The sequence below is a fragment of the Dyella tabacisoli genome (genome assembly GCF_003350925.1).
Lineage (GTDB): Bacteria > Pseudomonadota > Gammaproteobacteria > Xanthomonadales > Rhodanobacteraceae > Dyella_C > Dyella_C tabacisoli.
The window spans coordinates 1-57140 of the sequence record NZ_KZ857174.1 but is presented as its reverse complement, the minus strand read 5'-3'; the positions used below and the strand labels follow the sequence as shown (position 1 = coordinate 57140).

At 60.1% G+C, this 57140-nt stretch carries 53 protein-coding genes (1 of these 53 running past the window's edge); 19 read left to right on the top strand and 34 right to left on the bottom strand.

Annotation, left to right across the window (positions count from 1 at the left end; translation table 11 throughout):
• Positions 1-830, top strand: the 3' portion of a protein-coding gene (gene yedA, locus DVJ77_RS04405) for a drug/metabolite exporter YedA (RefSeq protein WP_114844280.1). It extends 91 nt beyond the left edge of the window; the window shows 830 of its 921 coding nt (coding positions 92-921); its start codon lies beyond the left edge, outside the window; its stop codon occupies positions 828-830.
• A 252-nt stretch (positions 831-1082) separates the two neighbouring features.
• Positions 1083-1745, top strand: a complete 663-nt coding sequence (locus tag DVJ77_RS04400; protein WP_114844279.1) for an energy transducer TonB — start codon at positions 1083-1085, stop codon at positions 1743-1745.
• Positions 1746-1811: 66 nt separating this feature from the next.
• On the opposite strand, the gene DVJ77_RS04395 is transcribed toward DVJ77_RS04400, so the two are convergent.
• Positions 1812-2114 carry a hypothetical protein gene (locus DVJ77_RS04395; RefSeq protein ID WP_114844278.1) on the bottom strand — a complete coding sequence of 101 codons (303 nt, stop codon included), beginning with the start codon at positions 2112-2114 and terminating at the stop codon, positions 1812-1814.
• Positions 2115-2340: 226 nt separating this feature from the next.
• Here DVJ77_RS04395 and DVJ77_RS04390 point away from each other — a divergent pair, with 226 nt between their 5' ends.
• Positions 2341-2922, top strand: coding sequence for a cysteine dioxygenase (locus DVJ77_RS04390; protein WP_114844277.1), 582 nt, complete (start codon positions 2341-2343; stop codon positions 2920-2922).
• A 41-nt stretch (positions 2923-2963) separates the two neighbouring features.
• Positions 2964-4331 carry an FAD/NAD(P)-binding protein gene (locus tag DVJ77_RS04385; protein WP_114844276.1) on the top strand — a complete coding sequence of 456 codons (1368 nt, stop codon included), beginning with the start codon at positions 2964-2966 and terminating at the stop codon, positions 4329-4331.
• 51 nt (positions 4332-4382) lie between these two features.
• Here the strand turns inward: DVJ77_RS04385 and DVJ77_RS04380 are convergent, their stop codons facing one another.
• Positions 4383-5390 carry a zinc-binding alcohol dehydrogenase family protein gene (locus DVJ77_RS04380; protein WP_114844275.1) on the bottom strand — a complete coding sequence of 336 codons (1008 nt, stop codon included), beginning with the start codon at positions 5388-5390 and terminating at the stop codon, positions 4383-4385.
• 219 nt (positions 5391-5609) lie between these two features.
• On the opposite strand from DVJ77_RS04380, the gene cls reads away from it, so the two are divergent.
• Positions 5610-7013, top strand: a complete 1404-nt coding sequence (cls, locus tag DVJ77_RS04375) for a cardiolipin synthase (RefSeq protein ID WP_114844274.1) — start codon at positions 5610-5612, stop codon at positions 7011-7013.
• 353 nt (positions 7014-7366) lie between these two features.
• Here cls and DVJ77_RS04370 read toward each other — a convergent pair whose 3' ends face one another.
• Together DVJ77_RS04370 and DVJ77_RS04365 are read right to left on the bottom strand one after the other, a co-directional pair.
• Positions 7367-8566 (bottom strand): MFS transporter, encoded by a 1200-nt coding sequence (locus DVJ77_RS04370; RefSeq protein WP_114844273.1) that lies wholly within the window; start codon positions 8564-8566, stop codon positions 7367-7369.
• On the bottom strand, positions 8563-8970 hold the full coding sequence (locus tag DVJ77_RS04365; protein WP_114844711.1) for a hypothetical protein: 408 nt from the start codon (positions 8968-8970) through the stop codon (positions 8563-8565). Before DVJ77_RS04365 ends, DVJ77_RS04370 begins: the two co-directional genes overlap by 4 nt.
• 178 nt (positions 8971-9148) lie before the next feature.
• Here DVJ77_RS04365 and pncA point away from each other — a divergent pair, with 178 nt between their 5' ends.
• Complete coding sequence (gene pncA / locus DVJ77_RS04360; protein ID WP_114844272.1) at positions 9149-9832, top strand: bifunctional nicotinamidase/pyrazinamidase; 684 nt, start codon at positions 9149-9151, stop codon at positions 9830-9832.
• Between the two features lie 58 nt (positions 9833-9890).
• Here pncA and DVJ77_RS04355 read toward each other — a convergent pair whose 3' ends face one another.
• From DVJ77_RS04355 to DVJ77_RS04345, 3 genes are read right to left on the bottom strand one after another with little or no spacing between them, the layout of a single operon-like run.
• Positions 9891-10079, bottom strand: coding sequence for a CPXCG motif-containing cysteine-rich protein (locus DVJ77_RS04355; RefSeq protein ID WP_114844271.1), 189 nt, complete (start codon positions 10077-10079; stop codon positions 9891-9893).
• Between the two features lie 29 nt (positions 10080-10108).
• Complete coding sequence (locus DVJ77_RS04350) at positions 10109-10645, bottom strand: DUF1697 domain-containing protein (RefSeq protein ID WP_162791363.1); 537 nt, start codon at positions 10643-10645, stop codon at positions 10109-10111.
• Positions 10642-11124, bottom strand: a complete 483-nt coding sequence (locus tag DVJ77_RS04345) for a putative toxin-antitoxin system toxin component, PIN family (protein ID WP_225427814.1) — start codon at positions 11122-11124, stop codon at positions 10642-10644. The genes DVJ77_RS04350 and DVJ77_RS04345 overlap by 4 nt, the downstream gene beginning before the upstream one ends.
• A gap of 62 nt (positions 11125-11186) precedes the next feature.
• Here DVJ77_RS04345 and DVJ77_RS04340 point away from each other — a divergent pair, with 62 nt between their 5' ends.
• From DVJ77_RS04340 to DVJ77_RS04325, 4 genes are read left to right on the top strand one after another with little or no spacing between them, the layout of a single operon-like run.
• A complete protein-coding gene (locus DVJ77_RS04340) occupies positions 11187-11465 on the top strand; it encodes a hypothetical protein (protein WP_114844269.1) in 279 nt (92 codons plus the stop codon).
• A 10-nt stretch (positions 11466-11475) separates the two neighbouring features.
• Entirely contained in the window at positions 11476-11973 is a 498-nt protein-coding gene (locus DVJ77_RS04335; protein WP_114844268.1) for a M48 metallopeptidase family protein, read from the top strand.
• A gap of 15 nt (positions 11974-11988) precedes the next feature.
• Positions 11989-12921 (top strand): ion channel, encoded by a 933-nt coding sequence (locus DVJ77_RS04330; protein ID WP_114844267.1) that lies wholly within the window; start codon positions 11989-11991, stop codon positions 12919-12921.
• A gap of 57 nt (positions 12922-12978) precedes the next feature.
• Positions 12979-13800: an META and DUF4377 domain-containing protein gene (locus DVJ77_RS04325; RefSeq protein WP_114844266.1), complete on the top strand. Its 822-nt coding sequence runs from the start codon at positions 12979-12981 to the stop codon at positions 13798-13800.
• 102 nt (positions 13801-13902) lie between these two features.
• Here the strand turns inward: DVJ77_RS04325 and DVJ77_RS04320 are convergent, their stop codons facing one another.
• Together DVJ77_RS04320 and DVJ77_RS04315 are read right to left on the bottom strand one after the other, a co-directional pair.
• Complete coding sequence (locus DVJ77_RS04320; RefSeq protein WP_114844265.1) at positions 13903-14280, bottom strand: YciI family protein; 378 nt, start codon at positions 14278-14280, stop codon at positions 13903-13905.
• 65 nt (positions 14281-14345) lie between these two features.
• A complete protein-coding gene (locus DVJ77_RS04315; protein ID WP_114844264.1) occupies positions 14346-14891 on the bottom strand; it encodes a DUF6630 family protein in 546 nt (181 codons plus the stop codon).
• Positions 14892-15225: 334 nt separating this feature from the next.
• Here DVJ77_RS04315 and DVJ77_RS04310 point away from each other — a divergent pair, with 334 nt between their 5' ends.
• Entirely contained in the window at positions 15226-16860 is a 1635-nt protein-coding gene (locus tag DVJ77_RS04310; RefSeq protein ID WP_162791362.1) for an MASE1 domain-containing protein, read from the top strand.
• 48 nt (positions 16861-16908) lie between these two features.
• Here the strand turns inward: DVJ77_RS04310 and DVJ77_RS04305 are convergent, their stop codons facing one another.
• The 3 genes from DVJ77_RS04305 to DVJ77_RS04290 all read right to left on the bottom strand — a co-directional run bounded on the left by DVJ77_RS04305 (position 16909) and on the right by DVJ77_RS04290 (position 19590).
• Positions 16909-17391: a hypothetical protein gene (locus DVJ77_RS04305; protein ID WP_114844262.1), complete on the bottom strand. Its 483-nt coding sequence runs from the start codon at positions 17389-17391 to the stop codon at positions 16909-16911.
• Positions 17392-18249: 858 nt separating this feature from the next.
• Complete coding sequence (locus DVJ77_RS04295; RefSeq protein WP_114844260.1) at positions 18250-19155, bottom strand: cyclase family protein; 906 nt, start codon at positions 19153-19155, stop codon at positions 18250-18252.
• Positions 19156-19212: 57 nt separating this feature from the next.
• A complete protein-coding gene (locus tag DVJ77_RS04290; RefSeq protein WP_114844259.1) occupies positions 19213-19590 on the bottom strand; it encodes a hypothetical protein in 378 nt (125 codons plus the stop codon).
• A gap of 98 nt (positions 19591-19688) precedes the next feature.
• Here DVJ77_RS04290 and DVJ77_RS04285 point away from each other — a divergent pair, with 98 nt between their 5' ends.
• The gene (locus DVJ77_RS04285; RefSeq protein WP_114844258.1) at positions 19689-20717 is read left to right on the top strand and encodes a TraB/GumN family protein; all 1029 of its coding nucleotides are present in this window, start codon (positions 19689-19691) and stop codon (positions 20715-20717) included.
• A 106-nt stretch (positions 20718-20823) separates the two neighbouring features.
• Here the strand turns inward: DVJ77_RS04285 and DVJ77_RS04280 are convergent, their stop codons facing one another.
• The 4 genes from DVJ77_RS04280 to DVJ77_RS04265 all read right to left on the bottom strand — a co-directional run bounded on the left by DVJ77_RS04280 (position 20824) and on the right by DVJ77_RS04265 (position 26983).
• The gene (locus DVJ77_RS04280) at positions 20824-22449 is read right to left on the bottom strand and encodes an autotransporter domain-containing protein (protein WP_162791361.1); all 1626 of its coding nucleotides are present in this window, start codon (positions 22447-22449) and stop codon (positions 20824-20826) included.
• 727 nt (positions 22450-23176) lie between these two features.
• The gene (locus tag DVJ77_RS04275) at positions 23177-23938 is read right to left on the bottom strand and encodes a TSCPD domain-containing protein (RefSeq protein ID WP_114844256.1); all 762 of its coding nucleotides are present in this window, start codon (positions 23936-23938) and stop codon (positions 23177-23179) included.
• 89 nt (positions 23939-24027) lie between these two features.
• A complete protein-coding gene (locus DVJ77_RS21685; RefSeq protein WP_114844255.1) occupies positions 24028-24726 on the bottom strand; it encodes a hypothetical protein in 699 nt (232 codons plus the stop codon).
• A 118-nt stretch (positions 24727-24844) separates the two neighbouring features.
• Positions 24845-26983: an adenosylcobalamin-dependent ribonucleoside-diphosphate reductase gene (locus DVJ77_RS04265; protein WP_225427863.1), complete on the bottom strand. Its 2139-nt coding sequence runs from the start codon at positions 26981-26983 to the stop codon at positions 24845-24847.
• Positions 26984-27379: 396 nt separating this feature from the next.
• Between DVJ77_RS04265 and DVJ77_RS04260 the strand changes: the two genes are divergently transcribed.
• From DVJ77_RS04260 to DVJ77_RS04235, 6 genes are all read left to right on the top strand, one after another.
• A complete protein-coding gene (locus DVJ77_RS04260) occupies positions 27380-28765 on the top strand; it encodes a Do family serine endopeptidase (protein WP_114844253.1) in 1386 nt (461 codons plus the stop codon).
• A gap of 199 nt (positions 28766-28964) precedes the next feature.
• On the top strand, positions 28965-30386 hold the full coding sequence (locus tag DVJ77_RS04255; protein WP_114844252.1) for a LysM peptidoglycan-binding domain-containing protein: 1422 nt from the start codon (positions 28965-28967) through the stop codon (positions 30384-30386).
• A gap of 27 nt (positions 30387-30413) precedes the next feature.
• Positions 30414-31112 carry an HAD family hydrolase gene (locus DVJ77_RS04250; protein ID WP_114844251.1) on the top strand — a complete coding sequence of 233 codons (699 nt, stop codon included), beginning with the start codon at positions 30414-30416 and terminating at the stop codon, positions 31110-31112.
• A gap of 302 nt (positions 31113-31414) precedes the next feature.
• Entirely contained in the window at positions 31415-32794 is a 1380-nt protein-coding gene (locus tag DVJ77_RS04245) for a leucyl aminopeptidase family protein (protein ID WP_114844250.1), read from the top strand.
• 77 nt (positions 32795-32871) lie between these two features.
• Positions 32872-33588 carry a hypothetical protein gene (locus tag DVJ77_RS04240; protein WP_114844249.1) on the top strand — a complete coding sequence of 239 codons (717 nt, stop codon included), beginning with the start codon at positions 32872-32874 and terminating at the stop codon, positions 33586-33588.
• A gap of 127 nt (positions 33589-33715) precedes the next feature.
• On the top strand, positions 33716-35479 hold the full coding sequence (locus DVJ77_RS04235) for a M1 family metallopeptidase (protein WP_114844248.1): 1764 nt from the start codon (positions 33716-33718) through the stop codon (positions 35477-35479).
• 39 nt (positions 35480-35518) lie between these two features.
• On the opposite strand, the gene DVJ77_RS04230 is transcribed toward DVJ77_RS04235, so the two are convergent.
• The 13 genes from DVJ77_RS04230 to DVJ77_RS04170 form a co-directional block, all read right to left on the bottom strand.
• Positions 35519-36127: a DUF4126 domain-containing protein gene (locus tag DVJ77_RS04230; protein ID WP_114844247.1), complete on the bottom strand. Its 609-nt coding sequence runs from the start codon at positions 36125-36127 to the stop codon at positions 35519-35521.
• A 270-nt stretch (positions 36128-36397) separates the two neighbouring features.
• Positions 36398-38644: a carboxy terminal-processing peptidase gene (locus DVJ77_RS04225; protein WP_114844246.1), complete on the bottom strand. Its 2247-nt coding sequence runs from the start codon at positions 38642-38644 to the stop codon at positions 36398-36400.
• Positions 38645-38652: 8 nt separating this feature from the next.
• Positions 38653-39663: a lipoyl synthase gene (gene lipA, locus DVJ77_RS04220; protein ID WP_114844245.1), complete on the bottom strand. Its 1011-nt coding sequence runs from the start codon at positions 39661-39663 to the stop codon at positions 38653-38655.
• Positions 39664-39671: 8 nt separating this feature from the next.
• Positions 39672-40343 (bottom strand): lipoyl(octanoyl) transferase LipB, encoded by a 672-nt coding sequence (gene lipB / locus DVJ77_RS04215; protein ID WP_225427862.1) that lies wholly within the window; start codon positions 40341-40343, stop codon positions 39672-39674.
• Between the two features lie 140 nt (positions 40344-40483).
• Positions 40484-40777, bottom strand: coding sequence for a DUF493 family protein (locus DVJ77_RS04210; RefSeq protein WP_114844244.1), 294 nt, complete (start codon positions 40775-40777; stop codon positions 40484-40486).
• A gap of 13 nt (positions 40778-40790) precedes the next feature.
• Entirely contained in the window at positions 40791-42020 is a 1230-nt protein-coding gene (locus DVJ77_RS04205; RefSeq protein ID WP_114844243.1) for a D-alanyl-D-alanine carboxypeptidase family protein, read from the bottom strand.
• A gap of 116 nt (positions 42021-42136) precedes the next feature.
• Positions 42137-43111 (bottom strand): septal ring lytic transglycosylase RlpA family protein, encoded by a 975-nt coding sequence (locus DVJ77_RS04200; protein WP_114844242.1) that lies wholly within the window; start codon positions 43109-43111, stop codon positions 42137-42139.
• A complete protein-coding gene (gene mltB / locus DVJ77_RS04195; protein WP_114844708.1) occupies positions 43108-44109 on the bottom strand; it encodes a lytic murein transglycosylase B in 1002 nt (333 codons plus the stop codon). Before mltB ends, DVJ77_RS04200 begins: the two co-directional genes overlap by 4 nt.
• 179 nt (positions 44110-44288) lie before the next feature.
• On the bottom strand, positions 44289-45404 hold the full coding sequence (gene rodA / locus DVJ77_RS04190) for a rod shape-determining protein RodA (protein ID WP_114844241.1): 1116 nt from the start codon (positions 45402-45404) through the stop codon (positions 44289-44291).
• Positions 45401-47395 carry a penicillin-binding protein 2 gene (gene mrdA, locus DVJ77_RS04185; RefSeq protein WP_114844240.1) on the bottom strand — a complete coding sequence of 665 codons (1995 nt, stop codon included), beginning with the start codon at positions 47393-47395 and terminating at the stop codon, positions 45401-45403. Before mrdA ends, rodA begins: the two co-directional genes overlap by 4 nt.
• Positions 47396-47404: 9 nt before the next feature.
• On the bottom strand, positions 47405-47890 hold the full coding sequence (mreD, locus tag DVJ77_RS04180; protein WP_114844239.1) for a rod shape-determining protein MreD: 486 nt from the start codon (positions 47888-47890) through the stop codon (positions 47405-47407).
• A complete protein-coding gene (gene mreC / locus DVJ77_RS04175; RefSeq protein ID WP_114844238.1) occupies positions 47887-48870 on the bottom strand; it encodes a rod shape-determining protein MreC in 984 nt (327 codons plus the stop codon). Before mreC ends, mreD begins: the two co-directional genes overlap by 4 nt.
• A 156-nt stretch (positions 48871-49026) precedes the next feature.
• Positions 49027-50079, bottom strand: coding sequence for a rod shape-determining protein (locus tag DVJ77_RS04170; protein WP_114844237.1), 1053 nt, complete (start codon positions 50077-50079; stop codon positions 49027-49029).
• Positions 50080-50352: 273 nt separating this feature from the next.
• Between DVJ77_RS04170 and DVJ77_RS04165 the strand changes: the two genes are divergently transcribed.
• Positions 50353-51288 carry a carbohydrate kinase family protein gene (locus DVJ77_RS04165; RefSeq protein WP_114844236.1) on the top strand — a complete coding sequence of 312 codons (936 nt, stop codon included), beginning with the start codon at positions 50353-50355 and terminating at the stop codon, positions 51286-51288.
• Positions 51289-51376: 88 nt separating this feature from the next.
• On the opposite strand, the gene glpK is transcribed toward DVJ77_RS04165, so the two are convergent.
• The 5 genes from glpK to DVJ77_RS04140 form a co-directional block, all read right to left on the bottom strand.
• Positions 51377-52876, bottom strand: coding sequence for a glycerol kinase GlpK (glpK, locus tag DVJ77_RS04160; protein WP_114844235.1), 1500 nt, complete (start codon positions 52874-52876; stop codon positions 51377-51379).
• An 18-nt stretch (positions 52877-52894) separates the two neighbouring features.
• Positions 52895-53599, bottom strand: a complete 705-nt coding sequence (locus DVJ77_RS04155; protein ID WP_114844234.1) for an MIP/aquaporin family protein — start codon at positions 53597-53599, stop codon at positions 52895-52897.
• Positions 53600-53775: 176 nt separating this feature from the next.
• Entirely contained in the window at positions 53776-55263 is a 1488-nt protein-coding gene (gene glpD, locus DVJ77_RS04150) for a glycerol-3-phosphate dehydrogenase (RefSeq protein ID WP_114844233.1), read from the bottom strand.
• A gap of 210 nt (positions 55264-55473) precedes the next feature.
• Positions 55474-56256: a DeoR/GlpR family DNA-binding transcription regulator gene (locus DVJ77_RS04145; RefSeq protein ID WP_162791359.1), complete on the bottom strand. Its 783-nt coding sequence runs from the start codon at positions 56254-56256 to the stop codon at positions 55474-55476.
• A gap of 64 nt (positions 56257-56320) precedes the next feature.
• A complete protein-coding gene (locus DVJ77_RS04140; protein ID WP_114844231.1) occupies positions 56321-56887 on the bottom strand; it encodes a TIGR00645 family protein in 567 nt (188 codons plus the stop codon).
• Between the last annotated feature and the right edge of the window lie 253 nt (positions 56888-57140).

Sequence of the window (57140 nt, the reverse complement as noted above, 5' to 3'; positions counted from 1 at the left end):
TGTACATCATCTGGGGTTCGACTTACCTGGGTATCCGCTATGCGCTGGAGAGCTATCCGCCGTTTCTGCTCGCCGGGTTGCGCTTTCTCGGTGCAGGCGTTGCGATGTTTGGTTTTCTGCGTGTCCGCGGCATGGCGATGCCAACACCGCGGCAGTGGCGCAACGCGGCCATCACCGGCATCTTGCTGCTTGGGTTCGGCAATGGCCTGGTGTGCTTCGCCGAGCAGCGGGTGAGCTCGGGCATTGCCGCCGTGGCGGTGGCCAGCATGCCGCTGTTCGCGGCACTGTTCTCCACCCTTTATGGCGAGCGGCCCACGCGGCGCGAAAGCTTTGGCCTGATGATCGGCTTTGTCGGCGTGATCGTGCTGAACCTCGGCGCTGGCTTGTCGGGCTCGCGGATCGGGGCACTCGCGTTGATCGTCGCATCCATGAGCTGGGCTTTCGGCTCCATCTGGAGCCGTCGCCAAGAGATGCCGCCGGGCCCCATGAACACCGCCGCGCAAATGCTTTGCGCCAGCGTGGCGTTGTTGCTGGTCAGCTTTATGAGCGGCGAGCACATGCCTGCACACCCAACGCTACGGGCTACGCTCGCCGTCGTTTACCTGGCGGTATTCGGCTCGATCATCGCGTTCAGCGCCTTTCTCTACGTGCTCAAGCATGCGCGGCCGGCGCTGGCCACGACCTACGCCTATGTCAACCCGCCGGTCGCCGTGCTGTTCGGCATCGTGATGGTCGGCGAGCAGATCGGGCCCTATGACTTGCTCGGCATGGCGATCATTCTGGTCGGCGTGGGCGTGATTACGCTGGCTCGGGTGCGGCGGGCGCGGTAAGCCCCGATTCTCGGCGCAGCTCGCTCATTGGCTCGCGCCGACCTTCCCCGAGCGAATATAGACGTCCAGATAGAAATAGCCCGGCCCTCGCAGGGGCGGGCCGGCTTTATCGATTAGTTTCAAAAAAACCTTTTGCATTCGCTCGGAAGAGAAGTCCAGACTGGCCTCGCACCGAGCGATTCCCCAACGACTCTGTGTCGTTCGCCACGGTGCCATACACGCTTCCCTTCCCCACGAGCAGGAGGTGGCTTCATGGTGTCCGCAAATCTTCCCGTTGCTCACCGCACGCATCCCGACAGCGTGCGCATCGCCGCCTATAGCGCGGCCATCGTCATCAATATCGCCGTACTGTTGATCGCCTTGCGGCCTCTCGCACCGCAAATCATGCAGCGCATCGAAGAAGCTTTACCCACGCAGGTGCGCATTATTCAGAAGGAGATTCCGCCGCCGCCGCCACCGGCGATTGAGATAGAAAAGGTGCAACCCAAGGCCACGCCGCATGCTCGTCAGCAACAAGTCGTGACCCCACCCGCGACCGTCCCGACCAGCGAAGGCAGGGTCGAGACACCACCGGTCACCCCTGTATCCATCGCGCCTTCTGATGCCACACCTGTTGCAGCGGTGAGCGTTACACCCATCGAAGCCACTCTGGCTTATCGATCGGCACCGCTCAGTTTCCCCACGCAGGCACTACGTCAACGTCTGCACGGCACTGTGCTGCTACGTGTGTTGGTCAACGAGGATGGCAAACCTGTCGATGTCGCAATCGAACAAAGCTGCGGATCTCCCCTGCTCGATCGCAGCGCTCGCGAACAGGTGCTGGCGAAATGGACGTTCCAGCCAGCGATGGTTCAAGGGCAGCATGTGCGCGCCTGGGCACGTGTGCCAGTTACCTTCGATCTGCGCGATCTGTAAAAAAACAAGGCCCGGCCCGCCACCACAGCGGAGCCGGGCCTTTCCACGGCAATCGCAGCAGGTTACTTAGCGCGCTGCCGTATTTGGCGTGACAGTGGCGGCGGCTGCCGGTTGCCGCGCTGCGCGAGCGATAGCCCAGATCACGGCTACCAGCAGCAAGACAGGCAAACAAAGCGGCAACAAGGCCAATGCCACGATCGGCGCGACGATCATCAGCGCGACGCCGCCAAAAACCAGACCCAATACCGCACCAACGATACTGAACAGGCCGCCGATCAAGGCAAAGGTCAGCTTGAAAATCACGCCGATCAACGAACCGATCAGCCATAACATCGTGAACAGCATCACCACAACGAATATCGCAATCATGTCGCTCTCCTCGGCTCTCCATGCATCAGGCAACTGCCTGTACCGCATGAAGCCATGGCTGCAGATTAGGCCGCTTGAGCGGGCTTTTCATGGATCAGAAGTCATGCTGTTCATATAAAGGGCTGACAGGCTTTGGGTGGATTCTAACCATCTGTCACCGTTGGGGTTACATGACTTTAACGATAGCCATGCTCCACTGCGCGCCGTCCCCTGCAGAGTGTTGTTCATGGGCAAGCATTCGCGAACCATCAAAACATTACGTGAGATCGCACTCGAATACGGCGTTGGCGAGCAACCCGATCTGGCCGCCATGGCTCGCGCGCTAGGCAGCGCTATTCATAAAGACACCCCCGTACCAGGCGATGGCCCGAGCAAGTTGCACCATCCTCAGCGCGGCTTTCAGCGCTGGCTGATTGGCGAACGCAACAGGCCGGCGATCAGCGTACTCATCATGTCGTGGCCGCCCAATTACTACACGCCCGTGCACGATCACGGCGGGTTATGGGGGGTCGAGGTCGCGCTGTACGGCGCTCTTGAAGTGGAGTCCTACGAGCGCGAGGCTGCATCGAACGCCTTGCGCTTTCGCCAACGCGATTGGCTGGGACCGGGCGATGCCACCTGGTTCGAAGCAGGCGACACCCACGCGCATCGTTGCCGCAACCTGTCGCGCCACGATACGGCGCTCACGCTACATGTCTATGGTGGACAGCTAGCGCAATACACCGCCTACGAACAGGCGACCGAGCATGCCGCTGAATGGCATGCGCAGACACAATACGCCGCTATCGCGGGCCAGTTACGCGGCTGAGTGGAGTCGTCACTATCGCAACATCCAATCAAAGGGACTTTATGAAACGACGGATCGCCATCATCGGCGGCGGCGCATCGGCGGCGACGCTGCTAAGTGAATTGCTGGATCGCCAACCTACCCGCCCCCTGCATCTGGATTGGTATACCGGGGGCGGCGCGCAAGCACGCGGCGTTGCTTATGGCACGCGCTCAGAGCGCCATCTGCTCAATGTACGCGCCGCTTCGATGAGCCTGCTGGCCGGTAAACCGAAGGGTTTTCTCGATTTCGCCCAACGCGGCGACCGCTCCATCGCCGGCACTGATTTTCTACCGCGCCGGCTATATGGCGACTATCTCGAAACTGAAGTAGCGCATGCCCTGGAACGCGCGCAAGCAGTCGGTCATGACGTTCGCACGGTGCCGTTCGCCGTCGATTCGCTAGTACCCGAACATGACGGCATCACCGTGATTCAAGGTGAAAACAGCCATCGCGTCGATGCTGCCGTACTGGCACTGGGTGCACTGCCGGCACAGCCATTGAACGGCGTCAGCGATGAGGCTTTGGCCAGCGGCAAATACATTATCGATCCATGGCGATTCTTGGCCGAAACACGGCCCGACCCACGGCCGCTCAACGTCGCCGTGATCGGCCTGGGCCTCACCGCCGTCGATGTACTGATCGAATTGGCCGTGCAATGGCCCAATGCACGATTCACCGCGATCTCGCGCCATGGCCTGCTACCCGAAGCGCATCTCGTGACAGCGTCGGCTCCCGCTGACGATGGCGGCGGGTTGGTCGAAGCGATGCGCGATGCGCCGGAGATCCGCGCCTGGATGCATTTGCTGCGCGAGGCGATTGCGCACAGTCGCGATTGGCGCACCGTTATCGATGCGTTGCGCCTGCATACCCCAACGCTATGGCTGGCCCTGCCAGACGCCGAGCGCGCACGTTTTCTTCGCCACGCACGCTGGGCCTGGGAGCGCGCGCGGCATCGCATGCCACCACAGCTTAACGACACCCTCAGCGCGCTTGAATGCAGCGGCCGGCTGCAGCGCCATAAGGGCCGGCTGCAAACGGTGGCATGGGCTGACGGTTGCTTGCAATTGCAAATCCAGCCGCGCGGTGACCATACGCCGATGGCCATGCACGCGGACGTGCTGATCCAGACGGTGGGCTTAGATACCGATGTACGCCGCACGCAGCACCCATTGGTACGTCAGTTGGCGACCAACGGCCACATCACAGCCGATCCTCTGGGCCTCGGCTGCCATGCCACACCCGAGGGTCGCTTGCATCACCAGGGCGATATTCAACCGCGGCTGTTCGCCATCGGCAGCCTGTTGCGCGGCACGCTGTGGGAGTCCACCGCGATGCCGGAGATCCGCCAACAGGCGCGCGCGCTGGCCGACCAGCTATTAGCCGCCTGAACTGATTTCACGTCATTCATCGCCACCGGCGTTAAAGCCTGTGGCGATACATCAAAAACCGCTGAGCACCCATTTTCCGATGGTGCTTCCGCTTTCCAGCAAAGCATGTGCTCGACGCAGATTCGCTGCATCGATACGCCCCAGGTTTTCACGCAGGGTGGTGCGCAGCACACCGGCATCGACCAGGTCGGCCACTTCGTCGAGCAAACGATGCTGGTCGAGCATGTCGTCCGTGCGAAACAACGAGCGGGTGAACATGGACTCCCAATGCAGCGACAGACTTTTCGGCTTGAGCGCACGAATATCCAGCAGCGTGGCCGGATCGTCGATCAAGGCCAACCGCCCTTGCGGCTTCAGCAAATCGACGATGGCGGCGTAATGTTGCTCGGTGTGGGTGAGACTGAGTACATAGTTGACGCCCAGCGGTGACACCGCACGCACTTGGGCGGCCAGATCGCCGTGATGATCGACCACATGATGAGCGCCCATGGCCAGCACCCAATCACGACTCACCTCGCGTGACGCAGTGCCGATAACGGTAAGACTGGTCAGTCGACGTGCCAGTTGCACCGCCATCGAACCCACCCCGCCTGCCGCGCCGGTAATCAATACGCTGCCGGCAGCGCGATCGCGTGGCACGCCAAGGCGGTCGAACAATAATTCCCATGCGGTAATCGAGGTCAACGGCAGCGCGGCGGCCTGGGCGAAATCAAGCGTGTTGGGTTTGCGCCCGACAATGCGCTCATCGACCAACTGCAGTTGCGCATTGCTGCCGGTGCGATCAATCGCGCCGGCGTAATAAACCGTATCGCCCGGCTTGAACAAACTCACCTCGCCACCCACCGCGACCACCGTACCGGCGGCATCCCAGCCGAGCACTTTGTCAGCGCCTTGCGGGTCATTGCGCTGGCGCACCTTGGTGTCCACCGGATTCACCGAAATCGCTTCGACCCTCACCAGCAGGTCACGGCCTTGTGCAAGCGGATCGGGCAGTTCAACGTCGATCAAGCTCTGCGTATCGGCAATCGGCAACGAGTGGCGGTAGGCAACGGCCTTCATAGGGTGGCTCCCAGAGCGTGGTTACCGCCTCAGAGTAGCCCACGTTGAGCCGCTATGGCGGCCACAGCGGCATCCCCCTCAGGCCGGGTCTGCTTGCGCGCATGACCGCGTCATCACTCAGCGGCGTACCGACGTACACTCTTTCATTCTTCCTTGTCCCGCGCGCAAACAGCTTCCGGCGCGGGCTATCCTGAGATCGTAAACAGGCTCTAATAACTCATGCTGCTTAGCCTGATTGGAATTATCGCCCTCCTGCTGCATGTCATCGGCATGTTGGCGGCGATGCATGCCGTGATGAATACGCGCACGCCGCAGGGTGCTTTCGCCTGGGTGCTGGGCTTGGCGCTACTGCCCTATTTCACCTTGCTGCCTTATCTGTTTCTAGGGCGCAGCCGGTTCCATGGCTATGTGGACCTGCACCAGGCCAGGCGTCGGCAACTACGCAGCATCATCGCCAAAGAACATGCCGCCACCGACCCGCTGCTGCCCGCGCTCGCACGCTATACCGCCATCGCCAGCATGGCCGATGCGCGCTTTCATCAAGGCCAGCGCCTGCGCCTGCTGATCGACGGCGAAGCCACTTTCGACGCGATTTTCGCGGCCATTGCCGAGGCCAGGCAATGCGTGCTGATGCAGTTCTTCATTTTTCACGACGATCAACTCGGCCGCCGGATGCAACAAGCGCTGCTGGAACGCGCGGCGGCCGGCGTGGAGGTCTATGTGCTGTACGACGGCATTGGCAGCCATGCCTTGCCCAAGCATTACGTGGAAACCTTGCGCGCCGGCGGCGTGGCGATTCATCCGTTTGCCACCCAACAGCGCAGCAATCGCTTTCAGCTAAATTTCCGCAATCACCGCAAGATCGTGGTGATAGATGGTTGGCGCGGCTTTGTCGGCGGCCTCAATGTCGGCGACGAATATCTCGGCCTGAAGCCACCCTTGGCGCCCTGGCGAGATACACACATGGAGCTGCAAGGCCCCGCCGTCGCCGACTTGCAGCGCAGCTTTGCCGAAGACTGGCATTGGGTCACCGACGCGTTGCCGCCACTGTTGCCGACCCGAACCGGCGATGGCGGCGCCAGCACTCTGATTGCCGCCACCGGCCCCGCCGACGCCCAGGAAAGCTGCTCATTGCTCTTCGTCAGCTTGATCCACGCCGCGCAGCAACGGCTATGGCTGACCACGCCGTACTTCGTCCCCGATCAGGCGGTGATGTCCGCCCTGCGGCTGGCCGTGTTTCGCGGCGTGGACGTACGCATACTGATTCCCTCCCGGCCAGATCATTACACGGTGTTTCTCGCCTCAGGTTTGTACGCCCATGACGCCGTCTGCGCAGGCATCCGCATGTTTCGCTATCGACCCGGTTTTGTGCATCAGAAGGTGCTGCTGGTCGATCACGACACCACCTCCATCGGCAGCATGAATCTCGACAGTCGGTCATTTCGGCTCAATTTTGAAATTACCGCGTTGAACGTGGACGAGGATTTCGCCACCGAAGTAGAGGCCATGCTTGAGCATGACTTTGCCCAAACCGATGAGTTGAACGAAGACAGCTACCGCAAGGCGTCTTACCTCAAGCGGCTGGCGATGCATGTGGCGCGGTTGTTTGATCCGGTGTTGTGAGTGGGGTTGTCGCAAGAATGCACCCCCTCCCACCCTCCCCCTACAAGTAGGGGGAGGGGCAAAAGCTGCGCGAGCGGCGGTTTTTGACGTTGGCTCTTGACCTTGGGGCCCCTGTGCGTCGGTGAGGGTTGGACGATCAGGCCCGCAGGGGCATCGACATGGATGTCGATGCCTTTTCGCCAGGGCAGGAAGCCCTGTCGAAAAGCCCGGCCGACCCTCACGCACCCGAAGGGCGACGCACCGGGGTGCTCTTTCTTTTGGTTACTTTTCTTTGAGCAAGCAAAGAAAAGTGACTCGGGCCCCGGCAGGGGTTCGAAAACCGCCGCAGGCGACCAGCCAGCGACAACGCTAAATCACCCCAACGTAGGCCTCCCATACCGAAAATACAGCCCCCCCGTCAGCACCGCCGCCCCCAACGACAAACAAGAAGCCACACCAAACATCGGCGCGTAATTACCCGAAGAAGCCATCAATCCGCCCAGCGGCCCAGTCAGCCCCAGCGCCACATCCACAAACACCGAATACGCAGACAACGCCGCGCCACGGTTGCTGATGCTTACCCGATTCACCGCCTCTACACCCAACGCCGGGAAAAGCAGCGAAAAACCGATGCCCGTAAGTGCGGCGCCAAACATCGCGGTGCCGGCATGCGCTGCCGTTGCCAATACGATCAAGCCACAGCACTCGACCGATAGCGAAACCATCGCCACTCGATAGCCGCCGAAACGCGAAATCGTGCTACCCAACAACAGACGCACGCTGACGAAACACACCCCGAAAACGCTTAACGTCAATGCGGCGTTATTCCAGCTCACGCTGGCGTAATACAGCGTGATAAAAGTAGCGATGACGCCGAAGCCGATCGACCCCATCGCCAGACCCATACCGTAGGGCATGACCCGGCCAAACACGTGCCGCATCGGCAAACGTTCGCCGGCCTGCACTTGCACGCCATGTTGAATGGTCGCGAGCAGTACCGCGCCAAGCATCAACAATGCTCCGGCAATACCGATCGCGATAAAGCCGGCCACCGCAACCAGCCACACGCCCAACGGCGCGCCCAGTGCGAGTGCGCCATAGGTGGCGATACCGTTCCATGAGATCACCTTGGCCGTATGCGCAGAACCCACCCGGCCGATGCCCCACATGATGCAACCCGTGCCCACGCAGCTCTCGCCAAAACCCAGGGCCAGGCGAGCGAGCAGCATCACGCCCAGCGATAGTGGCGGTATGCGGTGCAATAAAGCGGCGGCAACCAGCAACAACCCGCTGATGCCGCACGCCGTCATACCGATCAACGCCGCTCGCTTGGGCCCGGCGACATCAGTGGTGCGCCCGGCGAAACCACGGGTCAGAAAAGTGGCGATGTATTGCGTGCTGATCGCCAACCCGGCCAGGACCGCGCCGTAGCCAAGATCGTTGTGCACGAACGGCGGCAGCACAGCCAACTGCAAACCGACCACCAGATAGGCGAAAAAAGTGAAGCACACCACTTGCACGATATGCAGGGTCAATCGCTTACTGCTGCCGGCGATTACATCAACGGTGGTCATGGGTCGATCTTGTGATTGCCTGTGTGACTGCGCCCGCGAAGAAATCCAAGTTTGGCGATCAATAGCCAACCCAGATACACACCCACCGCCACCCCGGCAAACTCGAACAGCACCCGCGTACCCATGCCGTCCGGGTCATGTACCGCGGCCAGCTTGGCTTTGAGCAACTGCAGCGACTGCAGCCGCCCGTAGTTGAAATAAAACATGTCCCACATATCGCCGCTGCCGGCCAGCAGCAACGCAAGTAAGTACGACCAGCCGATCTGCGTACCCAAGTTCCAGTTGTGCCGTTGACCGTACCTGTGGAAAAAGCCGAACAACAATAATCCCACCACTGCTGCAATGGTCCCGGCCTGGAAGCCTCCGACCATGCCATAGCCCATCCACGATTGGTCGTAATGCATCTCCATCCCTTAGAACGATCTAGGCTCACGGCACATTATGCCTGCCTTGCTCGATGGCTTGCGCGTAGCTGAATCCGCGGCATCACGCACATAGTGTGAGCCCACCGCGTCACACTCTATTGGACGGTACTGGCCTTAGACTCATCAAAGCCAATCTCACTCCAGACCAGCCGCGACCATGACCCCATCCATCAGCGATCACGCCGCCCTGATCCTCGTCGATGTGCAATCCGACTTCATGCCCGGTGGTGCGCTGGCCTGCCACGAGGGCGATGCCATTGTGCCGGGCATCAATCACTTGCTGAAAGCAGGCCTGTTTCGTCATGTGGTCGCCACTCAAGACTGGCACCCGCGCGGACACGTCTCCTTCGCCAGCACGCATACAGGCAAGCACCCGTTTGAACGTATTCCGTTGTATGGCCACGCACAGACCCTATGGCCGGCCCATTGCGTGCAAGGTACGCCAGGCGCGGCACTGCATCAGGGGATCGACTGGTCTTCGCTGAATGCGGTGATTCGCAAAGGCAGCGACCCTCGCGTCGACTCCTACAGCGCCTTTCGCGAAAACCACGGCCCGCACGGCAATCGGCCCAGCACCGGTCTCGCCGGCTGGCTGCGGGAGCGAGACATCGTAGAGGTATATATCTGCGGTCTGGCTCGCGACATCTGTGTGTTGTGGACGGCGCAAGATGCGGTTGAACTGGGCTTCCAAACGCGCTTGCTGTGGGATTTGACCCGCCCGGTGACGCCGGACTCCGACATCGCTACGCGCACCCGCCTGGACCGACTCGAAGTAACCGTGCTCGATACGAACAGTTGGTTTGATACCTACCCCGCGGCATTAACCGCGTGGGCGCGTTAAGCCGGCTCAGGCTGGTCGAGCATGGACTGATCGGCTCGACGATGGCCGGGTTGACCGCCTAGCCATCGTCTTCAGACTGCACGCCAATCTGCCATTCACCGTCTTCATCGGCATTTATCGTCAAAGTAATCGGCTGGCAGCAGACGTGGCAGTCCTCGATATAGCGCTGATGCTCGATCGAGGTATCCACCAGGATATAGATCGTTTCGCCGCAATACGGGCAATGGATAGTCTGTGGCATCTGCATGGCATTGGGCCTGATAGTCGTGGGTCTGCTTACACCATCGCCGCAAGCTTGAGCACCGTATTCCAATTGCGTGCCGTACCGGTGACACCGAGTTTGCGCTCCAGCAAGGCCATGGTGAGACGTGAGCGGCCGATACCTTCGGGATAAACGAGATAAGCCTGCCGCCCCTCGACATGAATCGACTCCGGGCCGGCATAGCTCTCGTGTAAAGCCGCGATGCCTGCCGCGTCCGGCGCGGCTTTCAGGGCCATCACCAGTACCTGCGCGGGATTTTCGGCGGTTTCTCGGGCGAACGGATTACCCGCCACGATGGATGTCCATTCCGTGGCGCTGCGCATGATGCATGGGATGTCAAACCCGAAACGCCGGCGCAGCTCGACCTCCAGCGCGCGCTCGATGGTTGCGGCCTTGCCGGCCTTGGCCTCAAACACAAGATTGCCACTCTGCAACAATGTGCGCGGTTGGGCGTACCCCATGTCGGTCGCCATGGCGCGCAACTGCGCCATCGGTACCGCGCGGCCGCTGCCGACATTCACTGCACGCAGCAAGGCTATATAAGCGCTCACCATGCCTCCCTGGACGGCGTCTGCCAGCCCTGCGGCGTAACAATAGCGAACCATCCGGCGCGCAGCGTTCGCGGCCCCAGCTTTAACACTTCTTTATCTTTGCTGATAAGCCAGCGCGCCTGCGTTGCCAGCGCCAGCTCCAAGAATTTCTGATCGTCGGGATCGGCGCAGCGGGGCAAGCCCGCATCGATCGGCTGCCGCAATTCATCGGTCGACAGGTAGCTGGTATGTGCATCGAACGCGGCGCGCGCCTGCGCACGTGCCGCCTCATCCAGCGCCAGCTTCGGATAATGCAGTACCCGCCACCATTCCGCGCGGCAAGCCTCATCGGTCACCGCCTCGACCACGCCGCCTTGCAGCGCAGCCAGTAAAGGTGCGCAAGCCGCATCGCCGAAGACAAACAGGTCGAGGCAGACGTTGGTGTCCAGCACCAGACGCGGCGTGGAAGTATCGGGCTTGAACGTGGCAGGCATGGTCATGGGCGCATGGTGGCATAGCTTCGGCGCGTTACACTGGCGCCCTTCTATCTGGATAAGCAACGATGGCCGAACGTGAGTTTGAACACTATTGGGCCCGTTCAGGCGCCACGGCCGAGGGCTCGCGCTTTGGCGCGTACATCGCTATCACTCCGCGTCATCGAACGGGCTTTCCCAGCTATTTTGCGATCTGCGAAAACCGTAGTTTCCGGCAAAAAGATCTGGCGGAGGAAGCCGCCGCCGCCGCGTTGGCCGCCGTACTGACGCTCGAAGAAGACGGCACCCCGGTTTTCCCGGACGGCTACACCGGTTTCGCCGATGACGCGCCCGCCGACGAGATTTGACGATACGGGTATGACGCCGCTCAAATACCTCGGCGGCTATCCGCCTGCGCTGCAACAGAAAGTGCGCCAGTTGGTCGCCGAGGATCAGCTCGGTGACTATCTGCAGCGGCGTTATCCCGAGCGCCACGAGATCCAGAGCGACAAAGCGCTATACGTCTATACCCATGCGTTGAAGCAAACCTATTTGCGCAACGCGCCGGGCATCGACAAGGTCATGTACGACAACAAGCTCGATGTCATCCAGCGTGCGCTGGGCCTGCACACTGCGATCTCGCGCCTGCACGGCGGCAAGCTGAAGGCGAAGAAAGAGATCCGCATTGCCTCGGTGTTTCGCGAAGCCGCACCCGAGTTTTTGCGCATGATCGTGGTGCACGAGCTGGCTCACCTGAAAGAAACCGATCACAACAAAGCGTTCTATCAGCTATGCGAACACATGCAGCCGGACTATCACCAACTGGAGTTTGACCTGCGCATGTTTCTCACTTGGCGCGATCTTTCACACGCTTGAACCAGAGTGCCTGCCATGAATGCCAAGCCAACTCCACCTAAGCGCACCCGGTATTTCAAGCGCAAACCCCGCACGCTGACGCTCGGCGGCAATCAATTCATCAGCCTGGGGCTTACCCACCATGTCTGGGACGATATCTATCACTACACCCTGACCATCCGCTGGCCGGCATTTTTTGCGCTTGCCGCCCTGGGCTTTGTGCTGCTCAACACGGTTTTTGCGACGCTTTACCAATTGGGCGATCACGCCATCGCCAATCAGTTTCCGCAAGACTTCAGCGGCGCGTTCTTTTTCAGTGTGGAAACCCTGGCCACCGTCGGCTACGGCGATATGCACCCGCAGACGCTGTACGCGCATCTTGTATCCACCGTTGAAATCTTTACCGGCATGGGTTGCATCGCATTGGTCACTGGGCTGATCTTTTCGCGGTTCTCTCGTCCGCGCGCCAAGATGATGTTCTCCAATCACCCGGTAGTGCGCGCCATCAACGGTCAATCGACGCTGATGATTCGGGCGGCGAACGCTCGACAAAACGTCATCGCCGAGGCGTCGGCTTCGCTGAATCTGCTGATCCGCGAATCCAGCGCCGAGGGTTTCAAGATTCGCAAGATTTACGATCTGAAACTGATGCGTGACCGGCACCCGGTTTTCATACTTAGCTGGAGCCTGATGCATGTCATCGATGAAACCAGCCCGCTCTATGGCGCCACGGCCGAAACGCTCGAAAGCACCGAAGCGGTGATTATGCTGACCATTGAAGGCATCGACGAAACCACTTCGCAACCGATGCTGGCGCGGCATCAATGGAGTTACCAGGAGCTACGCTGGAATCACCGCTATATCGATCTTGTCCGCGATGGTGAGGATGGCCATAGCTATATCGATTACACCGTCTTTCACGAAGTGTTGCCGCTGCCGGAAAGTGAAGAAGAAGGCCTGGCTGGCTAAGAAACGTTGCCCTGCAAGAACCAAACGTTTGCTTATTCCATTGATGGAGAATTCGCCATGAAATATTGCTTGCTGTTGCTACCGCTCGCCCTCGCGGCCTGTACACCCACGCCACCGTCCCATCCGAACGCGCCCGGCAGTACCGCCACCTCATCACCGACGGACAGCTCAGCGGCAACACCCGATGCAACCCTGCTGAGTCAGTATCAGTGGCAGTTGAACCAGGCCACCGGCAGCGACGGCAAGCGCATCAATGCTTTGTTCTTCGACGAAAACACCTCCCCGCAAGTGGAATTTGGTCAAGCCCGGCTCAGCGTCAGCAAGGGCTGCAACCGGATGAACGGCGGCTTCCAGATTAAAAACGGACGGCTAGAAGTCTCGCCGCTGGCGCAAACGATGATGGCTTGCTCCAACCAGGCACTGATGGCCATGGATGTCGCTATCGGCGAGCGTTTGCGTGCGCATCCCAAGCTAAGCCTGCAAACCACCGGCGAAGCACCGCTACTACGGCTGGTCACCGATAACGGCGATACCTTGCAGTTCATCGGCAAGCCCACCGCCGAAACCCGCTATGGCGGTGAAGGCACCACCGTATTCATGGAAGTGGCCGCGCAGACCAAGCCCTGTAGCCACCCGCTCATTCCCAATATGGAGTGCCTGCAAGTACGTGAACGCAACTACGACGCTAATGGGCTTAGCGTGGGCACACCGGGCGAGTGGCAGCCGCTCTATCAAAGCATCGAGGGTTATACCCACCAGGCAGGTGTGCGCAACGTGCTGCGCCTGAAGCGCTACGCCATCAAGAACCCGCCGGCCGACGCACCCAATACGGCCTATGTGCTGAATATGGTGATCGAGTCGGAGATCGTTAAGCCCTGAGCCTACGCAAGGCCTAACCCCCTCCCAACCTCCCCCTAGGGCGCAGGGGGAGGAGCAAAAGCTTGCCTCTGGCTGCCGCTGGGGAGGGGTAAAACGGCGTGCCTAGACCGCACCTACCCTGCGCCGCGTATCCATCAAATCGAGTACGGGACGAATCTCGATACACCCGGTGCGCGTCCACGGGAAAGCCGACGCAATCCGCACCGCCTCATCCATGTTCTCAGCTTCGATCAGGTTGAAACCGCCCAGGCATTCTTTCGCCTCGGTAAACGGCCCATCGACAATGGTTACGCGCTCATTGCGTACACGCAGCGACTTGGCCTTGGCTGGTGTATCGAGCTGCTGCGAATCAAGCAGGCAACCTGCCGCGCGAAGTTCATCGGCATGGGCAAAACAGCCACGCATCATGCTGTCGAATTCGCCTGGGGGCAGCTCGTTCAACAGGGTGTCATCGGTGTAAATCATGATTAGAAATTTCATGGTGTCCTCGTTTGCTGCAATCACGCCAACCGCCCCTGCAAGCTAAAAACAAGGGCATATCATGCTTATTCTGCCTCGCTGCCCAGGCGTAGATGAATGCCCAGGTCGATAGCCAATTCGCGCAGTGCTTCACCGTCTCGCTTAAGCGTCATCCAACCGGCATAGCTGTCGCCACCGGTTTCCCACAGCCATAACGTGTAGCCAAACGCGGCAAGGCAGTCATAGGCGATGGCCAGCAGCGAGACAGCGTCATGGCCATCAAAAAACTCATCATCGTCCGGGTCGCCGTTCCAGTCGATCGACAGATTCCAACGCGCGGATAACTCGTCCAGCACCTGCACCAGCGAGGGGGTGTCCTTCCAGTCAACATAAAAACCGGACCGCCAGTCGACCACCTGGCCAATCACCTCAACCGGCTCGATTTCGCCTTCATCGGCGTTAGCCACCGCCTCTCGGTAAGCCAGAAACTGCTGCAAGGTCGTCTCGTCGTCACCTGGGTTAATTAACACCAGCAATTGCCATACCAAGGCTTCTACCGAGCCGTTATCACCGTCCTCGTCATCCGGGCTGTTCTCATATTCGTTGTCAAAAGGGTCGTCTGAATGGCTCATGCGGGGGAAATCACTTGGGGCAAGGCCGGCATGGTTGCGCGTACGGCGGCCAATGGAAAGCCTGGCCTGGCCGGGTACTTGGATGACGGCGCCGAGAGGGGGACAATGGCGCCTCAGTCGCGCGTTAGCCCGAACTTCTACGATGGCCTTCACGCCCAGTAGCCTTTATCGGTCTTATTATGCGTCTACCGCGCCAGGCTTAGGGGAGTTAAGCCGCTGGCATACGGAGGTGACTTCACGCCAAGTTCACTGCCGAAAAGGTCCGATTCATTAGGATGCCTGCGTGATGACTATCAGTCGGGGCGCGACGTCCAAGCCTAAGGGGTATGGGGATATGCAAAGAGCAAAGGGGGAGCATGTTTGGCTGCGCCATGTCGCCGTGGTCATCGCTTATGCGGTGAGCTATACGCTCTTGCGCGACATATCCAATGTGCAATGGCTGCTCCCAGCCGGGCTGCGACTTAGTTGCCTGCTTTTTGTCCCTTATCGCTATTGGCCTGCCTTGGCGCTGGGTGAATGTTTATCCCGAACCTATTCAAGCTATGAGTGCCTTGATGATTTCGGCCTCACCTGGGTTGTGCTGCAATCGTTGCCGGTGATCGTCTTGGCCATGCCTATCGTGTGGTGGTTCCGCCGCCATATGGCAGTCTTTCCATCTCAACAGCTTGTCAGTATCAGCTCACTGCTGCTTTGCACATTATTGGTTTCATTGGTCTGTGCGACCTATGGTTTTATCGCGCTGACTACGGCTCACCTCGCGCCCGGAAAACCTCCGTTCGTCGTGCTACCCATGCACGCCCTCGGCTACTTCTTTGGTAATTATCTAGGTGCGTTGACCATCGTGCCGCTGGTCGTGATGGCCACATTTGAATTACGTGCCGGATCTCTGCGCAATATGCTTTCTCGCGTCGGGGATAGTCACGTCATGCTCGACGGCATGGTGCTCTTACTGCCCACGCTGGCCTTGCTGACCTGGTTGAATACCAAAGCAACGGGCGACACTTCGCAGATCGCGCGGATGGCGATGTTCTTGCCCGTGGCATGGCTGACGTTGAAGCATGGCTGGCGCGGCGCCGCTCTAGGCGGCGGAGCTGCCTGCACCTGCATCTGCTTGTCGTTTCCAACGATGGCAACCCTCGAAGTGCTACAGCCGCAAGCATTTATGGCATTCGCTGCGACGTCGTTACTGATGCTTGGCGCACGCATCACCATACAAAACAAACAGGAGCAGCGCGGTCAGGTCGATGGCCAGCAAGCGCTGTATCTCGCCCAGCAAGGGCTGTACCTCGGTGAATTACGCATGCGCCAAACCGCGTATGCCCTGGAGCAGATCAGCGGCGCGATGCAGCAGATGCATGGCCGTCTGCTCAACAGGCTGCGCCACTTGCTACCTCCCGCCGAAGAGCACAGCTACTACCGGCAAGTCGCTGTAACCCAGCACCAAGTGCATCGTTTAGCCGACGGCCTGTATCCGCGCGCCTGGCGCGATCGCGGGCTGCTTGCGGGCCTGCGCGATGGCGCCATGGCACAGGCACTGGACGATGCTCGTGTCACTTATCAGTGCGAGATACAAGGACGCGGTCTAAGCCAGCTCTCGTCGAGCGTGCATACCGCGCTATATCGGCTGGCCTGCGAAGCTGTTGTGTATCTCTTCGCCCAGGGCTCATTTGAGCAAGTACGCCTATATCTGCGCGGCGGCGAGATCCAAGGTCGCCGCTGGGCGGTATTGCGGCTGGAGGGCACGGGCGTCAGCTCAATCCAGAACGTGGACCCCGAACAATTGGCGCCTCGGTTAGGCGCCAGCGGCCTCGGGTTAAACGCCATTCGCGATCACGCACGAATCTACGGCGGCGACCTGCACATGCTGTCTACGCCTAAAGGTATTCGGGTGACGATGCTGCTGCACGACGCGGCAGAGCTAGAGCGGACAGCAACCTTCGCTGCCACGCCCCGGCTCACCGTTCACTAAACCCGCTCGCTGCCCATCTCAGATTTGCTGAAGAAGCTGCGTGTGCGATCAATGCCCCAACAAATGCATCACATTGCCGCAGTTGTAAGGGTCGGTGCAGGTCGCGGTATCAAATACCCTCAACAGCACTCCGCCATTAGCTTGCGGCGTCAGCAGCACTTGCACTGAGGCATCCCGATAAACCGTCTCGCTCGGCGCCGGCTTAATCATGGTAAGCGGCCGTTGCGGCGTACCGATGAGCTGAGCATCCGTGCCAACCGGCAATACCAGATACTGGCCTTGGGCCGTGGCAAAAGCACCACGCACGGTGCCGTTGAGGTCATTGACCTGGACATAACGGACACCATCACGCTCGAACACATAAACATGCCAGTTTGGGCTGGCGCTAACGTCACGGGCGTTTGGCCAAGACTGGCCCAAACCACTGGCCTGCGGCGACTGCGCCGCGACTGCCGAAACCGACAAACCGATGGCCAACAAACCAGCCAGAGCTGCACGGCGCGAAATAAACCCTTGCGATAGATGGAACATGACGCAATCCCCTTGTTTAAGTCAGCGACACAAGCGCCGACTTGCTAAAGGTAGCATCAGCGGAGATGAATTCTGTGCGAAGTGAATCGAGCGAAACACCTACGTAAACCATTAAAAACAGGCATGAAATCGATTACGGAAAATGCTCCCTGAACAGCCAAGCCGGGGGGATTGAGGTGGATAAGACCCGTGTCCGGCGTCGCCCTTACTCGTTCCGCACCGATTAAGCCCATAAATGGCAAGGTTTCCACTGATTCACACTTCTCCGCTACTGCTTTGCCAACCCTTGCAAGCCATTGACCAACGGGGCCGTATTTAAGCGGGTAAAACGTATGATTTTGCGTTTTATCCGACCACCAAAGCTGTCAATTCGCTGAAGCGGCCCCTTCATTGATCTCCCCAGCGCCAACGCGGGGGCTCTCCCTTGAGCCAGCACACCGCGACAAGCACCGAACAAAGCACACCTGAATACGCCAGGAAGGCACCGGGATGGAGCGGCAACAAGAAAACACCCCCGCCCACCTGAAGAGCCCCGAAGAAGATAAAAACGATCCAGCCTTGCCACACCGAGGGTGGCCCCCACCCCCAGCCATAGCGCTTGGCTGGAAACCAGTACTTTGGTTCGGCTTGCATAGGCGCCCTCCTTCATTGCCTTCTTTGCCAGGAGATTTTACGCCGGGCGTTACAGAACCGAAGCCTAGGGCGTTACTGCAAAGCCCGAACCCTGGGAGTTAATGCAACGTAATGAAGACGAATGCGCGCACCCGGCGATACCTGCGAGTGATGGCTTGTCACTTTCTTAGATTGCAGCACCCTTAGGGTTAGCGATCCGTCAAAAACATGTCATTACGCTGATTTTTAGACGTCTAACCGGGCATGTGCACGGACAGGGAACGTCCCCATGGCGGCGATTTTTGGCGGTACCGCCGAGAAGCGAAACCCATCGACCGGCAGCGCGGCAAGGTTGGTCAGGTGTTCGACAATAGGGATACCGGCCGCGAGCAAGGTGGTATGAACCGGGCGCGCGCCGTCCGATGTATCGTCGATGTTCATCGAATCGATACCGACGAGCGAGGCGCCCTGATCGCGCAGATATTCCGCCGCCGCCTTGGTCAGAAACGGATGCCCTTCAAAATAGCCGTCCGTTCGCCAATGCGCATCCCACCCCGTATGAACAAACACGGCACGCCCGCGCACCTCGACCGCCGCAAAATTCGCCCAATCGATCGACCGTCCCTTCATGCCGACGACGCGCACGACCAGGCCAGGCACATCAGAAATCTGCTCAAGCGAAAGGCCGGTGAGATCATAACCATCGGCATAGCGATGATAAGGGGTGTCGATATAGGTACCGGTGTTACCGACCATCTCTATGCGGCCGATCTGGAACTCTGTGCCCGGCGCATACATATGGCGCGACTGGATACGCGACAGGTGATCGCACACCAGCGGCGCCGGCAAGCCTTTATAGGTCACCATGCCGCTTTCGATGACATGGCTGAGATCGACAAAACGCGTACCCGTGGTTTGCCGAACGACGGTGCCCTCAAGCTCGCCGCGTTTATGCTGCTCATCGACGATCCGTTTATTGAGAATGCGTACTTCACCGACCATCAATAACCGCAGATCGCGAACGATAGTCGCAGCGAGCGCTTGGTCAGCGATATCGCTACCGTCGATATCGAGCCTGAAACCCTGACCCTGAATCCCGCCGCCATTGGAGAACTCGATCTCGAAATCGAAACAGACGCGCTTTTCGGTCATGCAATGTCCTTTCAACAGGCGCTTAGATAGATGGCTCGAACCCGACCATAAGCCGGCTCAGCGAGACGCCCCCAACAAGCCCACCCGATAGCCAGCCGCGCGAAGCTTGTTTGTCCCCTTGGCATTCAAAACCAGTAAAACGATCAAGCTCACCAGCGGGACGAACATCAAGACGGTAAGAATGACCTTGGTTGCCATGGAATAACCCATGCCTGCGCTAAGACGAAATACCCCAACCAAACCCATGGCAAGCGCACACAGGGCAATTAACCAGCCGATCGCTCCCAGGTTTGCTTTTATGGCCGCGGCGGCGAAGTAGGTAAGAATGGCGTAGATAACCAGCTTCTGACCGCTGGCGGTCTGCTCAACACTGACGTCGTTTAGCACGGGCGCCAATACATCTGCCCTCGGCGCGTCATACGGGTTGTAACTCATAGCATCCCCCTGCCTGGTTTGAGATTACCGATCGAACACCACGCGACAAGCACGTGAATCATGCAATATTGCATCATCACGCACGGGGGAGCACACGGATGCACGGGAAGATTGCAACCTGCCTATGCGCCATGGCTTTGGCCATGCCGGTAAGGGCACAGTCCGCCACCAGCCCAACCAGGCCGCTAGCCCCTGCGGACGCTATCAAACTGCAGACAGTCACGGTTACCGGCCCGCAACCCGGTCCGGGCTTATGGAAAGTGAGCAAGGGCGATCATGTGCTGTGGGTACTCGGCACGCTGACCCCCCTGCCCAGACATATCCAATGGCAATCGGCACAGGTTGAGCAGGTCATCTCGCAATCGCAGGAGTTGCTCGAACCGCCCACCGCCGAATTGAAAATGGATGAACGCCTTTTCAATCAGCTAGCCCTGCAACCCTCCGTGTACAGCGCGCGCAAAAACCCGGATGGCGCCAACCTGCAGCAAGTGCTCCCGCAGGAAATGTTTGCGCGCTGGCAGGCACTCAAACAGCAGTACATCGGCAACGACCGCGGCATAGAGTATTGGCGGCCGATGCTCGTCGCGATAAAGCTATACGACAAGGCGCTTGATTCAGCCGGCCTGACCCCTACCAGCGAGGTGAGCCAGACCGTGTTGAAACTGGCCAGGAAACACCACGTCAAGCGAACGCCGGTCATATACCAGATGGTGGTCGAGCGTTCTCACAGCACGGCGGATGCCCTCAAGCAAACCAACCTGGACGACATTAGCTGCTTCAACCAGACCATGGATACCATCGAGCACGACCTGGGCGCGTTCACAACACGCGCCGACGCATGGGCCAAGGGCGATATGGCGACATTGCGCAGCCTGTCGCTGGGCAGCCGGTACAAGTCCTGCATCGTCGCCGTGGTCAACGCCGACTTCTCACAACAACTGGGCCTGCACGATCTGCCCGAACGCATCGACGCTGCCTGGCTGTCCGCCGCCCAGTACGCACTTATGCGCAACGCGCAGACCTTCGCCTTGCTGCCGGTGGAGCAGGCACTCGCGCCCGATGGTCTATTGGCCAAGCTCAAGGCCGACGGCTATATCGTGCAGTCGCCGGATGAGCAGGGGCAATAGTGCAAAGCGGCCGCGCCATTCAAAAAGACTCAGAAGAGATCAGAGCCATATTCATTTGGCTCTGACTCTTATTTGCTTTGTCGATTGAAACCAACGCTTCGCTTGGTTAGAACGACATGCGGTACTGCGCGGACACCCCCCAGCTTGCGTCGCCACCGGACGACGCGCCGTTGGCGCCGAGCGTAATGACCGAGGCGTAAGTCACGCGATAGTCAATATCTACCAGCGCACGCGCCCAGTTACGCTTGAGCTTCTGGCCTGGCACACTGAAGCCGAACAGATCTATCACCTGCCCTTTGATCTCGTTCGTTTCACCCTTGAAACGATGCACTGCTTCGAGCGCCACCCGCAAGCCAGTGGAAGAGGACAACGCCAGCTTGCCCGCAGCGCCAACCCTCGCCTCGCTGGTGATCCAACTGGAGCCGTTAAACAGTGCCGGAAAACCACCGCCGGTTTCGGTGTAGGCATCGAGCTTAGTCTTGGTCCAGTTATAGACGGCATAGGGCGAAAAACTCACTTGACCCCATTGCGCAGCGTTGTTCCAGTCCAACCGTGCGCGCACGGCGGTGGCTGTAGCATCGGTATGGGCGCGCGATGAATCTACATTGGCTCCGTTCATGTAGTTGCGGCGCGTGTCGACATTAAAGTCACCGCGATAACCCAGCAGACTGCCTTCGATCGCCCCGCTGAGCTGACTTGCCACCTCCGCCACCAAGTAATGGCCGTCGTACTGGCCTTTACCACCCAGACTCCAATCTTGGCGGGCCTGAGCCTTGCCGAAGCCCAAGCCGATGCGGGTCGAACCGAAATCCTTGCACGCGCCGACCTCAGCCAATTCGGCGCGAGTATTCGATTCGTCGTAATGTGCCGCGTCCACAGCAGCCCAGGCGCAAGCGCCATTTTGCGCACGGACCTGTCCGCTATCCAGCAGCGAGCGATGATGCACACCGAATACGGCGAGGTTGGACAGATCCGTTACGCCGCGGATCGCCTGACTATTGGCTTCGACCAAACCAGCATTGAACGCCCCAATGTCAGTCAGCAGACCACTGCCCACAGGGCCTACGCGTGCCAGCCAGCCCTCGCCGTTGCTATTGACCACGGCGCTGTCCCCGACCAGTACAGTACCGTCCCGATTGGCGGCATTTGCAGAGGTCAAGGTCACGTTGCTAGGCACTGATACACTCGCGTTGGCAAGCCATGCTGCTACGGACTGCATCCCCGTCACAGCCGACCAGCGAAAAGCTTGTTCCGCGCTCAGCGATACACTTTGACCGACCACCACGGTTCCATCGGCCGAAATGCCCACAGGCCTGCTACTAAGAAAGCCTGCAGGGACGCCCAATGCGACTACGCCACCGGACTGCGTCCAACGAAAGGCTTGGCTGTTGGCACCGTTGGCAGGCATTGTTCCAACGATCACTGAACCGTCGGCAGATGCGGCCGCAACGTTGGTAATCGAACTCCCCAGGCTAACCATGCCGGTGGCTTGGGTCCATCGATATACATAGGATTTATCGAGCGAATTACTATACCTTCCGATCACTACCGAGCCATCAGACGACACCCATTGTGCATCGCTATAGTCATAGCCGCTCAGGAACCCCAAACCCACCATGCCAGTAGCCTGTGTCCAGCGGAAAGCCTGAGGGCCGCTTGATCCGACCACTACTGAGCCGTCGCCAGAGACGGCGATGGGAATAGTGGTCAACGTATTAGACAGATGCCCCAAGTCCATCATTCCGGTCGCAGCGGTCCAGCGCCAGGCTGAAAAGTTAAAATACTTAAACGCCACATGGGGTGCGGCGCCTATGACGGTTGAGCCGTCTGCTGAAACACCCGTTGCATAGGTGGATTGACTATCTGTGCTTAGGGTTTGCATGCCACTGGTGGCGGTCCAACGATAAGCTTTACGGCCCCACTGGCTTGTGCTTGCTCCTACAACTACCAAACCGTTCGCCGAAATGCCCACCGCTGTACTCATAGCGTTGCTCCCTTGTGATCCAGGGTCGCCGCCGGGTAGATAACCCAGTCCGATGAATGCACCACCGGTATTCGCAGTGTCGCTGGCCAGAGCCGGCCAACTTAGCGCAACCAGCAAAGCTGTTACCAATGGCTTGTGGATTTGTTTCATAGAGATCCCCTCCTTGGTTGTAGTGATAAGTAAGATGAAAGCGTCATATCATCGACGCGGCAAGCTTGTTATATCTATCGCACAGATGACAGGGTGCTGGAGTCATATCTGACTGACTCTGTTCCCAATTTTCTGGTCGGCAGCAAGATATGGGCCTGGCGTTGCATCCGATGAGATTCAGCTGCATGAGATGCGAAAAAATTTGAATTAGCTTCAACGACTATTTCCGCAAAGCCATTTATCCAGATGGTCCCTTTCAAGCCCTAAACGATGAAGGGCGACATCTCTGCCACCCTTCGGACCAGCTATCGCGGTACGGACCCGCTCAACCGCACTTGCTATACCCGCAGTTCAGACACGTCTGACACCCATCCATCAGCACCAGCGCCTTGGTGTTGCACTTATGGCAGAGGGTGGCGCCGGGTGGGAAGCCGTTGGACTCTGAGGTATCGGCCGCGGCCACCACGGCCGTGACCACTGCGACAGGTGCGCTTACTTCAGTGTTTTTTTTTGCTACTGCGCCAGCCTCGTAGGCGGCGCGCTTTTCGGCGATAAGGGCACGGGTGGAGTCGCTCATCTCCGGGTCGTGGATAAGGCCGATCATCTTCATGTGCTGCTCGATCACCCCGCCGATCTCGGCCACGATGCTGGGCATGTAGACGCCGCCGGCCTTGAAGTAGCCGCCGCGCGGGTCGAAGACGGCCTTGAGCTCTTCGACGATGAAGGTGACGTCGCCGCCCTTGCGAAATACCGCGGAGAGAATGCGGGTGAGCGCCACGATCCACTGGAAGTGGTCCATGTTTTTCGAGTTGATGAAGATCTCGAAGGGGCGGCGCTGTTCGTACTGGGTGCCGGCGTTGAGCACGATGTCGTTGACGGTGACGTACAACGCGTGTTCGAACAACGGCGACTTGATCTTGTAGGTGGAGCCGACCAGGGTCTCAGGGCGCTCCAGGCTTTCGTGCATCTGGATGACTTCCGCCTTGGGCGCCTCTTTGGGCTGGGCGGGAGCGGCGGCCGGCGCGGCCTTGTCTTCGGGCTTGACTACTTGGTAGCCCTTGATCTTGGTTTCGATCTTGATCGCCATGATGTTTGCTTCTTCTTGTGTGCTTTGGCGGCGCGCGGCGCGGACGAAAAATCCGGCCCGGCACGTGGCCGGGCCGGATCAGTAACGACTTACTTTCTACGGGCGGCCTTCTTGGCAACCGGCTTACGGGTTGCCTTGACGCTCACCTTCTTGCTGGCAGTGGACCTCTTAACCGCCTTGGCGGCGATTTTCTTGCTGGCGGACTTTTTGACTGCCGCCTTTTTTGGTGCGGCCTTGTGGGCCGTCTTTTTGCTGCTGACCTTCTTTGCGCCGACCTTCTTGGTCACCTTGGCCGCGGCTTTCTTTACCGCTTTCTTAGCAACCTTTACCTTGCCGGCTACTTTCTTGACGGCCTTTTTCACCACTTTCTTGGCGACGGCCTTCTTTACGCTGACCTTCTTGGCGACCTTCTTAGCCACCTTCTTGACGGCCTTCTTGGTTGCCACTTTCTTGGCTGCAACCTTCTTGACCGCCTTCTTCACGGCTTTCTTGGCAGCCTTTTTCACGGCGGCTTTCTTGACGGTTTTCTTGGCAGCGGCGGCTTTCTTGGCCGGAGCGGCTTTCTTGGCAGCGGCTTTCTTAGGGGCAGCTTTCTTGGCTGCAACCTTCGCGGGAGCTTCGACCTTGGGGGCCTCGGCCTTTTTCGCTACCGGCTTTTTACGGGCAGCGGCTTTTTTCTTGGGTGCGGCAACCGGTGCGGGCTCGCTTACAACCTGGACAACTGGCGGCGCTTCCGCCGGGGCCGGCGTCATTTCGTTTTCAACAACAAAGTCGAGATCAATGGACATACTGTGTTCCCCTCCGACATGGATTTGGTATTTGCCGTGAACCTTCTACGCAAGGCTTACGTGCTTACTGCTAGCTCTTTAATGTTAGCCACGCGCATTCTACGCATGCACCGGTCATTTAGAACTTGCCGTAATAGCCTTCCTTCAAAGCATCGAACAAATTAGCGGCGGTGTGCGTTTCGCCATCGTATTCCACTTCTTCGTTGCCTTTCAGTTCGATAACGCTACCGTCTTCGAGCTCGAACCGGTAGAGGGTGCTTTCAAGGTCGGAATCTTTTACCAGCACGCCCTGGAACGCGGCGGGGTTGAAGCGGAAGGTAGTGCAGCCTTTCAGACCCTGTTTATAGGCGTAAAAGTAGATGTCTTTGAAATCTTCGTAGGGGTAGTCGGTGGGTACGTTCGCCGTCTTGGAGATGGACGAATCGACCCACAACTGCGCCGCGGCCTGGATGTCGACATGCTCTTTCGGGCTGATGTCGTCGGCGGCAACAAAGTAATCCGGCAGTTTGGTCAGCGTATCGGTACTGAACGGCAAGGCGTCTGCATTGATAAGCGCACGGTAGGCCAGCAGCTCGTAGCTGAACACTTCGACCTTTTCTTTGGTCTTGCGGCCTTCGCGAATCACGTTGCGTGAGTAGTGATGGGCAAAGCTCGGCTCGATACCGTTGCTGGCGTTGTTAGCCAGCGACAGCGAGATGGTGCCGGTGGGCGCGATCGAGCTGTGATGGGTAAAGCGCGCGCCGGTTTCGGCCAGTTGGGCCACCAGGTTGGGCGCAATGCTGGCGATGCGCTGCATATAGCGGCTGTACTTGGCGTGCAGCACGCGGCCGGGAATGGTATCGCCGATGCTGTAGCCGTCGCTGACCATTTCGGGGCGCTTGCGCAGCATCTCGCCGGTGACGGTGAAGTCGCGACTGAGGATGGGCGCCGGGCCTTTTTCCTTGGCCAGGTCGAGGGCGACCTCCCAACCGGCAACGGCCATTTCACGCGATACGTCTTCGGTGAAAGCGACCGACTCGGCGGTGCCGTAGCGGTGCTTGAGCATGGTCAGGGTGGTGCCCAGGCCGAGAAAACCCATGCCGTGACGGCGCTTGGAGAGAATTTCGTCGCGCTGCTGCGGCAGCGGCAGGCCGTTGATCTCGACCACGTTGTCGAGCATGCGGGTGAAAATTTTCACCACGTCGCGGTACTCGTCCCAATCGAAACGCGCCTTGGGGCCGAACGGGTCGCGCACGAAGGTGGTGAGGTTGATCGAACCCAGCAGACAGGAGCCATACGGCGGCAGCGGCTGCTCGCCGCAGGGGTTGGTTGCGCGGATGTGTTCGCACCACCAGTTGTTGTTCATCTCGTTGACCTTGTCGATCAGGATGAACCCCGGCTCGGCATAGTCATACGTGGAGACCATAATCATGTCCCACAGATGCCTCGCGCGGATGTGGCCGTAGATCTTGCAGGCGACCAGGCCGTCGTCGCGGCCGACGTAGTTTTCGTGCGTGGGCCATTCGCGCCACACCACTTTGCTGGCGTCGGTAAGGTCGATCTCGTCCTCTTCTTTGACATGGACGGGAAACACCAGCGGCCAATCAAGATCGTGCTCCACCGCCTGCATGAAGCCGTCGGTGATAAGCAGGGACAGGTTGAATTGGCGCAGGCGGCCGTCTTCGCGCTTGGCGCGAATGAATTCCTTCACGTCGGGATGGCTGACGTCGAACGTACCCATCTGCGCGCCGCGGCGACCGCCGGCAGACGACACGGTGAAGCACATCTTGTCGTAGATATCCATGAACGACAGCGGCCCGCTGGTGTAGGCGCCGGCGCCGGACACGTAGGCGCCGCGCGGACGCAGCGTGCTGAACTCGTAGCCGATGCCGCAACCCGCTTTGAGCGTGAGGCCGGCCTCGTGCACCTTCTCCAGAATGTCGTCCATCGAATCGCGGATGGTGCCGGACACGGTGCAATTGATGGTGGAGGTGGCGGGCTTGTGCGCCAAGGCGCCAGCGTTGGAGGTGATGCGGCCGGCCGGAATCGCGCCACGGCGCAAGGCCCACAGAAAACGCTCGAACCAGTGCTCGCGCAACTCGGGTGTGGCTTCTACCTCGGACAGCGCGCGTGCGACGCGCTGATAGGTCTCGTCGATGCTGCCATCGACGGGCTCGCCCGACTTGGCTTTCAGGCGGTATTTTTTGTCCCAGATGTCGTACGACGCCGGCTGCAACGGAATCGCTGCGGCGGCCTCTCTACTGACGTCTGATCCCATCTGGTTTGATCCCACGGCTTGTGCTCGCACGATACTCATCGGCTTCCTGACCTCTCGGTATGACCTTTACGGTCCCGTTGTTTTTTTATTCTGATCGGCTTAGCCATTCGCTACGGGGCCCCCTGTACAGCCAGAGCTATCGAGGCCATCCGCCAAAAGGCGTCGTGCCTGGACTCCTTGCCTGGACTGCAACAATGCTCCCTGAAACCGTGGCGCCAACAACAACACTTGGGGTTTAACCCTGGCGCCAACACACAAGATATTGTGGTTGCGAACGGTATTGAAAGTTACCCTCGTGCCCGCTCGATGTAAAGTCTTTTGTCTACGGAACCGTCACGTATGTTGTGAGTCGAAGCTGCGTCTTGATACCACTGCCATCGAAGATAAGGAGCCCTCATGCACGCCCGTCCCGTCCGTCGGCTTGTAACGTGGTTTGCAGCCGCGCTACTGAGCTTGCTCGGCACAGCTTTGCCGATCACGGCGCAGGCCGCGCTGCCACCCGCGCTGGATGGTCAGCCGCTGCCATCGCTGGCGCCGATGCTGGAAAAAGTCACGCCGGCGGTGGTGAATATTTCCACCAAAACGCGGGTAAAGGTACGCGACCCGTTTTTCGACGACGCGATGATGCGCCAATTTTTTGGTCTGCGCGGCGAGCCGCGCGAGCGCATCGCGCAGAGCCTGGGCTCAGGGGTGATCGTAGATGCGGCCAAGGGTTATGTGTTGACCAATAACCATGTCGTGGGAGGCGCCGACGACATCACGGTGACCTTGCAAGACGGTCGCGATTTCAAGGGCAAGTTGATCGGCACCGACCCCGATACCGATGTTGCCGTGGTGCAGATTCAAGCCAGCCATTTAGAGGCGCTGCCGCTGGCCGACTCGGCCAAGTTGCGCGTGGGTGATTTTGTCGTGGCGGTGGGCGACCCCTTCGGCCTGGGGCAAACAGTGACCTCGGGCATTGTCTCGGCGTTGAGCCGCTCGGGCCTGGGCGGCTCGGGCTATCAAAACTTTATTCAAACCGACGCCTCGATCAATCCAGGCAACTCCGGCGGCGCGCTAGTGAATTTGCGTGGCGAGTTGGTGGGCATCAATACGATGATTTTTTCGCCCTCAGGCGGCAACGTCGGCATCGGCTTTGCGATTCCCAGCAACCTCAGCAGCGAGGTGATGCAGCAGCTTGTGGCGCACGGCAAAGTCAGTCGCGGCAGCCTGGGGCTGGAAACGCAGGACATTACGCCGCGTATCGCGCAGATGCTCGGCCTGAAAAACAGCAATGGCGTGGTGGTGACGCGGGTGCAAAACGGCTCGGTGGCCGATAGCGCGGCGGTACAGGTAGGTGACGTACTCACGGCCGTCGACGGCAAGCCGCTGCGTAGCCCGCAGGATTTGCGCAACGCCGAAGGGTTGCTGCCGATCGGCAGCACAGTAAAACTGAACGTGCTTCGCGGCGGTAACAGCCGTGAAGTGCGCGCCACATTGACGCCTGAAAAACTGGCCACGCTCGACGGCGGCAAGCTGGATCAGCGGCTGGCCGGGGTCACCTTTAGCGAATTGCCGCAAAACCAGCGCGGCCAGGGCATCACCGGTGTAGCGGTAAGCGACGTGCGCGCCGGTAGCCGCGCCGCACTGGCGGGCCTGCAGACCAACGATGTAGTGGTCGCCGTGGGCAATTTGCGCATCGCCAGCCTGCGTGTGCTACAACGCCTCGCGGGGGTCAATCCGCGGCAACTGGTGCTGATTGTGGCCGGCGACGATGGGGTGCGTTATGTGGATCTGCAGTGAACGAGATCCATGCGGACATGCCGACGCCAGAGTGCCTGCCTGTTCACACTCAATCGCTACTTAAACGTAAATATGCAGCCGTGCTTGATGTTTTGCCTCTAGGCGGCTGAAATACCGAATCTTCGTTACCTGCTTGCACGCTTTGGATGGCGGCACGCGACGCGATCGCCATCACTATCGTCCAGGATTTCCCATCATCATGTCCTTCCGCCTTGCCCGCTTACTTTCCGTTGCCCTGATCGGCACCTGCGTCACGACGGTCGCTATCGCCGCCGGACCCACCCTGGTGTGGCGTGGCGATGTCACCACCGCTCGCGGTGTGGTCACCGACGTGGCCAAGGCCTGGGAGAAGTCCGGCAAGGGCAAAATCGAGTTGCAGTCGTTCAACACCGCCTCTGGCCTGGAAGCGGTAGCCAGCGGCACTGCCGACCTCGCCGGCAGCGCACGCGGCAGTGCCGGCGGCGCGGAGAGCAACCTGGAGTTCACACCGGTGGCGTGGGATGCGCTGGTAGTGATTACCTACCCGTCCAACCCGGTCAACAGCCTGACCCTGAGCCAACTGCACGACATTTATTACGGCAAGATCACCAACTGGAAAGACGTCGGCGGCAAGGACGAGCTGATTAACGTATACGCCGTGGCCAGCCCTGGCGACGGTGTGGAGCACAGCCTGCGCCGCTTGCTGTTCGGTCGTGGCAATCAGCCGGTGGCCGCACCGCGTTTGTATGTGAATACAGCCAAGCTGGAAGAGGCCGTAACGCTCGATCCGAAGTCACTCGGCGCCACCACCCTGGCCGGCGTGCATAACAATCGCAAGGTGAAGATCCTCAAGATCGACGACGTGGCACCGAGCAGCGGCACCATCGCCAGCGGCGCTTACTCGCTGTTCACCCCGCTGTATCTGATTACCAACGCCAACAGCCCGAAGGCAGCCGAGATCAAAGCCTTCGTCGATTTCGTCAGCAGCGATGCGGCGAAGTCCGTATTGCGCTCGCACCAGCTCATTCCGTATGCCGACGGTGCGTCGCTGGTGGCGATGGATAGCTCGCGTCGCGCCAAGATTCTTGCCGAAGTGGGCGCACGCCCCAGCGCCGGCAACGAGACCCCGCTGTCTGCCCCAGGCGCCACGCTGGCGGCTCGCGCAGCGGTTGCACCGACCTCCGCGCTGACCCAACAGGCCAAGCAGGCGGTTGAAGCACGCAATGCAAAGAAGGAAGAACCCCAGCTCGCCGGCGTTACCGGCAGCGTGGAAGCCAACACGCCACCCAGCCTCAAGGGCGTGCATGGCGAAGCGATGACGGTAAGCAATGCATCCGCACACGGCGTCGATTTCGCCAAGGTCACCAGCGATGTCTTCGTCAGCTACGACAAACCGCTCAAGAACAAGCCAAGCCACTCGCCCAAAGAAAGCACCAGCAAGCCGGCCAAGGACAGCGGCAAGGTAACAGCCACCACCAGCAAGCCCAGCGCAGCCAGCAAGACTTATACGGTCGGCAGCGGCGAAACCTTGTATTCGATCGCCAAGAAGCATTCGGTAGACGTGGCCCAATTGCGCAACTGGAACCATATCAAGGACAACACGGTGCATCAGGGCCAGGTGCTACGCGTCAGCTCGCGCTAACGCGACGCTAAGTGCGCATTGACGCTTATGCGCATCCTCGCCCTGACGCTCGATCTCGACGACACGTTGTGGCCGGTTATGCCGGCCCTGGAACGCGCGGATCGCGAACTCGACGCCTACCTGCGCGAGCACTACCCCAGCGTCGCCCATGCATGGCCGATCCCGGCCATGCGCGAGCTGCGGGCCAAGGTCGCGCTTGAACGGCCTGACCTGGCGCACGACTTCACCGCCCAGCGTCACATCACCTTGCAACAGGCCTTCGCTGCCTGTGGTATCGACGATGCGCCGCTGGATACGCTGTGGGGTATTTATTTCACCGCACGCAACAGCGTGGAGCTTTATCCCGACAGCCTGCCCGCGCTGGAACGCATTACCACGCACTGGCCAGTGGCGAGCCTGACCAATGGCAATGCCGATCTTGAACAGATCGGTATCCGCGTGCATTTCGCTCATCACATCTGCGCCCGCGACACCGGCTCACTCAAACCCGATCGTCGAATCTTCCACCTCGCAGCGGAGCAGCTTGGCATCGCGCCGGGCAACATCCTGCATGTCGGCGACGATCCCGAACTGGACGTGGTCGGCGCACGCAACGCGGGCCTGCGCACCGCCTGGATCAACCGCACCGGCCGGCACTGGCCCAAGGCGCTCGGTGCCGCACCCGATCTCGATCTGCGCGACATGACCGCACTAGCCGACTGGCTCGACGCGCATCCCCCCGCCTAAAAGCTCATGCGAAGTAGGTTGGGCTGAGCATAGCGATGCCCAACGTTGCGTCATGTTGAGGTTCACCGCGATACCCAACATCGCATGCTTTTGGAATGCGCCGCGATGCCTAACATCACATGCTTTTGGGATGCGCCGTGATGCCTAGCGTTGCGCAACGTTGGGCATCGCTTTGCTCAGCCCAACCTACGCATCCCGCAACCAACGCCCCGAACCATTGCGCAGCAAAGATCCAATCCAGCATCCTGCGCTCATTATCGCTACGCTCCCTATCAACTTACGCTCCTCCGTTTGGACCTTGTATGCCTTCCCTGATCGAACGCAAATCCGGCGAACGCCAAAGCATCGCCATCGAAACCACCGACGCGGCGCATTACACCGCCAGCCGTCGTCGCCTTACCGCTGTACAACGCCGCTGGCTGGCCGAGAGCGGCTTTGAGGCGGCACCCGGCAGCTTTGCCCTGCTCGCCGACGCCAGCGGCAAGCTGGTGCGCGTGCTGGTGGGTGTGGAGGCGGGCGATTCGCTCGGCGCGCTGGCCGGATTACCGCGACAGCTTCCGGATGCGCTTTATCACCTCGCTGACGAAAGCGTACTCGGCGATGCGCAACAGGCCGCGCTCGGCTGGGCGCTCGGTGCCTATGAATTTACCCGCTACCGCAAAGCCAAGCGCGCACCGGCCAAACTGGCGATTCCGGCCGCTGATCTCAAAGCGCTTGAACCCTTGGTCGCAGCCACCGCGCAAGTGCGCGACCTGGTCAACACACCGACCGAGGACATGGGTCCCAAGCAACTGGCCGAAGCGGTCAAGCAGCTCGGCAAGACTCATAAAGCGAAAGTGCGCGAGTGGGTCGGCGACGAGTTGCTCAAGGCGAACTTCCCCACCATTCACGCGGTGGGCCGCGCCAGTCACCGCGCGCCGCGCCTGGTCGAACTCAACTGGGGTAAATCCGGCGATCCGAAACTGGTGGTGATCGGCAAGGGCGTGTGTTTCGACACCGGTGGCCTGGACCTGAAACCAGCCGATGGCATGCGCTGGATGAAGAAAGACATGGGCGGCGCGGCCCATGCCATCGCACTGGCCGGCCTCATCATGCAAGCCAAGCTGCCGGTGCGGTTGAGCTTGCTGATTCCGGCGGTGGAGAATGCGGTATCCGGCAATGCGATGCGTCCGGGCGAGGTCATCACCACCCGCGCAGGATTCACCGTGGAGATCGACAACACCGATGCAGAAGGCCGCCTGGTCTTGTGCGACGCGCTCGCCTACGGTGCCGAACAGCAGCCCGACCTGATGTTGGATTTCGCCACCCTCACCGGCGCCGCGCGCGTGGCGCTTGGCCCGGACTTGCCTGCGCTGTTTGCGAATCACGATGATCTGGCCGACGCCGCGCTCGCAGCAGGCCGCGCTGTGAACGACCCGCTATGGCGGCTGCCGTTGTGGCGGCCGTATCGCAAGATGCTCGAATCGTATCTGGCCGATTTCGCCAACGGCGGCCCCTCGCGCCATGCCGGTGCGATCACCGCGGCGCTGTATATGGAGCGCTTCGTACCCGACACCACGGCGTGGCTGCACCTGGATACCTATGCCTGGAACGATGCCGACCGCCCCGGCCGGCCGCGTGGCGGCGAGGCGATGGGCGTGCGTGCGTTCTTCGCCTTTTTGCAGAAACGCTATACACGCTGAGTGAGTTGCGCCAAGGCCGCCGCTGCCCCTTATCAGGAGGGCAGCGGTGGTCAGACCCAGGCTTAAGGAGTGTCGTCATGATGACCATACCCAAGTCCTTGAAGCATCTGCAGCACATCGCTCGCGCGGTCGGAACCACGGCAGCACTGGAAGCAACGGCGGTGTTCTTCGGCTACAGTCTGCTGCTTAGTTTGCTCACCTCCTGGTACGGCGTCGATTTCTGCAGCAAGCTGCCGAATGATCTTTACGGGCTAATTAACGCCCCGCTCTCGCTAAGCCTGTTTGGCTTACTTACCCTGGTCGGCTTACTTAACCTGGCCCTCTTCACCGGCCTGGGCACACGCGATCTACTGGGCTCGGCGACACCCGTCAGCAAGTTCGCCAGATACCTGTCGCTGCCCATTTGCCGCGCCGCTTTTTCCGTCGGCATGACCGTGGTGGGCGCCCTTGCCGGCATCGGCATCGGGCTTCATCTGGTCGGCGACAGCTACTGCCACCTCAACGACATCGGAAGGCGCTTTACCTTGCTAGCCTTTGTCACCTTCAGCATGGTCATACCGGCCTGGCTGCTTGCCCTGCTTCTGCTCGATGTGGCTAACCGCGCGCATTACTGGCTGGGCCTGCTGGTCATTTTGTACCTGATTAGCTTGATCGCTTTCGTTGCCAACACCGGCATCGACCATGCGGAGGCGGCGCAGCGTGGCTACGAAGCCGTCGGCTACCTGTTAGGTGCCGCCGGCTGCGCCGCCTTCATCATTGTCCGCAGAATCTCGGCGCTATCGACCTCTGACTGAGAGCCTGCCGAAGATCTCCGGGACCCGGACCAGCGCCAGGCCAGCAGGGCTGAAGCATGACTTTCGGCGATACCACTGCCGGGCATTCGCTGCCATCCTGCGAAGCTTCGCCCAATAGCCACCGCCCATGACCCTGCGCCCTCGCCTGCTCACCCTCGCACTCGCCACCCTGCTCGGTACCAGCGCCACGTGGGCGGCTGACAAGCCTGCGACGCAGGCAGCCGCGCCGGCCCAGCCGCCGCTTAGCGAGCAAACGATACGCTCGGGTGGCGTGATGCCGGCCGAGCAGGCGCGTGTGCACTTCGACCATGCCGAACTGCGCATTGCCATCGATCCCACGCAGGAACGTATCGACGCTACGGCCACGCTGAGCTTTACCGCGCGCGCAGCCACCGACGTGTTATTGCTGGATCTAGATCACAACCTGCCGATCAGCGGCATCAGACTCAATGGCAAGCCATTGCCGGTCACGGCATGGAGTAACCCCGATGGCCGCTTGCGGATTCAACTACCCGCCATGCTGGCCGTGGGTGGCAAGGTGCAGGTCGAAGTGCGCTACGGCGGTAAGCCGCATACTGCGCACCGCGCCCCCTGGGACGGTGGCTTTGTATGGAGCAAGACGCCGGATGGTCAGCCCTGGGTGGCCAGCGCGGTCGAAGGTGAGGGCTGCGATCTGTTCTGGCCTTGCATCGATCAACCGCAAGGCAAACCAGATCTGGTCGATCTCTACGTAACCGTGCCCAAACCGCTGGCGGCGCCGGGTAATGGCGTGCTGATCGACATCAAGGACGAGGGCGATAAGCGCACCTATCACTGGCGCGCAAAACACCCCACCACCTACGCCATTTCGATCAATGTCGGCCCCTTCGAGTTGCTGCAGGCGAACTACAGCAGCCGCTACGGCAACACGATCCCGATGCAATTCTGGTATTTGCATGGTAACGAACAGCAGGCCAAAGCCTTGTTCGAGGAATTCCCGCGCATGCTGGATTTCTTCGAGCAGGAGATTGGCCCCTACCCGTTCGGCGATGAAAAAATGGGCGTGGTGGAAACACCGCACCTGGGCATGGAGCACCAGACCATCAATGCCTACGGCAACGGTTATGCCAAAGGACCCTATGGTTTCGATTGGCTGCTGCAACACGAATTTTCCCATGAGTGGTTCGGCAACCAAGTGACCAATGCCGACTGGGACGATATGTGGATACACGAGGGCTTTGGCACGTATATGCAGCCGCTCTACGGCCAATACCTCTATGGCGACATGCCTTACTTCTCGATGCTGCACGATGAGCGCACCAAGCTGAAAAATGCTTACCCGGTGGTAGCCGGCCGCAGTCAGTTTGAGCATGAGGTGTACGACGCCGAGCACGGCCCCGGCAACGACATTTACTACAAAGGCTCGTTGATGCTGCACACGCTGCGCGAGCTGATCGGCGATAAAGCGTTCTTCGAAAGCACGCGCCGACTGGTCTATGGCCGCCCCGACCCCAAGCCGGGCAACTTCACCCCACGCTATGCGAACACGCGCGACTACATCGATATCGTCAATCAGGTTACCGGCCGTGACCTGCACTGGTTCTTCGACGTCTATCTATACGAAGCGGCACTGCCCAAGCTCGACATGCAGCGCCAGGGCGACACGCTAACCCTACGTTGGCAGGTGCCGCACGACAAGCCGTTCCCGTTGCCGGTGGAGGTACAAGTCGGTGACACCGTGCGCACGCTGCCGATGGAGCATGGCGAAGGCCGCATCGATGTCCCTGCCGGCACGCTGGTGATTGTCGACCCGCGCTCGAAGCTGCTGCGCGAATTGCCGCATGTGCCGGAGTATCTGCGCTGGCTCCAGCAAAAAGCCGCCAAGTCGGCCAAGCCAGCCGCAGCCAAATAGTTTTGCGCCCTCTCCACCTGCGAAGAGGGCTAATCGGCGCTAGCCGGGCCCGGCTAGCGCCGACCTTACGCTTTGCAGGCGCCGCCACAATGCCCGCAAACCGCGCACGATCTTCGGCAACAACCAGATCAGCAGCAGTACGAAGAGCCCCAGCAACACCAACATCACCATGGGGTGTTGCCACATCAGATATAGCCCGCCAAGCAAAGAGATATCTTCGCCCGCGCTGGCCGTCCAGTTGCTAAAGGGCTCGGGCGACGTATTGATGAGTGCGCGTCCGCCGGTCTTGGCCAAGTGAGTGCCCGAGACCAGTGCCCCGCCCAATAACGCGGCAGCGAATTGAGCACCCGGCGCGGAGTCTTTGAACACCCCCCAAGCCAGCAAGGTACCGGCGGGAATGCGAATAAAGGTGTGGATCGCGTCCCACACGCTATCGAAACCGGGAATCTTGTCGGCAAGAAACTCACCCAGCATCAACACCCCGGATACACCGAGTACCCAAGCGTGCGTAAGCATCTCCAGGCCCGCCGGCAGATGCACGAAACCCAGTCGCCCCAGCAGGCCGGCGATGAATACCGTGGCGTATAAACGGATACCGCTGGCCCAGGCTAAGCCGCCAGCAAGTGCGACGTTCGGCAACATGTCCATAGCGGCACTCTCGTTGAGGGGCTGGCCTCTTATGTACGCGCCGTGCCGCTACAAGTCCACAGGCAGGATCTGCCCCCCTTTTGGGACAGGTAGGGGGAGGAGAAAAAACATCTGCCGAGATTCGACGCTAATCAGGTTGTTCGCAGGGGCACAGCAACGCGCCCGGCAGGCAAGATCGAGACCTTGACGGTAAACATAAAATAAAAAAGCGGCGCCGTAGCGCCGCTTTTCAGTAACCAGAAACTACAGACTCAACAAAAACTACAGGACTCAGTGCGTTGTCGGACCCGGCTGGGTCGTTGCCGTTGCTGCCGTCGCCGATTGCGAGAACTTGCCGCCATATGGCAACACCTCGGCGGCCAGCTTCGGGTCGGCCTTGATAAGGCCAACCGCGTCGAACATCACATGCGCGGCTTCTTGTACCTGCGGATCCTTAGCCTTCTTGGCGTCTTTCTCTTGCTGGATCTGCGCCTTCAGGCTGCGCTCGTTCGGGTTGAGGCCGTCGTCGAGGCTGTCTTGATTCTCGTCGGCAAGTGCACTGCTACCGTCGAGTGCTTTGTGGCGGGCGCGGAAATCAGCCTGCAGCGCGTCCATCTGCTTGCGCTCGGCTTCGCGCTGGGCAAAGTTCAGCGAGATCGAGGTTTTGTCGCGCATTTTGCGGTACTGCGCCAGCTCGTCGAGCATCAGTTTCCACGCCGGCGACTTCGCTGTACGTGCATCGTGGCTGCTCTGCAATTGCGGCAGATAAGCCTTCAGGTCGGCGACCGGCTTGTAACTGGCAGCCGCGATCTGCGTCCACGGCAACGCGTTGTCGTAGGTGGATTCGCCGAAATCTTTCTCGTCGCCATTTTTCGGAAACTGGATATCCGGGGTCACGCCTTTGAGCTGGGTGGAGCCGCCGTTGATGCGGAAAAACTCGGCGATGGTCATCTTCAGCTCGCCGAACTGCGGCTTTTCGTTGCTGCCGTTAGTGAAACGATCCAGATCGACCAGGTTTTGCACCGTGCCCTTACCAAAAGACGGCTGACCGATAATCAGGCCACGGCCCCAGTCTTGAATCGCCGCGGCGAAAATTTCCGACGCCGAAGCGGAGCCTCGGTTAATCAGCACAGCCAGCGGACCGCTCCAGGTCATGCCGGGGGTGTCGTCGCCTTGCACATCGACCTGACCGCGCGCGTCACGCACCTGCACAACCGGCCCCTTGTCAATGAACAAGCCGGTGAGCGAGTTGGCTTCGACCAGGGAGCCGCCGCCGTCATTGCGCAGATCCACCACGACGCCTTCCACACCGGCGACCTTCAGCTCTTCGAGTAGCTTGGCGACATCGCGGGTAGCGCTTCTGAAGTTTTTATCGCCTTCGCGACGCGCGCCGAAGTCGGAATAGAAGGCCGGCAACTCGATCACGCCGATCTTGCGGCTGACGTTGCCGTCCTTGATTTCGACAATACGCTTTTTGGCGGCCTGCTCTTCGATGCTCACCTTCTGGCGCACCATCGAAATCACCTCGTGCTTGCCATCCACACCCGCGTCGGCGGGCAAGACTTCCAAGCGTACGGTGGTGTCTTTCTTGCCGCGGATTTTCTTGACCACGTCATCGACGCGCCAGCCGATCACATCGATCATCGCGCCATCGGCGCCCTGACCGATCGCCACGATGCGATCGCCCACATGGATTTTGCCGGACTTGGCGGCCGGGCCGGCCGGTACGACTTCGCGCACGACGATGTATTCATCGCGCTGCTGCAGCACGGCGCCGATACCTTCCAGCGACAGCTTCATCGAGATATCGAAGTTCTCCGCGGCGCGCGGGCCGAGGTAATCGGTGTGCGGGTCGGTGGACTCGGCATACGAGTTCATGAAGGTCTGGAAGGCATCTTCGCTATCGAGCTGTTTCACCCGCTCGATATAACCGGCATAGCGCTTGTCCAGCGTCTTGCGGATGTCATCGTCGTTCTTGCCGGCGAGCTTCAGGCGCAGCCAATCGTTCTTGGTGCGCTTGCGCCACAAATCATCGAGCTCGGCGGCATCCTTGGGCCAATCGGCTTTTTTGCGATCGTAGACATAGCTTTCGTCGGTCGAAAAATCGAAGCCCTGCTTGAGCAGGCCACGAGCAAACGTCATGCGCTCGACCGCGCGCTGAACGTAGAGATTGAATACGGAGAACGGACCGGATAGATCTTTGTTCCAGATCGCGTTATCGAACTGCGTTTTCAGCGGCTCGAACTTAGCCATATCGACCTGGGTGAAGAACACCTTTTCGGCATCCAGCCCGTCGAAATAAGCCTTGTAGATTTTGGCCGACATCGCGTCGTCCAACGGCTGCGAGTCGTAGTGGAAGCGAGTCAGGAAGCGCGCCGATAACTGCGAGGCCTGTAGCTGGTTGGCGGATGGCTTCAACGGCAGGGTCGAGGCCTTGCGCGGCGCTTCATCGCCCGTCCCGGCATCGGCCGGCGATTGCGCGTACGCGCCGGCCATGGTGAGGGCGAGCAACAGGGCTAGCGTGGGACGGAGTTTCATGAGGCCTCTCAAGCTTGCTCAGTGACACCGGCTGCATGGGCTTGCAGATCGGCGTGGTAGGAGGAACGAACCAGCGGACCGGAGGCGACATGGTTAAAGCCCATGGCCTCGCCTGCCTCGCGCAGCGCGTCGAATTCTTCCGGCGTCCAATAGCGCACGACCGGGTGATGGTGCGGCGTGGGCTGCAGGTACTGGCCGATGGTAATCATGTCGACGTCATGGGCGCGTAAATCGCGCATGGTCTCAAGCACTTGCTCCATGGTCTCGCCCAGGCCCAGCATGATGCCGGACTTGGTCGGTACGTCCGGGTGCTGCGCCTTGAAGCGCTTCAAGAGATCCAGCGACCATTGGTAATCCGCACCGGGACGTACTTCGCGATACAGGTGCGGCACGGTTTCCAGGTTGTGATTGAACACATCCGGCGGGAAATCCTTGAGGACTTCCAAAGCGCGCTCCATACGGCCTTTACCACGGAAATCGGGGGTGAGAATCTCGATCTTGATGTTTGGGCTGGCATGACGCACCGCACGGATGCACGAAGCGAAATGCTCGGCGCCGCCGTCGCGCAGGTCATCGCGGTCGACCGAGGTAATCACCACATAGCGCAGGCGCATGTCGTGGATGGTCTCGGCCAGTCGCGCCGGCTCCAGCGCATCGGGCGGTGCGGGACGGCCATGGGCCACGTCGCAGAACGAGCAACGGCGAGTACATACCTCACCGAGGATCATGAACGTGGCGGTGCCCTTGCTGAAACACTCGTGAATGTTCGGGCACGAGGCCTCTTCGCACACCGTCACCAGCGCGTTCTCGCGCAGGCGCGCCTTCAACTGTTGCACGGCGTTGCCTTGCGGCAGGCGGACGCGGATCCAGCTAGGCTTGCGCAAGGTGGGTACGGCGGTGTCGAACCCGGCCCGGTTCAATGCAATTTTGTCGTTGCCGAGCTGTTTTTCGACAGCGGGCGTACCGGCAACGACGCTAATTGGAATGACCTTGGACGGAGATGCGGAGGTATCGCTCATGGACAAGCCTAGACCGCTGCGTGAGCGGGGAGTTCAGGGAGGACGGGAATCTCGGGTGCGGCCGACGTGGCATCAAAACCGAACTGGCGGCAAAACTCGGCCACGAGCACGTCTTCGACGTCCGCCAACTGCGACGGGCCACCCAAGTCTAACACCTGGGTGACCGCCAAACCCTTGTAACCGCAGGGATTGATGCGGTGATACGGCTCCAGGTCCATGTTCACGTTGAAGGCCAGGCCATGGAAGCTGCAACCACGCCGCACACGTAAGCCCAACGCACCCACTTTGGCGCCGCCGACATAGACACCGGGTGCGCCTTGCAGCCGCTCGGCACCGATATTCCAGTGCTCCAGGGTGTCGATCAGCACCTGCTCGATACGGTTGACCAGCTCGCGCACGCCCAGGCCGGCGCGGCGCAAGTCGATCAGCGGGTAAGCGACGATCTGGCCGGGGCCGTGATAGGTCACCTGGCCGCCGCGATCGACCGGCACGACCGGAATGTCGCCCGGCATCAGCACGTGCTCCATCTTGCCGGCCTGCCCCAGGGTGAACACCGGATCGTGCTCAAGCAGCCACAGCTCATCAGCGGTGTCTGCTTGGCGGCGATTGGTGAAATCGCTCATCGCTTTCCACGTCACCTCATAAGGCTGGCGGCCGAGGCGGCGAACTTTCAGAGGCAGGGAATGGATGGGCGAAAGTGAGGAATCGGGGGTCACGAGACCATCGTAGCGTTAGGCATGAACCTGCACCATTGGGGTGGCCGGAGGGCGTCGCAAGTGCGCAACGCCCGGCTTTTGACTATTTCCGACCAGGCCCGGCCTTACATCGTGTAGCGAATATCAGGATCGGCGCGCAATGCGACGTGCGCCGCGTCGTATTCCTCGCGGGTTTCGCAGTGGAAGCTCACCGTCACGGAGACAAAGTTGCCTTCTTTCGAGTGGCGGTGCTTCACCGTTTCGTGCAGCACTCGCACACCGATGCCGGTAAGGATCTTCGGCACCAGAACGGTGAGTTCCGCGCTGGCATTGCCCATCGCGGTAATTTCGAATTCGCCGGGAAACTGAAACCCCTGGCCTTCCTGCTTCTGCGCCTCGATAGAGTCAAGATCACGCATCACAACGTCTCCGTTACTTCGTTTCAGGCTTCTTGTCGCTATGGAACCACAGCATGATGCTGTCCCACAGGCGCGAGAAGAAACCACCCTGCGGCGCTTCGACCTGGGCGATCAGCGGCACGTTCTGCACCGGTTGACCGTTCAGCGTGATGCGCAGCGTACCGACCTGCTGGCCCTTGGTGAACGGCGCGATCAACGTCGCCGGAATGTCCATGGTCGCCTTGAGCTTGTCGTATTCACCGCGCTTGACCGTGACCAGTACGTCGTCGGCGACGCCAAGCGGCAACTGGTTGTCTTTGCCCTTCCATAGACGCGGCGTCGCCAGCGGCTTGCTGGCGTCGTACAGCTTGTGCGTCTCGTAGAAACGGAAACCGTAGTTCATCAGCGCCAGCGCGGCATCGGCGCGCGACTTCTCGCTGGTGGCACCCATCACGATCGCGATCATGCGGGAATCGCCCTGCTTGGCCGAAGCCGCCAGGCAGTAGCCGGCGGCAGCGGTGTGGCCGGTCTTGATACCGTCGACGGTCTGGTCGCGCCACAGCAACAGATTGCGATTGTGCTGCTTGATGCCGTTCCACTCGAAATCCTTGACCGCGGAAATCGCATAGTCCTCGGGGAAATCGTGGATCAGCGCACGCGACAGAATCGCGATATCGCGCGCCGTGGTGTAGTGGTTGGCGATCGGATAGCCGGACGCGTTCTGGAAGTTCGAATTGACCATGCCGAGCTGCTTGGCATAGGCGTTCATCAAGTTCGCAAAAGCCGGCTCGGAGCCCGCGGTGTGCTCGGCCAGCGCAATGGCGGCATCGTTGCCGGACTGGATAATCATGCCGAACAGCAGGTCTTTCAGCGGCACCTGGCTGTTGAGCTTGAGAAAGCTGGTGGAGCCATCGGTACCCGCACCACCGCCGCGCCAGGCGTTTTCGCTGATGGTGATCGGATCGGCCATATGGATTTTGCCGTTGGCGACCTCGGCAGAGACGACATAGTCGGTCATCACCTTGGTGATCGAGGCAGGCTCAAGCCGCACGTCAGGATCTTTCGAGGCGAGGATCTGGCCAGTGGCGTAATCCATCAACACCCAGCTTTTGCCATCCACATCCGGCGGCGGCGGCACCGGCGCCTCGGGCACCACCGGACGCGGCACCGCCACGGGCTTCGGCGGGGTCTGCTGGGCAAAGGCGACACCGGCGACCAAAGCGGCGACGGCGAATGAGGACAGGGTACGGCGGAGTAAGCTCATCGTTCGGTTCAATCCAATTCTTGTATGGCCGACACCCGATGCGCGGCCATGAAAATAGGCGAAATCTCGGCAAGTCATCCATGGCTTGCGGGAGATAGCGCGAGTTCAGCAGTGCATTAGTCTACCGCGACCTGTGGCCGCGGCAGTCCCATGCCCTCGATTTGCGTGGTTACTTGATCGGCTCGATCGACGTCACTAAGCGGCCCAACGCGCACGCGGCGGACACTGCGCCCGTTAATCTGAGCATCGACCACCTGTACCGGAGCAAACTTGGCATCGCGGAGCTGCTGGGCCACGCGTTCGGCGTTTGCATTGTCGGTAAAGGCGCCCACCTGCAGATAAATACCCGGAGCCACGCTGATGCCGGGGCCTGGCACGGCCGCCACGCTTGCCGCAGCCGCCGGCAGCGGCGGGGGTAATGGAGATGGCAATGGCGCCGTTGGCGGCACCGGGTCTTGCAAGAGCTGACCGGGGGTAATCGCGCGCACCTCGACCAGACCGGTGCCTTTGGGCCAGATACCGATCTTCACGGCCGCGGCGTAGGACAGGTCGATCAGGCGGTTTTCGTGGAATGGACCACGGTCGTTGATACGCACGGTGACACTCTTGCCGTTCTCCAGATTGGTTACGCGCGCATAGCTGGGCAGCGGCAATGTCTTATGTGCGGCGGAGAACTGGTACATGTCGTAGTCCTCCAGGCTGGAGGTCTTATAGCCGTGAAACTTGTTGCCATAGAACGAGGCGATACCACGCTCCACATAGCCATTCGCGTTGGGTAGCACCCGATAGCTCTGGCCAAGCACGGAATACGGCGATTTGTTGCCATACAAGGCGCGCGGCTCGACTTTTGGTGTCGGTTCGACCAGCTTGCTCAAGTCAGGCGGCGGCCCACCGGGCACGCTGTCGCTGTTGTCGCGGTAACGGCTGCTTTGCGATCTGCTGACATCGTCGTTGACACCGCCACGGCTGGTGCCCGAGCTACTGCCCCGCCATACACTACCGCCACTCTTGCCGGGCCGCGGCTTACTGCCACTGCAACCGGCAAGCAGGAGTAAGGCAAGCAGCAGCGGCAGTACGCAGCGCCATTTCATTGCTCTGCGTCCGCCCTGCGGACACCGCTGGCGATGGCTTGTGCCAATTGGTGCACGGCCAACGCGTACAGCGGGCTACGGTTGTAGCGCGTGATGACATAGAAATTCTGGAAAGTTATCCAATACTCCGAGCCGTCCTCGCCCTCTAGCGACTGCAGGCTGCTGGGCAAGCCCGGATCGAGAGGCTGCATGGGCGCGTAGCCCCATGCCTGGAGCTGTTCCACCGACCATTGCGGCTGAGAATCCTTGACCGTGATCGGCTTGGCCAGGTGATCCGGCTGCGCCCGCACGGCCACCGGGCCGCCGCTGACCCAACCGTTCTTGATGAAGTAATTAGCGACGCTGGCCAGGATGTCCGGCAGCGAGTTCAGCATGTCGATATGGCCATCGCCGTCTTCATCCACACCGAAATCACGGATGCTCGATGGCATGAACTGGCCCCAGCCCTGCGCGCCGGCATAGGAGCCGGTAAGCGTGTTCAGCGGCCCGGCCAGGTGGTTATCCGGCAGGCTCAGCAACACCTTGAGCTGATCGCGAAAAAAGGCCGCTCGCGGCGGGTAATACAAGCCCAGGGTGACCAGCGCATCGAGCACTTTGTACTTGCCCGGCATGCGGCCATAGGAGGTTTCCACGCCGATGATCGCCACCAGGTATTCCGGCGCCACCCCATACTGTTGCCCGATACGCTCGATCAGCGATCGATGGGCGCGATAAAACGCCACGCCATCGTCAATCCGCTTGTCGTTGAAAAAGATCGGGCGGTAGTCCTTCCACGCCTTGCCTTCGGCCGGCCGGCTGATCGCATCGAGAATGCTTTGCTGTTTCTTCGCGTGATCCAGCAAAGCATTCAGGGCGTCGGGGTCTTTACCGGTTTCCTGCGCCACCTCGCTTACTAACTGCGCCTGTCCCGGATGGCTTTGGGCCTGTACAGGTGACCACGCGACACTGAGCAGCAGGCCCAGCGTGACCAGCAAAGGTGAACTGCGCAGCGCGGACATCAAGGTCTTGGAATACTTCACTTCCAGCGGCTTCCATAGCAAGGGACGGGCGTCATCGAAAGCCTAGCATGCGAGTCCGGGCCATCTGCGGCGGCATGCTGACGAGCGATGCGCCATGTTCATGCGTATCTGGCTTATTCATGCCTGACCTATTCGTGCCTGATCTATTCGTGCCTGCTCTATTCATGCATTTTGCGGTTGGCATGGATCGACATCAACACGCCAAAGCCGGTCAGCAACGATACCGCCGAGGTGCCGCCATAACTGACCAGCGGCATCGGTACGCCGACAACCGGCAGCATGCCGGCGATCATGCCGCCGTTGACGAACACGTAAACGAAAAAGCTCATACCGATCGCGCCGGCCAACAGGCGCGAATAGGTATCGCGCGCATCCATGGCGATCCATAGGCAGCGGCCGATGATGAAGGCATAGAGCAGCATGATGCCGATCACGCCGGCCAGGCCGAATTCTTCGGAGAACACCGCAAAAATAAAATCGGTGGTGTGCTCAGGCAAAAAATCCAGGCGCGACTGCGTGCCGTGTTGCCAGCCTTTGCCGAAGGTGCCGCCGGAGCCCACGGCGATTTGCGATTGGATGATATGCCAGCCGTTGCCGAGCGGATCGGATTCGGGATCGAGCAAAGTACGCACGCGATTGCGTTGATATTCGTGCAGAAAATGCCAGGCGATGGGAATCATGCCGCCGACGGCACCGAGTAAAGCGCCGATCTTCCACCATCGCATGCCCGACAAAAACAGCGCGAATGCGCCAGCGGCGGCCACCAGCAGCGCCGTGCCAAGGTCGGGCTGTTCGGCGATCAAGCCGGCCGGAATCGCGATCAGCACACCGACCACGATGATGTCTTTCCAGCTCGGCGGTAGCTGGCGCGGATGCAGATACCAGGCCACCATCATCGGCATGGTCAACTTCAGCAATTCCGATGGCTGAAAGCGCATCACCCCCAAATCGAGCCAGCGATAGGCCCCGCGCCCCTCGCCCAGCAGCGCCACGACGACCAGCAGCGCGGTGCTTCCCGCATAAAGCCACGGCGACCAGTTGCGCAATACCGGCGGCGGGATGCGCGAAATAATCAGCATCAAGATGGCGCCGAGAACAAAACGCCCGGCCTGACCGCCGACCAGGGCGAGATGGCTGTCGCCGGCGCTGTAAAGCGTAAGCAAGCCGACTATCGCGAGCATGAACAGCCCGCCCGCCAACGGCAGATCGATCCGCGGCCGGGTCAGTACGCGCTTGAAAACGCGCTGCATGCGAGCGTATTGGGTGTCGATCATGGATTTGCCCCGCTCGAAGACGGTATCGCCGGGATATCGTCGCCGCCCGATTCCATGGGTGGCTCGATCGATGGCTCGATCACTTCCGACGGATCAGGAGCCGGGCTCGCCGGTGCAGCGGAAGGCGGTGGACCCACCGGTAATGTTCCGCCTTGCTGAACGACCCAGGCATTGAGAATCTTGCGCACGATCGGACCGGCATCCTGGGCGCCCCATGCACCGGATTCCAGCACCGCAGCTACCGCAATCTTTGGATCTTCCGCTGGGGTATAGGCCACGAACCAGGCACGATGGCGGCTGGCCAGATAGGCATTGTTGCGGCGCTCGTCATACGCATTGGTCGTGCGCGAGTAGCGCTCGGCAGTGCCGCTCTTGCCGGCGATCACATAGGGAAACCCCACGCCCACGGTCTTGCCGGTGCCCCCCGTCATCACCGCGATCATGCCTTGATTGACTGCCGCCCAATCACCCGGCTTTTGGATTAGCGAAGGTCCAGTAGGCGGATTGGCCAAGGGTGCCGGCCGGCTGTCCACGCCACCCTGGGTCGCCATCACCAATCGCGGTGCATATGGCGTACCGTGTCCGGCAAAAGTCGCATAGGCATGGGACAACTGCATCGGCGTCACCGCCCAATAGCCTTGTCCAATACCAGAAATCACCGTCTCACCAGGGAACCATGGCTGTTTGTAGCGCCCAGCCTTCCATTCGCGCGAAGGCAGCACGCCGGAAGCTTCGCCGATCAGATCAACGCCGGTTGGACGGCCAAACGAAAATTTGCCCATGAAAGTACTGAGCCGGTCGATACCTAGATCCAGTGCCAGCTTGTAGAAATAGGTATTGGTCGACAACTGGATTGCACGCACCATATTCACCGTACCGTTGCCGCCACGCTCGTCGTCGCGGTAGCAGCGCGATTGCCCCGGTATGCAGAATTCACCGGTGGACAGCACCGTGTCCTCTGGTCGTCGCACACCGTATTCCAGACCGCCAAGGGCCAGCAATGGCTTGACGGTGGAACCCGGCGGATACACCCCGCGCAAGGCGCGGTTGTATAGCGGCTTGTCTTCGGCGGTAGTCAGCATGGTGTAGTCGGTATGACTGATACCGTTGACAAACAGATTCGGATCAAAGCTCGGCACACTGACCATCGCCAGCACCTGACCGTTACGCGGATCGATTGCCACCGCCGCACCCGGACGGTTGTCGAATGCCTCTTCGGCGGCTTTTTGCACGCGTATATCGATGCTCAGGTACAGATTTTTGCCGGGTACCGGGGGATGCGTCTCCAGCACGCGTTGGGTCCGCCCATCGGCATTGACCTCCACCAGTTCGTAGCCCGGCGTACCGTGCAGCATGTCTTCGTATGAGCGCTCCAAGCCACTGCGACCGACATGACTGGTGCCCTTGTAGCGCACCGGATCGAGCCGCTCCAGATCATCGGCATCGAGCCGCCCGACATAGCCCACGACATGGGCGAAATGCGTACCGTACGGATAGCGCCGGGTCAGGTAGGGCACCACGTCAACGCCTGGAAAGCGCCAGCGATTCACCGCGAAACGATCGATCTCGTCCTCGGTAAGGCGCATTTTCAGCGGCACGCTTTCGAAACGACGACTCTGTTTGAGCTGTTTCTTGAAAGCCTCGACGTCATCGCTGCCGATCGGCACGACGGCGCCAATCTCCGCCAGCAGTGCAGGCATATCAGACACTTGCTCGGGGATGACCTCAAGCCGAAACGCCGGCACGTTATCCGCCAGCAGCACACCGCTGCGGTCGTAGATCAATCCACGCGCTGGCGGAATCGCTCGGGGCTTGACGCGATTGTTTTCCGAACGCACAACAAATTCATCGTGATGCAGTACCTGCAAATAGACGAATCGCGTGACCAGGGCGACCAACCCAAACAAAATCAATGCAAAGCCGACCAGCGCGCGCCGCCGGAACAGCGCGCTTTCGCCCCGGGAATCCTTGATCGATCGTCGCTTGAGCATGGTTGTCGGCTACTGGATGCGAAACCGCATACGCAGATCGTCGAGCAGCAGGAACAAGAACGGCCATAACGCCGCGCCTACAAAGGGTGAAATCCACCAGCTTGCAGGTGGCAACGCTTCGCCGGCAAAGGTCCGCACGATCAGTAGCAAGACGCGGTCATTCAACAGCAAGATCAGCACCGCCAGTGTCTGCTGCCACATCGGAAAAAAGCGCAGCCGCGAACGGAATCGCAACACGATGAACACCAGCGCGCAAAGACGCAAAGCCTGCTCGCCCAGCAACACCCCGTCGAGCAGATCCGCGCACAGGCCCACCATAAAGGCCACGCCCAAGGTGATGCGGTCGCCCGACTCGATCGACCAGTACAGCAGCACTAGCGCCGGCCAATACGGTTTGAATGACTGCAATACGCTAGGCAGCGGCACCAGCATCGACAACAGGCCAAAGGCCAGCGTGCCGCTGACCCACATCAGGCTCAATCGCTGCCGATTCATGGCTGCACCGCCGGCGCATTCGTGGATGGGTTCGCTACAGGCGGGCTGACCGGTGGCGGCGCACTTGAACTACCCGGCGCAGGCGCCAGGCCGGCCGGCGGCCCTGCGGGTGTCGACGGTATCGGCGGCCCGACCGGCTCGGCCTGATCGTGCAGCAACAAGACGTCCTCGCTGCGATCGATATCAGCGGTTGGACGTGCGCGTGCCTCAAGGAACATGCCTGACGCGGACTGTCCGACCGAACGAATCTCGCCCACCGGAAAACCCGATGGAAAACGCCCGCCAAGCCCAGAAGTAAGCAGCTTGTCGCCGGCCTTCACATCGGCAGCCATCGGCACATTCGGCAAGCTCAACTGGTCGCCCTCGCGCGATCCGTAAGCCACGGTGCGCAAACCGGTGCGCTCGATCACCACCGGCACCGCGTGATTCGGATCGGTCACCAGCATGACCACGGCCGTAGTCGGCAGCACGTCGACGATCTGACCGATGACACCATGCGCATCGATAACTACCTGCCCCTGCTTGACGCCATCGCGATCGCCGCGATTGAGCACCAGGCGATGGCGTGAAGTGCCCATGTCTACACCGATGACACGCGCCAACTGCACATTGAGCTCCAGGCTGCGCTGGGTATCGAGCAAGCCCTTCAGACGCTGGTTTTGTTCGGCCACCGCGGCCATGCGATTGAGCTTGGCATTGGCAAGCAGCAGATCCTCGCGCAGGCGCTGGTTCTGCTCGGTCAACGATTTACGATCGGAAAAGGCCACGCTGAGCGTGCGCATGCCGGCGGACGGCAGGCCCGCAAGGCGGTATATCGGCTCCACCACGATGGCTGCGTTATAGCGCAGCCGCCACAGCCAGCCGTTGCGATGGTCGAGCACCATCAACACCATCGCCAACGCGAGATAGAAGATCAGCCGCAGCGTACCCGCCACGGAGCCGGCGAACAGGGGCGAATTTTCCTCGCGCGCAAGCGCCATGAAGCAAGCCTTTCAACAGAACGAGCGCGCCGCGCCCATCGAATACCTCAGCGGCGAGCCGCGCGACACCATGTGAATGCGCTCTTTAAGGGGAGATGCAGTGGGTGCCGAATCCCCCGTCGCCGAGCTAGCAAGAATGATGGGCGAGCGCGGCCCTTAGCCTGATTCAGAAGCGAAGAAGTCGCCGCCGTGCAGGTCGATCAGCTCCAACGCCTTGCCGCCGCCACGTGCCACACAGGTCAGCGGCTCGTCCGCTACCTGCACGTGCAAGCCGGTTTCTTCGGAAATCAGGCGATCCAGGTCGCGCAGCAAGGCACCGCCACCGGTCAGCACGATGCCACGCTCGGCAACGTCGGAGCACAGCTCAGGCGGCGTCTGCTCCAGCGCTGCGCGAACCGCCGCAACGATGCCCGAGAGCGGCTCGTGCAGCGCCTCCAGCACTTCATTGGAGTTGATGGTGAACATGCGCGGCACACCCTCGGCCAGATTGCGGCCGGAGATTTCGATTTCGCGCACATCGGTTTGCGGGAATGCGCAACCGACTTCCATCTTGATGCGCTCGGCAGTGGATTCGCCGATCAAGGTGCCGTGATTGCGGCGCACATAATTGATGATCGCCTCGTCGAAACGGTCGCCGCCGATACGTACCGACTGCGAGTACACGATGCCGTTCAACGAGATCACCGCCACTTCGGAGGTGCCGCCGCCGATATCCAAAACCATCGAGCCGCGCGCCTCGTGAACCGGGATGCCGGCGCCGATCGCGGCGGCCATGGGCTCTTCGATCAGATACACATCGCGGGCGCCGGCGCCTTCGGCCGACTCTTTGATCGCGCGGCGCTCGACCTGGGTCGAGCCGCAGGGCACGCAAACCAGCACGCGCGGACTCGGCCGCAAGAAGCGCGAGCGATGCACTTGCTTGATGAAATGCTGCAGCATGGCCTCGGTCATCGAGAAGTTGGCGATCACGCCATCCTTCATCGGGCGCACCGTGGCGATATTGCCCGGCGTGCGTCCGAGCATGCGCTTGGCGTCGGTACCGACAGCAGCCACCGCGCGCGGACCGCCCGGGCCGCGATCCTGACGGATCGCCACCACGGAGGGCTCGTTAAGAACGATACCCTGCCCACGTACATAAATCAGCGTATTGGCCGTGCCAAGATCGATGGAAATGTCATTGGAAAAGTACCCACGAAACTTCTTGAACATTGAGTCCGCCGTGCATCGGCTTGGTTAAAAAGTAAGCGGATCAGTCTAGTCAGGCCAGCCCGTGCACGCAAGAATATTCTCGTTAAGAAAGCCTTGTACTACACGGTGATATACGCGTTTCTTCCCTGCCGATGCAAAGTTCACGTCACCTGAACAGTCGTCACCAACCACTTATAACGGTAAGATCAGCAGCTTTGGCCGAGATCGTTGATTCGGCCTTGGTCCAGCCGCCTGCGCGCTGCCTGTTCATTTGCCTGGGGACACCCACAAACCATGTCTGCCGTTATCTGCGGTTCGCTCGCCTACGACACCATCATGGTGTTCCAAGACCAGTTCAAGAATCACATCCTGCCCGATCAGGTGCATATCCTGAACGTGTCCTTCCTGGTTCCGCGGATGCGCCGTGAATTCGGTGGCTGCGCCGGCAATATCGCCTATAACTTGAGGCTGCTGGGCGCCGATCCGCTGCCGGTAGCCGCGGTAGGCCAAGACTTTGCGCCCTATCGGCAGCATCTGCAGGAATGCGGTATCCGCATGGATTACGTGCGTGTGTACGACGAGCAGTTCACCCCGCAGTGCTTCATCACGACCGACCTGGACAACAACCAGATCACCGCATTCCATCCCGGAGCGATGTCCAGCGCCCACGAAAACCACGTGCGCGACATCCCGGAGATCACCTTCGGCATCGTCGCACCCGATAGCCGTGACGCCATGCTGCAGCACGTGAACGAGTTCGCCGCACGCGGCGTGCCCTTCATTTTCGACCCGGGCCAGGCCATGCCGCTGTTCAGCGGTGACGAATTCCGCACGATGATCGAGAAATCGACCTACGTGATCGTCAACGACTATGAGTCTCAGCTACTGCAATCGCGCACCGAATGGAGCGCCGAGCAGATCGCCGAACGCGTCAAAGCCTATATCGTGACCCAAGGCCCCCGCGGCTCGATCATCTACACCGATGGCAAGACACTGCAGATTCCTGCGGCCCGCGAACGCCAGGTGGTCGATCCCACCGGTTGCGGCGACGCTTATCGCGCCGGCCTGATCCTGGGCATCATGCAGGGCAAAGAGTGGGCGACCGTCGGCCGCATGGCCTCGCTGATGGGCGCCTTGAAAGTCGAGCATCCGGGCACGCAAAACCAGCGTTTCACTTACGAGCAGTTCGCTGCCGAGTTCAAAGAACAGTTCGGCTACGCGCTGGACTGAGATTCGCGTTTATCCCCAGCCCCTTGAGAGTGGCTGGGGATGGCCCGCTTGTAGCGGACCATCCAAAGGTGAGCCATTCACCTGCTGATTAGGCGATCTTGAAGCCCATTGTCGCCTGCACAGCCTGCTGCCAGCCCGCGTACAGTGCTTCGCGAGTCGCCTCCGGCATGGCGGGCACGAAGCGTCGATCGACCGCCCACTGCCGCGAAATCTCGTCCCGGCTCGCCCAGAACCCGGTCGCCAGACCGGCCAGATAAGCCGCACCCAATGCGGTGGTTTCCGGCACCTGAGGGCGCAACACCGGCACATTCAGAATGTCGCTTTGGAACTGCGCCATGAAATCGTTGGCAATGGCGCCGCCATCGGCACGCAACTCCTTCAGCGGCAACCCCGCATCGGCCTCCATCGCCGCGAGTACGTCGCGGGTCTGGTAGGCCATGGACTCCAGCGCCGCGCGCACGAAATGCTCCTTGGTGGTTCCACGCGTGAGCCCGAAGACCGCCCCGCGCACATCGCTGCGCCAATAGGGTGCCCCCAGACCAACGAAAGCCGGCACGATATAGACGCCCTCGCTCGAACCGGCGCGCTCGGCGTAAGACTGAGAGTCACTGGCCTTGCCCAACATGCGCAAGCCATCGCGCAGCCATTGAATCACCGAACCGGCGACGAAGATGCTGCCCTCCAGGGCGTATTCGACTTTTCCGTCCAGGCCCCAGGCAATCGTAGTGAGCAGGCCATTCTTGGAATGGACGGCTTTCTCGCCCGTATTCATCAGCATGAAACAGCCTGTGCCATAGGTGTTCTTGGCCATGCCCGGCTCGAAACAGGCCTGGCCGAACAACGCCGCCTGCTGGTCACCGGCCACGCCGGCAATGGGCACCTCTTGACCAAAGAAATACTGCGGCAGCGTGTATCCGTAAACCTCACTGGATGAGCGCACCTCAGGCAACATCGCCGCCGGCACATCCAGCATTTTCAGCAGCTCGTCATCCCAGCGCTGCGCATGGATGTCGTACATCAGCGTGCGCGAAGCGTTGGTATAGTCGGTGATGTGCGCCTTGCCGCCGGTGAGATTCCAGATCAGCCAGGTATCGATGGTGCCGAACAGCAATTCACCGCGCCTGGCGCGCTCACGCGCACCTTCCACGTGATCGAGTATCCATTTCACCTTGGTGCCGGAAAAATAGGCATCGATCAGCAAGCCGGTTTTTTCGCGCACCATCGGCTCATAGCCGTCGGCCTTCAACTGATCGCAGATCTCGCGGGTCTGCCGCGACTGCCACACAATGGCGTTGTAGATCGGCTGGCCAGTGCTCTTGTCCCACACCACCGTCGTTTCGCGTTGATTGGTAATGCCGATGCCTGCAATCGCTTCGGCGTCGACTTGAGCATTGTTCATCACCTCGGTGACCGTGGTCAGCACGCTGGTGAGAATCTCGCGTGGATTGTGTTCGACCCAACCCGGCTGCGGAAATATCTGGCCGAACTCGCGTTGCGCCATACCGGCGATGCGCCCTTCGCGATCGAACAATATCGCCCTGGAACTGGTCGTGCCCTGATCGATGGCAAGAATGTATTGCTTATCCATGGAACATAGTCTCCTGCGTCAGCCATATACGGCGCGGTAGATAAAGGCACCAAGCAAGGCACCGACCACGGGCCCGACAATTGGAATCGCTGCGTAGCTCCAGTCTGAGTGCCCCTTGCCCGGAATCGGCAGCAACGCGTGTGCAATCCGCGGTCCTAAATCGCGCGCCGGATTGATGGCGTAGCCGGTGGGGCCGCCCAGCGACAAACCGATCGAGGTCACCAACAAGGCCACGGCAAACGGACCGAAACCGGCCACCATCGTGTTTGTACCAATGACCAGCACCCCAAACACCAGCATGAACGTGCCGATGACTTCCGCAATAAAATTGGATGGCGTCGAACGCACTGCCGGACTGGTGCAGAACACGCCGAGCTTGATCCCGGCATCTTCCGTACCGCGCCAATGCGGGAAGTAATGCAGATACACCAGCACCGCACCGCAGAACGCGCCCAGCATCTGCGCCAGGATGTAGCCCGGCACCAGGGCCCAACTGAACTTGCCGATCGCAGCCAGCGCAATAGTCAGCGCAGGGTTCATATGCGCACCGCTGGAGCTGGCCACATAGATGCCCATAAGTACGGCCAAACCCCAGGCCACAGTAATGACCAACCAGCCGGCGTCTTTCGATTTCGAACCTTTCAACAAAACGCCGGCGACAACGCCGTCGCCCAGCAAAATCAGCACCATGGTGCCGAGAAATTCACTCAGATATACCGACATGCCCGCTTTCTCCATCAATGCTGCATCGTTGGCCGGCTACATGGCCGCGCTTCTTGACCTCTCCGGCGGCTTCATCGGCCGCCGGACTCCCCTCACCACCGATCACTTTGCGCCCGGCAATGCGATGCGGACGTCTCCGGCAGCTCTTTGGCTACTCGAAGCATCCTCGATGGCTCTTACTTGTTCGCAGACAGGTAAGCCTGTAAGCGCGAAACGCCCGACGGATCGATCCGCAAGCCAAGTTTGGTACGCCGCCAAAGCACGTCTTCGGCGGTAGTCGCCCATTCACGCCTGCGTAGATAGTCCACTTCGATGCCATACAAGCCAGCACCGAAATGCTCGCCCAGGCCATCGAGATCGCCTGTATCGCCCAGTACTTCGGCGGTGCGGGTGCCGTAGGTATGAATCCATCGCCATGCCAGGTCACTCGGCAACCACGGCTGGCTTACCTGCAACTGCATCAGCAATTTAGGCAAATCGCCATCGTCGCCACCCGGCAACGGGTGCCCTTTGCCGGTCCAGTCCGGCTGATGGACGCCGAGCAGCGGCGCAAGTCGATCAACCGCCTCCTCGGCGAGTTTGCGATACGTGGTGAGTTTGCCGCCGAATACATTGAGCAGCGGCGCGCCGTGTTCATCCAGTTCGAGCAGGTAGTCACGAGTGACTTCGGATGCGTTGCCGTGTTCATCGTCCAGCAGTGGCCGTACACCGCTGTAACTCCAGGCCACATCGGCGGGCGCGATAGTGCGCTTGAAGTAGCGATTGGCCGCTTCGCACAGATACACGGTCTCGTCGGCGGCAATATGCGGCTTGGCCGGATCGGCGTGGTATTCCACATCGGTGGTGCCGATCAAGGTGAAGTCCCGCTCATAGGGAATAGCGAAGACGATCCGTCGATCCGGCTGCTGAAAAATGTAGGCATACGAGTGATCGAACAGTCGGGGAACCACGATATGGCTGCCTTTGACCAACCGCAGCGAATGATCGTGACCGATCTGTGCGACCTCATCGAGAAAGCTCACCGCCCAAGGCCCGGTCGCATTGACCAGGGCACGGGCATGCACTTCGATCTGCGAGCCGTCCTGCATCTGCAACTGGACTTGCCAGCCATCGGCGACGCGCAACGCATGCTGGCAACGTGTATGCGTCAGGATGCGCGCACCGCGCTGAGCGGCGTCCATCGCATTGAGTACCACCAGTCGCGCATCTTGCACCCAGGCATCGGAATAGACGAAGCCGGTGTTGAACTCCTCGCGTAAAGGCCTGCCCACCGCGTGTTGGCGGAACTTGATCCGGCGCGAACCCGGCAAGGTGCGCCGCCCGCGGCCAAGATGATCGTATAAAAACAGGCCCAGCCGGATCATCCAGGCCGGACGTAAATGCGGCTGATGCGGCAGGACAAAACGCAGTGGCCAGATGATATGCGGGGCGGCGCGTAGCAGTACTTCGCGCTCTGCCAGCGCCTTGCCGACCAGGGCGAATTCAAACTGCTCCAAATAACGCAGGCCGCCATGGATCAGCTTGGTGCTGGCACTGGAGGTGTGTGCCGCCAGGTCGTCCTGCTCGCACAACCACACCGATAGCCCCCGCCCCACCGCATCACGTGCGATACCGGCACCGTTGATGCCGCCTCCGACCACCAGTAGATCGATCCGCTCTGTCATTACCCGCTCCGGCGCGCAGACGTCGAATGCCAGGAGCAAGTGGCTACAGCTTCGTCCATGGCGCTAGAAGGTACTTGTGCTTGGTTTCATCCGTGTTGCGAAAGTGCGCACATGTGAAAATCAGTTCACTAATATCAACATTAATTGCGTGATATCGATCATATAAGAATAATTTCGAACATCACACGCTGCGTTGCAACGAAGCTCCATCTAACGCTCTGCGGCAACATAGACATGGGTGCCTGCCTCAGCCAGCACATCGCGTAATTCCCTGGACGGTTGACGATCTGTGAACCAGGCATTCACCCGCGAAATCGGCCCGAGTCTGACCAGTGCATTGCGACCGAGCTTGCTATGGTCCGCGGCCAGATAGACCTGCCGCGAATGCTCGATGATGGCCTGACTGACGCGTACTTCCTGATAGTCGAAATCCAGCAGGGTGCCGTCCATATCGATACCCGAGATGCCAATAATGCCGAAGTCCACCTTGAACTGACGAATCAGTTCGATCGTCGCCTCACCGGTCACCCCGTGATCGCGGCCACGCACGACACCCCCGGCGACGATGACTTCGAAGGACGGGTTATCGCTCATCATGATCGCGACGTTGAGATTATTGGTAATCACACGCAGTCCGGTGTGTCCCATCAGTGCTCGCGCGACATCCTCATTGGTGGTGCCCAGATTGATGAATAGCGAGGCCTGATCGGGAATATGCTCGGCCAGCAAACCGGCGATCCGCTGCTTCTCGACCTGCTGCAGACCTTGCCGCGCGGCATAGGCCAGGTTCTCCACACTGGAAGGCAAGCTGACGCCGCCGTGATAGCGGCGTAACAAACCTGCATCGCAAAGCATCCCCAAGTCGCGCCGGATAGTCTGTGGCGTGACCTCAAAGTGCCCTGCCAGAGATTCGACCGTCAGAAAGCCTTCTCGTCGCACCCAAGCAACAAGCTCCTCCTGTCGGCGATTGAGTGTCAAACCCGTCATCATCATTCCCACCCGGCAAGTACGCGCCGATGATGATGGCTACAGCCCCCCGCTGTCATGTGATGACATATCAGTGCGCGTCAGCGTGCCGTGGCGACGGTTGGGTCAACTTATCGATATAGGCCAGCGCGACGGCCGAGACCACAAAGGTCAAATGCAGCAGAATCTGCCACATGATGGTCTGGCTACCCAAGGTATCCGCCTTGATGAAGGTGGCCAACAAATGGATCGACGAAATGCCGATGATGGCCATTGCCAGCTTCACCTTCAGCACCGTCGCATTGACATGCGATAGCCACTCCGGCTGATCTGGATGTCCATCCAGGTTCAGGCGCGATACGAATGTCTCGTAACCGCCAACGATCACCATCACCAGCAGATTGGAGATCATCACTACATCTATCAGCCCGAGTACCGTCAGCATGATGGTGGTTTCGGCGCTCTCGCCTCCCGATGCGGCATCGATGCCGTTGTGAAATAACGTGGTCACCAGCAAATGCCACAACTCGCGCACAAATTGCACCACGTAAATTCCCTGCGCCACGATCAGCCCCAGATACAACGGGAGCTGCAGCCAGCGCGAAGAAAAAATCAGGTACGAAAGTGGGCTTAGGCGGCTCGTTACTGGAGTCGTCATAGGGATAAGTCTTGGGAGGGGCTGCAGATTTTAGCAGCGAACGCAATATTTTACGCTGAATGCACACAAAAAAACGCCTCCCTGAAGGAGAGGCGTTGTGTCTAAAGCGTGGGGCGGTGACCTGTTGCGGGCTGCGCAAGCGCGAAAGCCTAAAAAAGAACAACCCCCGTAACGTGAGTTACGGGGGTTGGGATAAAGCCCCTGGCGGTGACCTACTCTTGCATGGAATAAACCACACTACCATCGGCGCAGC

Excerpts from the sequence above, each read along its gene's own strand:
- DVJ77_RS04400 (WP_114844279.1), top strand. The coding sequence starts at position 1,083 with ATGGTGTCCGCAAATCTTCCCGTTGCTCACCGCACGCATCCCGACAGC.
- DVJ77_RS04395 (WP_114844278.1), bottom strand. The coding sequence starts at position 2,114 with ATGATTGCGATATTCGTTGTGGTGATGCTGTTCACGATGTTATGGCTG.
- DVJ77_RS04390 (WP_114844277.1), top strand. The coding sequence starts at position 2,341 with ATGGGCAAGCATTCGCGAACCATCAAAACATTACGTGAGATCGCACTC.
- DVJ77_RS04385 (WP_114844276.1), top strand. The coding sequence starts at position 2,964 with ATGAAACGACGGATCGCCATCATCGGCGGCGGCGCATCGGCGGCGACG.
- DVJ77_RS04380 (WP_114844275.1), bottom strand. The coding sequence starts at position 5,390 with ATGAAGGCCGTTGCCTACCGCCACTCGTTGCCGATTGCCGATACGCAG.
- cls (WP_114844274.1), top strand. The coding sequence starts at position 5,610 with ATGCTGCTTAGCCTGATTGGAATTATCGCCCTCCTGCTGCATGTCATC.
- DVJ77_RS04370 (WP_114844273.1), bottom strand. The coding sequence starts at position 8,566 with ATGACCACCGTTGATGTAATCGCCGGCAGCAGTAAGCGATTGACCCTG.
- DVJ77_RS04365 (WP_114844711.1), bottom strand. The coding sequence starts at position 8,970 with ATGCATTACGACCAATCGTGGATGGGCTATGGCATGGTCGGAGGCTTC.
- pncA (WP_114844272.1), top strand. The coding sequence starts at position 9,149 with ATGACCCCATCCATCAGCGATCACGCCGCCCTGATCCTCGTCGATGTG.
- DVJ77_RS04355 (WP_114844271.1), bottom strand. The coding sequence starts at position 10,079 with ATGCAGATGCCACAGACTATCCATTGCCCGTATTGCGGCGAAACGATC.
- DVJ77_RS04345 (WP_225427814.1), bottom strand. The coding sequence starts at position 11,124 with ATGACCATGCCTGCCACGTTCAAGCCCGATACTTCCACGCCGCGTCTG.
- DVJ77_RS04340 (WP_114844269.1), top strand. The coding sequence starts at position 11,187 with ATGGCCGAACGTGAGTTTGAACACTATTGGGCCCGTTCAGGCGCCACG.
- DVJ77_RS04335 (WP_114844268.1), top strand. The coding sequence starts at position 11,476 with ATGACGCCGCTCAAATACCTCGGCGGCTATCCGCCTGCGCTGCAACAG.
- DVJ77_RS04330 (WP_114844267.1), top strand. The coding sequence starts at position 11,989 with ATGAATGCCAAGCCAACTCCACCTAAGCGCACCCGGTATTTCAAGCGC.
- DVJ77_RS04325 (WP_114844266.1), top strand. The coding sequence starts at position 12,979 with ATGAAATATTGCTTGCTGTTGCTACCGCTCGCCCTCGCGGCCTGTACA.
- DVJ77_RS04320 (WP_114844265.1), bottom strand. The coding sequence starts at position 14,280 with ATGAAATTTCTAATCATGATTTACACCGATGACACCCTGTTGAACGAG.
- DVJ77_RS04315 (WP_114844264.1), bottom strand. The coding sequence starts at position 14,891 with ATGAGCCATTCAGACGACCCTTTTGACAACGAATATGAGAACAGCCCG.
- DVJ77_RS04310 (WP_162791362.1), top strand. The coding sequence starts at position 15,226 with ATGCAAAGAGCAAAGGGGGAGCATGTTTGGCTGCGCCATGTCGCCGTG.
- DVJ77_RS04305 (WP_114844262.1), bottom strand. The coding sequence starts at position 17,391 with ATGTTCCATCTATCGCAAGGGTTTATTTCGCGCCGTGCAGCTCTGGCT.
- DVJ77_RS04295 (WP_114844260.1), bottom strand. The coding sequence starts at position 19,155 with ATGACCGAAAAGCGCGTCTGTTTCGATTTCGAGATCGAGTTCTCCAAT.
- DVJ77_RS04290 (WP_114844259.1), bottom strand. The coding sequence starts at position 19,590 with ATGAGTTACAACCCGTATGACGCGCCGAGGGCAGATGTATTGGCGCCC.
- DVJ77_RS04285 (WP_114844258.1), top strand. The coding sequence starts at position 19,689 with ATGCACGGGAAGATTGCAACCTGCCTATGCGCCATGGCTTTGGCCATG.
- DVJ77_RS04275 (WP_114844256.1), bottom strand. The coding sequence starts at position 23,938 with ATGGCGATCAAGATCGAAACCAAGATCAAGGGCTACCAAGTAGTCAAG.
- DVJ77_RS21685 (WP_114844255.1), bottom strand. The coding sequence starts at position 24,726 with ATGTCCATTGATCTCGACTTTGTTGTTGAAAACGAAATGACGCCGGCC.
- DVJ77_RS04265 (WP_225427863.1), bottom strand. The coding sequence starts at position 26,983 with ATGGGATCAGACGTCAGTAGAGAGGCCGCCGCAGCGATTCCGTTGCAG.
- DVJ77_RS04260 (WP_114844253.1), top strand. The coding sequence starts at position 27,380 with ATGCACGCCCGTCCCGTCCGTCGGCTTGTAACGTGGTTTGCAGCCGCG.
- DVJ77_RS04255 (WP_114844252.1), top strand. The coding sequence starts at position 28,965 with ATGTCCTTCCGCCTTGCCCGCTTACTTTCCGTTGCCCTGATCGGCACC.
- DVJ77_RS04250 (WP_114844251.1), top strand. The coding sequence starts at position 30,414 with ATGCGCATCCTCGCCCTGACGCTCGATCTCGACGACACGTTGTGGCCG.
- DVJ77_RS04245 (WP_114844250.1), top strand. The coding sequence starts at position 31,415 with ATGCCTTCCCTGATCGAACGCAAATCCGGCGAACGCCAAAGCATCGCC.
- DVJ77_RS04240 (WP_114844249.1), top strand. The coding sequence starts at position 32,872 with ATGATGACCATACCCAAGTCCTTGAAGCATCTGCAGCACATCGCTCGC.
- DVJ77_RS04235 (WP_114844248.1), top strand. The coding sequence starts at position 33,716 with ATGACCCTGCGCCCTCGCCTGCTCACCCTCGCACTCGCCACCCTGCTC.
- DVJ77_RS04230 (WP_114844247.1), bottom strand. The coding sequence starts at position 36,127 with ATGGACATGTTGCCGAACGTCGCACTTGCTGGCGGCTTAGCCTGGGCC.
- DVJ77_RS04225 (WP_114844246.1), bottom strand. The coding sequence starts at position 38,644 with ATGAAACTCCGTCCCACGCTAGCCCTGTTGCTCGCCCTCACCATGGCC.
- lipA (WP_114844245.1), bottom strand. The coding sequence starts at position 39,663 with ATGAGCGATACCTCCGCATCTCCGTCCAAGGTCATTCCAATTAGCGTC.
- DVJ77_RS04210 (WP_114844244.1), bottom strand. The coding sequence starts at position 40,777 with ATGCGTGATCTTGACTCTATCGAGGCGCAGAAGCAGGAAGGCCAGGGG.
- DVJ77_RS04205 (WP_114844243.1), bottom strand. The coding sequence starts at position 42,020 with ATGAGCTTACTCCGCCGTACCCTGTCCTCATTCGCCGTCGCCGCTTTG.
- DVJ77_RS04200 (WP_114844242.1), bottom strand. The coding sequence starts at position 43,111 with ATGAAATGGCGCTGCGTACTGCCGCTGCTGCTTGCCTTACTCCTGCTT.
- mltB (WP_114844708.1), bottom strand. The coding sequence starts at position 44,109 with ATGTCCGCGCTGCGCAGTTCACCTTTGCTGGTCACGCTGGGCCTGCTG.
- rodA (WP_114844241.1), bottom strand. The coding sequence starts at position 45,404 with ATGATCGACACCCAATACGCTCGCATGCAGCGCGTTTTCAAGCGCGTA.
- mrdA (WP_114844240.1), bottom strand. The coding sequence starts at position 47,395 with ATGCTCAAGCGACGATCGATCAAGGATTCCCGGGGCGAAAGCGCGCTG.
- mreD (WP_114844239.1), bottom strand. The coding sequence starts at position 47,890 with ATGAATCGGCAGCGATTGAGCCTGATGTGGGTCAGCGGCACGCTGGCC.
- mreC (WP_114844238.1), bottom strand. The coding sequence starts at position 48,870 with ATGGCGCTTGCGCGCGAGGAAAATTCGCCCCTGTTCGCCGGCTCCGTG.
- DVJ77_RS04170 (WP_114844237.1), bottom strand. The coding sequence starts at position 50,079 with ATGTTCAAGAAGTTTCGTGGGTACTTTTCCAATGACATTTCCATCGAT.
- DVJ77_RS04165 (WP_114844236.1), top strand. The coding sequence starts at position 50,353 with ATGTCTGCCGTTATCTGCGGTTCGCTCGCCTACGACACCATCATGGTG.
- glpK (WP_114844235.1), bottom strand. The coding sequence starts at position 52,876 with ATGGATAAGCAATACATTCTTGCCATCGATCAGGGCACGACCAGTTCC.
- DVJ77_RS04155 (WP_114844234.1), bottom strand. The coding sequence starts at position 53,599 with ATGTCGGTATATCTGAGTGAATTTCTCGGCACCATGGTGCTGATTTTG.
- glpD (WP_114844233.1), bottom strand. The coding sequence starts at position 55,263 with ATGACAGAGCGGATCGATCTACTGGTGGTCGGAGGCGGCATCAACGGT.
- DVJ77_RS04145 (WP_162791359.1), bottom strand. The coding sequence starts at position 56,256 with ATGATGATGACGGGTTTGACACTCAATCGCCGACAGGAGGAGCTTGTT.
- DVJ77_RS04140 (WP_114844231.1), bottom strand. The coding sequence starts at position 56,887 with ATGACGACTCCAGTAACGAGCCGCCTAAGCCCACTTTCGTACCTGATT.